A 55983-nucleotide genomic window follows, 5' to 3' on the forward strand; every position below is an offset into this window, starting at 1 on the left:
GCTCGGCGTCGCGGCCGGCGACCGCGTCGCCGCGATGTGCCTGAACACGCCCGCGTTCGTCGACCTGATGTTCGGCGCGTGGCGGCTCGGCGCCGCGTTCGTGCCGATCAACCACAAGCTGCAGGCGCCGGAAGTCGACTATGTGCTCGAACACAGCCGCAGCAAGGTGATCCTGTTCGACGCGGTGCTCGCGCCGGTGCTGGCGCGCGTGATCCATCCGGCGCGGCGGCTCGTCACCGAAGGCCATGCCGCCGGCGTGCCGAACTTCGACGCGATGCGCGCGGCGATGGACGGCGTCGCGGGCATCGAACCGGCCGACGGCGACGTCGCGCAGATCCTCTACACGTCCGGCACGACCGGACGCCCGAAAGGCTGCGTGCACAGCCACCGCACGGTGACGTTCGCGGCGATGGCGGCGGCGCTCGCGACCGGCATCGGCCGCCACGAACGCACGCTGATGGCGATGCCGATCTGGCATTCGTCGCCGCTGAACAACTGGTTCGGCGGCACGCTGTATGCGGGCGGCACCGTCGTGCTGCTGCGCGAATACCATCCGCTGCGCTTCCTGCAGGCCATCGAGCGCGAGCGCGTGACGCTGTATTTCGGCGCGCCGGTGTCGTACACGCTGCCGCTCGACACGATCGACGGCTTCGCGGCGTTCGACCTGTCGAGCGTGCGCGCGTGGCTGTACGGCGGCGGCCCGATCGGCACCGCGCAGGCCGAACGGCTCGCGCGCGCGTATCGCACCAACGCGTTCTTCCAGGTGTACGGGATGACGGAAACGGGCCCGGCCGGGACCACGCTGTATCCGGACGAGCAGATCGCAAAGGCCGGCTCGATCGGCCGCCAGGGCGGCCCCGGCGTCGACCTGCGGGTCGTGCGGATCGATGGTGCCGACGCCCAACCGGGCGACACCGGCGAGATCTGGCTGAAGGCCGACAGCATGATGCTCGGCTATCTCGACGACACGGCCGCGACGCGCGCCGCGTTCGCGCCGGGCGGCTGGTACCGCACCGGCGACATCGCGCGCATCGATCAGGATGGCTACCTGTTCATTGTCGACCGGCTGAAGGACATGATCGTGACGGGCGGCGAGAACGTCTATTCGAAGGAAGTGGAGGACGTGCTCGGCGCGCATCCGGGCGTCGCCGAGGCGGCCGTCGTCGGCATGCCGCATCCTGACTGGGGCGAGACGGTCGTCGCGCATGTCGTGCTGCGCGCCGGCACCGCGCGCGATGCCGATGCGCTGCGCGCGTTCTGCGGCGAGCGGCTCGCCGCGTACAAGATCCCGCGCGAATTCGTGTTTGCGGAAACGCTGCCGCGCACACCGACCGGCAAGCTTCAGAAGTTCCTGCTGCGCACGCGCCGCGAGTAGCAACCAAGCAGCGCGCGTTCGATCGACGCGTCGATGCGTCGATGCCAAGGACAAAGAAAAAGCCACCGGACCCGACGGCCCGGTGGCTTTCTCGCATGGTGCGCGAGGCGGCGCCCTTCGACGCCGCCCGCGACTCAGGTGCTGCTTACTTGCCGCCGATGCTCTTCAGCGGCTTCCACTCGCCCTTCTCGACCTTGTACATCGTGATGCCGCCGTTCTTCAGGTCGCCCTTCGCGTCGTACGCGACGTGCGACGACGTGACGCCGGACATGTCGGTCTTCGCGAGCACCGGCAGGTACTTCGCCGGGTCGGTCGAATCGGCCTTCTTCATCGCGTTGAGCATCGCCATCGCGCCGTCGTACGCGTACGGCGAGTAGGTCTGCACGTCTTCGCCGAAGCGCTTCTTGTACTTGTCGGCGTAGGTCTTGCCGCCCGGCATTTCTTCCAGCGGGAGGCCTGCCAGCGATGCGATCGTGCCGTCGGCCGCGTTGCCCGCGATCTTCAGGAACGTCGGCGTCTTCACCATTTCGCCGCTCATCAGCGGAGCCGTCATGCCGAGCGTCTTCATCTGCTTGACCATCGGCGCTGCCTGCGAATCCGCGCCGCCGTAGTAGACGAGGTCCGGCTTCGCCGCCTTCAGCTTGGTCAGGATCGCCTTGAAGTCGACCGCCTTGTCGTTCGTGAATTCACGGTCGACGATCGTCGCGCCGCCGGCCTTCGCGGCCTTCTCGAACTGGTCGGCGAGACCCTGGCCGTAGGCCGTGCGGTCGTCGACGATCGCGATCTTCTTCATGCCGAGATCCTTCGACGCGAACGTGCCCGCCACCGAGCCCTGCTGCGTGTCGGACGTCATCATGCGGAAGGTCGTCTTGTAACCCTGCTGCGTGTATTCCGGCGCCGTCGCCATCGCGATTTCCGGAATGCCGGCGTTCGCGTAGATGCGCGAGGCCGGGATCGTCGTGCCCGAGTTGAAGTGGCCGAGCATGCCCTTGATGCCGTCGTCGACGAGCTTCTGCGCGACCGTCGTGCCGGTGCGCGGGTCAGCCTGGTCGTCTTGCGTCTCGAGCACGAACTTCACCGGCTTGCCGCCGATCTTCGGGTTCGTCGCGTTGAAGTCTTCCAGCGCGAGCGCGATCCCGTTCTGCATATCCTTGCCGTAGTGAGCCTGGGCGCCCGTCATCGGCCCTGCGTAACCGATCTTCACGTCATCCGCATGGGCCGTCCCCGCCAGCGACATGACCGCGACGAACGTCGCGCCTGCCAGCTTTTTCATCGTGTGTTGCATAGCATCTCCTTGGTACCAGGGTAAATGGAGCGGCTTCGGGATCGCCTTGCCGCTTCCTTTGTTTGATCCGAACGGCAAGGATGGTCAGCCGATCGTCATCAAATTCGCATTGCCGCCCGCCGCCGCCGTGTTCACGCTCACGGAGCGCTCGGTCAGCAGCCGCTCGAGCGCGTAGTCTTCCACATCGCCGTGCTCGAACGCGCCCGCCGACACACCCTGCACCGACACGATCGGGCCCGGCCGCTGCGCGATTTCCTTCACGAGCGTCTGCAGTTCGTCGCTGTCGCCTTCGAACAGCACCGCGTCGAACGGCACGTCCGCCTGCTTGCGCACAGCCGCATGCGCCTTCAGCGCAGCCGGCAGCGCGGCCACCAGCGCCTCGCCCGCCGCACCGGCGAACAGCGCGCGGTTGCCGGTCGCCAGCACCGCCGCAAACTGCGCGCGGGCCCCGCTCGGCGTTGCCGCGACACACAGCACCGTGCCGCGCGGGCCGAGTGTATACGTGTTTCGCTCACCCGTCGGCCCGGTCAGCACTGCGGTCGCGCCGGCCGGCACCTGCGCGAGATAGCCGTCGCAGCGTGCGGCGAGCGCCGGCTCGCGCTGCTCGATCAGCCAGTCGCGCAGCGCGGTGAGCACTGCCGCCGGATTGCCGCGCGCGTCGCCTTCGACTGCGCCGTCCGCGATCAGCATCTGCGCGAGCGAACGCGGCAGGCCCGACGGACGCGTCGCGAGCAGGCGCTGCAGGTACAGCGCGCCGCCGGCCTTCGGGCCCGTGCCCGACAGCCCTTCGCCGCCGAACGGCTGCACGCCGACCACCGCGCCGATCACGTTGCGGTTCACGTAGATGTTGCCGACGTGCGCGTTCGAGATCACGTGCGCGATCGTCTCGTCGATCCGCGTGTGGATCCCGAGCGTCAGGCCGTAGCCCGTCGCGCGGATCTGCTCGAGCAGCTTGTCGAGCTGGCTGCGGCGGTAGCGCACCACGTGCAGCACGGGGCCGAACACCTCACGCTTCAGCTCGTCGATGCTGCCGATCTCGATCAGCGTCGGCGGCACAAACGTACCGTGCGCGCATGCATCGGGCGCCGGCAGTTGCGTGACCGTGTGACCCTTGTCCGTCATCGTCGCGACGTGCGTGTCGATCGTCTGCTTCGCTTCGCCGTCGATCACCGGGCCGACGTCGGTCGACAGCCGGTCCGGATTGCCGAGCGCCAGCTCGTGCATCGCGCCCTTCAGCATCGTCAGCGTGCGGTCCGCGACGTCGTCCTGCAGACACAGAACGCGCAGCGCCGAACACCGTTGACCGGCCGAGTCGAACGACGACTGCATCACGTCTGCGACGACCTGCTCCGCGAGCGCTGACGAGTCGACGATCATCGCGTTCTGGCCGCCCGTTTCGGCGATCAGCGGAATCGGCTTGCCGTCCGGGTCGAGGCGTGCGGACAGCGTCTTGTTGATCAGGCGCGCGACTTCGGTCGAGCCGGTGAACATCACCGCGCGGGTGCGCGCATCGGCGACCAGCGCCGCGCCGACGGTCTCGCCGGTGCCCGGCAGCAACTGCACCGCGCCGGCCGGCACGCCGGCCTCGCGCAGCAGGCGCACGGCCTGGGCGGCGATCAGCGGCGTCTGTTCGGCCGGCTTCGCGAGCACCGTGTTGCCGGCCGCCAGCGCGGCGGCCACCTGGCCCATGAAGATCGCGAGCGGGAAGTTCCACGGGCTGATACAGACCACGGGCCCGAGCGGACGGTGCGTGTCGTTCGAGAATTCATCGCGGATCTGCGCCGCGTAGTAGCGCAGGAAGTCGACGGCTTCGCGGATTTCGGCGATCGCGTTCGGCAGCGACTTGCCGGCTTCGCGCACGATCAGGCCCATCAGCGTGTGCATCTGCGCTTCGAGCAGGTCGGCCGCGCGCACCAGGCAGTCGGCGCGCGCATCGACCGGCGTCGCCTGCCAGATCGGCGCGGCAGCCACCGCGTGCGCCAGCGCCGCGCTCACGTGTTCGGCGGTCGCTTCGCTGACCGTGCCGACCACGTCGCGCTGGTCGGCCGGGTTGCGCACGTCGCGCGCCGGGGCGTCGGCAAGCGCATCGTCGGCGAGCAGCGGCGCCGCGCGCCACGGATGATGCGCGCTCGCGAGCAGCGCGGACGACAGCGACGCGAGACGGTGTTCGTTCGACAGGTCGAGGCCCATCGAGTTGGGACGCTCGTCGCCGTACAGGTGGCGCGGCAGCGGGATCTTCGTGTGCGGCGCGCCGAGCGGCACGACCTTCGCGGCTTCGTCGACCGGGTCGGCGACCAGTTCCTTCACCGATACCGTCTTGTCGGCGATGCGGTTCACGAACGACGTGTTCGCGCCGTTCTCCAGCAGGCGGCGCACGAGGTATGCGAGCAGCGTTTCGTGCGTGCCGACCGGCGCATACACGCGGCACGGACGGTTCAGCTTGTCGCGGCCCGTGACTTCCTCGTACAGCGGCTCGCCCATCCCGTGCAGGCACTGGAACTCATACTGGCCCGGGTAGTAGTTCTGGCCGGCCAGGTGATAGATCGCGGCCAGCGTGTACGCGTTGTGCGTCGCGAACTGCGGGTAGACGGCGTCGGGTGCCGCGAGCAGCTTCTTCGCGCACGCGAGATACGACACGTCGGTGTAGATCTTGCGCGTATAGACCGGATAGCCTTCGAGGCCGTCGACCTGCGCACGCTTGATTTCGGTGTCCCAGTACGCGCCCTTGACCAGGCGGATCATCAGGCGGTGACGGCTGCGGCGCGCGAGGTCGATCAGGTAGTCGATCACGAACGGGCAGCGCTTCTGGTAGCCCTGCACGACGAAGCCGATGCCGTTCCAGCCCGCGAGCTCCGGATCGAAGCACAGCGCCTCGAGCAGGTCGAGCGACAGTTCGAGACGGTCGGCTTCTTCCGCGTCGATGTTCAGGCCGATGTCGTAGCGGCGCGCCAGCAGTGCGAGCGAACGCACGCGCGGCAGCAGCTCGCTCATCGTGCGGTCCTGCTGCGAGCGCGAGTAGCGTGCGTGCAGCGCCGACAGCTTGATCGAGATGCCCGGGCCTTCGTAGATGCCGCGGCCGCCGGCCGCCTTGCCGATCGCGTGGATCGCCTGCTCGTACGACGCGTAGTAGCGCTGCGCGTCCTCTTCGGTCGTCGCCGCTTCGCCGAGCATGTCGTACGAGTAGCGGAAGCCGCGCGCTTCGTATTTACGGCTGTTCGCGAGCGCTTCGGAAATCGTTTCGCCGGTGACGAACTGCTCGCCCATCAGGCGCATCGCCATGTCGACGCCCTTGCGGATCAGCGGCTCGCCGCCGCGGCCGATCAGGCGCGTGAGCGCCGACGACAGGCCCGCTTCGCTGTTGGTCGTCACGAGCTTGCCGGTGATCATCAGCCCCCAGGTCGCCGCGTTCACGAACAGCGACGGCGCGTGGCCGACGTGCGAACGCCAGTCGCCCTTGCTGATCTTGTCGCGAATCAGCGCATCGCGCGTCGCGCGATCGGGAATCCGCAGCAGCGCTTCCGCGAGACACATCAGCGCGACGCCTTCCTGGCTCGACAGCGAGAACTCGTGGATCAGCCCTTCGACGCCGCCGCCCGAGCTCTTCTCGCGCAGCGCCTCGACGAGCGCCGTCGCGAGCGTCTGCACGTCGGCCTGCAGGTTCGCCGGCAGGCGCGCCTGGCCCAGCAGGAACGGCACGCATTCCGGCTCCGGGCGGCGATACGCGGCCGTGATCGCCGCGCGCAGCACCGATTGCGGCTGCACGTTCTGCGCGAACTCGAGGAACGGATGCGGCGAGTTGTCGTCGTCGCCGTCCGGCGACTGGCCGTCGGCGAGCTCCGTGACACCGCTGCTGCCCGACAGCTCGGGCGGCAGCTGGCCGTGCTCGATCCGCTCGAGATACGCGAAGATCGCCTGCTTGATCAGCCAGTGGGGAGTGCGCTCGAGACGCGCGGCCGCGTCTTTCAGGCGCGAGCGGAGAAGGTCGTCGACTTTGACGCCGAGAGTCGTGCTTGCCATGGTGGGTTCGTGCGCCGGTGCGAGCCCGGCAATGTGGTGTGAGAGGATGCGCGAAATCCTACGGCACGCAATAAAAAGGTGCAACCGAATTACGAGATTGGTTGCACCCTTGAGTTACTCAATATAATCAGCCACTTAGACGGTTGCAACCTAGGGGTTGCCCGTGGTCGACGGATCGGTGTTTTCCCTGATCGGGGCGAATTTGCGCGCGCGGGCAAGCTTTGGTGCGTCGCACCGAGGAGGAAATCGGGTTGCACTGGGCGTGCCGGCGGGCGATGCGAGGCAGGGTTGGGACGGGTCCCGACAACGGGATGACAGGTCGCCCGGCGGTCCGGGCGGCAGGTAGCGGCGCACGGCACGGCGGTCGTGGCGGCGCCGCTCGGCTCAGATATCCAGCGGATCGACTTCGACGCTCCAGCGCAGCACGCCCTTCAGCCTGCGCAGCTCCGGCTGCCATGCGCGCAGCGCATGCTGCAGCGCGGCCCGCGACGCGCTTTCGAGCAGCAGCTGCGCACGGTGGACGTTCGCGACCTTCACGATCGTCATCGGCACCGCGTCGTACACGGTCACGCGATCGGCGCCCGGCAGCCCCGGCAATGCGGCCGCGGCCTGCAGCAGGAACGCGAGCGCCGCGTCGAGCGTGCGCCCTTCGGCGCGCAGCAGCGCCTGATAGACGAACGGTGGCAGGTGCGCATCGCGGCGCTCGCCGAGCGTCGAATTCGCGAAGCCGACGTAGTCCTGCCGCCCGAGCGCGTGATAGAGCGCGTGACGCGGGTAACGGGTCTGTACGAGCACCTCGCCCGGCAGCCCGGCGCGCCCCGCGCGGCCGCTCACCTGCATCAGCTGCGCGAACAGCCGCTCGCTCGCGCGGAAGTCGTGCGAAAACAGCGCCGTGTCGGCATTGAGCACGCCGACGAGCGACACACGCTGGAAGTCGTGCCCCTTGGCGATCATCTGCGTACCGACCAGGATGTCGACCTCACCCGCGTGCACGTCCGAGAAAAGCGCCTGCGCGCTGCCCTTGCGCCGCGTGCTGTCCGCGTCAATCCGGAGTACGCGCGCGCCCGGCACGGCCTCGGCGAGCGCTTCCTCGATACGCTGCGTGCCGCGCCCGAGCGGCGCGATATCCACGTTCCCGCACTCCGGGCATGACCGCGGAATGCGTGCCTCCCAGCCGCAGTGATGGCAGCGCAGCGCGTGCTCCGGTTTGTGCAGCACGACGTAGGCGCTGCAGCGCGGACACCCGGCGACCCAGCCGCACGCGTCGCAGGCGAGCTGCGGCGCATAACCGCGCCGGTTCAGGAACACGAGGCTCTGTTCGCTGCGCTCGAGCCGCGCCTTCAGCGCCGCGACGAGCGGCCCCGACAGCCCGCCCATCGACGCGCGCCCGCGCCGCCGCTCCTCCTCGAGATCGATCAGCCGCACGGTGGGCAGCGTCGCGTCGGCCACCGCGCGGCGCGACAGCGTGAGCCGCGTGTAGCGGCCCTGCTCGGCCTGCCACCAGGTCTCGAGCGACGGCGTCGCCGAACCGAGCACGACCGGAATGCCGAGATACTTCGCGCGCCACACCGCGAGATCGCGCGCCGAATAGCGCAGCCCTTCCTGCTGCTTGTACGCGGGCTCGTGCTCCTCGTCGACGACGATCAGCGCGAGCGTCGGCAGCGATGCGAGCACGGCGAGCCGCGTGCCGAGCACGATCCGCGCGCGGCCCGTGTGTGCGGCGAGCCAGTTGCGCGCGCGCTCGCCCTCGGCGAGCCCGCTGTGCAAGGTGACGATCGCATCGTCGGCGAGCGTGCCCGCGAAGCGCGCGCGAAACGCGGCCTCGAACTGCGGCGTCAGGTTGATTTCGGGAACGAGCACGAGCGCTTGTGCGTCAGCGCGCGCGTCGAGCAGCGCCGCGAGCGCATGCAGATAAACCTCGGTCTTGCCGCTGCCCGTCACGCCGTGCAGCAGGAACGGTGCGAAGCCCTGCGCGGCGCGGATCGCGTCGAGCGCCTCGGCCTGCTGATCGGTGAGCGCCGGCGGCACAGCTCGTCCACTGGTTGTCGACAGGTTATCCACAGCTTTGGGCACAGGCGCATCGGCCCAGCCGATTTCCTCGACGCCGACCCAGCCGCGCGCCGCCCAGTCGTCGAGCGTCGCGCCCGCCTTCGGGTGCAGCGCGCGCGCGTCGGGCAGCGTCAGCGAATCGGTGTCGGCGAGCGCCTGCGCGAGCCGCCGCAGCGCGGCCCCGCGCGCGGGCAGTGCGTCGGGGAGCGCCGCGCGGCCGGCTTCGGTCAGCCGGTAGCGCACCTCGGGCGCCAGCAACCGCCCCCAGCGCTCCGCGTCGCGCAGCGCCTGCGGCAGCGCCGGCAGTGCGACTTCGCCGCGGCCGCGCTGGTAGTAGTCGGCCGCGAACGAGACGAGCGCGAGCCAGTCCGGCGACAGCGGCGGCAGTTCGGTGCAGATCGCGTCGACCGCACGCAGCCGCGACGGCGGCACGTCGGTGTGAGTCGTCACTTCGCAGACGAGCCCGACGACCTGCCGCTTGCCGAACGGCACCTGCACGAGCGTGCCGGGCTCAGGTGTCGGCTGGGCGTCGCAGCGGTAATCGAACAGGGTGGCGAGCGGATGGTCGAGCGCGACCCGCAGGTAGGTGCCGTCCATCACCGCGCTCCGGCGGCGGCTCGGGCCGTGCGGACGGCTGGCACCCGCGGCCGCGGGACGGCGGCGGACTTAAAGTAAAACTTCAGATTCGGCGCTAAGTTTTGGATTCGCATTAGGAATCGCCGTATACCCTGACCAGCCTGTGGATAACTTTGTTGAGAACTCGCCGTTCAACCGCCGCGAAGCGCCCGGGGCCGTGCTTTCCGCTGTTTTCACCTGCCGTATGCCGCCCCCCGCGGAGCCTTATCCCATAAGGCTGCTATTCAAATTACCGCACCATAGCGAGACAATTCGACCGATACAGGGCTCTACCGCGCTGCAACGTGGAAAATGTGCATAAGTCAAGTCTTGACAAGCAACGAATCGGCAACAGGTGCGGGATTGCGCCCTGTTTAGCGCCGACAGCGAAACGCTGTCACCCCGCAGTGCAGCATGACAGCGCTTGCGTTCAGCCCGCCGCTCCGCTACGGATCGCGCGGCTGTGAGTGTGCACTTCGTCGACCAGTTCGGCGACGTGGTCGGGCGACGTGAACTGCGAGATGCCGTGGCCGAGGTTGAATACGTGGCCCGGGTGGTTGCCGTAGCTGTCGAGTACGGCGCGCGCCTGCTCGCGCACCGCGGCCGGCGGCGCAAACAGGATCGTCGGGTCGAGGTTGCCCTGCAGCGCGACGCGCCCCGCGACGCGCTCGCGCGCGGTGCCGAGGTTGACCGTCCAGTCGAGCCCGACCGCGTCGACGCCGGTCGCCGCGATTTCCTCGAGCCACAGCCCGCCGCCCTTCGTGAAGGTAATCACCGGCACCCGCTCGCCGTCGTGCTCGCGCTTGAGCTGCGACACCACGCGGCGGATGTAGTCGAGCGAGAAGCGCTGGTATGCGCCGTCGGCCAGCGCGCCGCCCCACGTATCGAAGATCATCACGGCCTGCGCGCCGGCTTCGATCTGCGCGTTCAGGTATGCGGCCACGGCTTGCGCGTTCACGTCGAGGATCCGGTGCATCAGGTCGGGGCGCGAATACGCCATCGACTTCACCGTGCGGAAATCGTCCGACCCGCCGCCTTCGACCATGTAGCACGCGAGCGTCCACGGGCTGCCCGAGAAGCCGATCAGCGGCACGCGCTGGCGGCCCTGGCCGTCGGTCAGCGCGCGGCGGATCTCGCGCACGGCGCCGGTCACGTAGCCGAGCGTCTCCTCGATGTCCGGCACCGCGAGTTTCGCGACGTCGGCCTCGGTGCGCACCGGATGCGCGAACTTCGGCCCTTCGCCGACCTGGAAGTCGAGGCCGAGGCCCATCGCGTCGGGAATCGTCAGGATGTCCGAGAACAGGATCGCGGCGTCGAGCGGGAAGCGCTCGAGCGGCTGCAGCGTCACTTCGGTCGCGTAGTCGGGATTCTTCGCGAGGCCGAGGAAGCTGCCGGCGCGCGCACGCGTCGCGTTGTATTCGGGCAGGTAGCGGCCGGCCTGACGCATCAGCCAGATCGGCGTGTAGTCGGTCGGCTCGCGCAAAAGCGCACGCAGGAAGGTGTCGTTGAGCAGGGTATGGGCCACGGTAGGAGCGACGATGCGAAGGCAAAGCGGCATTTTACCGGAGCGGGGCCGCGAGGCTGCGTATGCCGTTGCGATGGCGGCCATATGACGCGCGCGATGGCTCCGTTATGATCGGACGCTGATATCAAACCGAACGAAGGAGGAGACCGATGAAGACATTCGCCACGCTCGCTGCGGCCGCCATGCTGTGCTGCGCCGCCGCGCACGCGCAGACCGGCGCGGGCGCCGTCGCCGCCGGCTCGCGGCTCGACGACGTGCTCGCACGCGGCTCGCTGCGCGTATGCACGACGGGCGACTACAAGCCGTATTCGTACTACCGGACGGACGGCCGCTTCGAGGGCATCGACATCGACATGGCCGAATCGCTCGCGAAATCGCTCGGCGTGAAGGCCGACTACGTGAAGACGAGCTGGTCGAACCTCACCGGCGACTTCGTCGCGAAGTGCGATATCGCGGTCGGCGGCGTCTCGACCACGCTCGAGCGCCAGAAGCGCGTGTTCTTCACGCAGCCGTACGTCGTCGACGGCAAGACGCCGATCGTGCGCTGCGCGGACGCCGACAAGTACCAGACCGTCGCGCAGATCGACCGGCCCGAGACGCGCGTGATCGTGAACCCGGGCGGCACCAACGAGCGCTTTGCGAAGCAGTTCTTCACGCACGCGAACCTGAGCGTCTATCCCGACAACGTGACGATCTTCAAGCAGATCCTCGCCGGCAAGGCAGACGTCATGGTGACGGATGCGTCCGAGACGCTGCTGCAGCAAAAGCTGAACCCGGGCCTGTGCTCGGTGCATCCGGACAAGCCGTTCCAGTTCGGCGAAAAGGCGTACATGGTGCCGCGCGGCGACGTCGCGTTCCAGCAGTACGTCGACCAGTGGCTGCACCTCGCGCTGTCGACCGGCGAATACCAGGCGATCTCCGACAAGTGGCTGAAATAAGCGCAATCGCGCGCGGCAACGGCAACCCATTGCGCGCACCGACCCCGGTAACGGCCGGTGAAATCGGTGCGGGCGGCGGTGTCCGGCGCCCCTCCGTTACACATGGGCCGCCGCGCGGCGCGTGCGAAACCGTGAAAATTGTCCGAACGGACGACTATCGCGCGCCGCGATCACGTTTCAAAATCTTTCTGACGAATCAATCGTCATGGGCGGGATCTGCCGCGCGATGCACATTCCGGCGTGTAAATCGGCAATTCATCGATCCCGATACGCATGAAAAACGCATTGCGCGCATACGATGAAAACTCTGCGGAAAAGATAAGTAAATATGACCTTTATCAGGACCCCGAAAACAGCAAAATATCCCGGAAAGCCTTATCTGGCGGGCGTTACAACCTGAAACACTTTGTTACCGCGAGGGGTCATTAATTCGCCCACAATGGGCTCAACGGTTTCAACACGGATGCGGTCTCGTGTGCCAAGTGTGAGCGGACGCGAAGCGCTGCGAGCCAGTCGGTCACGTACCGAAGCCCTTCCGAGGGGCATCCCTGTTGGAGTCGTTTCCGGCCCCCCGCCGGACTCGGTTTCATCTTTGGTCTCCTCGCGCTAACCCCGTAGCGTGTGGTTTTTAGCGGGCTAATAAGCCCGCTTTTTTTCGTCTATCGAAACCGCAACGGCCCGCAGGCCGCCGCGTTTTTCCCGCCGCCTGACCGTGTTACGCGGTCTTCTGCACATCGAGCTTCAGTTCCTCGATCATCCGTTCGCGCATCACGAACTTCTGCACCTTGCCCGTCACCGTCATCGGCAATTCGTCGACGAAGCGGACGTAGCGCGGAATCTTGTAGTGCGCGATCTGCCCGTTGCAGAACGCCCGCACGTCGTCCTCCGACATCTGCTCGTCCGCACGCAGCACGATCCACGCGCACAGCTCCTCACCGTATTTCGCATCGGGCACACCGAACACCTGCGCGCTCTGAATCTTCGGATGCCTGAACAGGAATTCCTCGATCTCGCGCGGATACACGTTCTCGCCGCCGCGGATCACCATGTCCTTGAGCCGGCCGACGATGTTGCAGTAGCCGTCCGCGTCGAGCGTCGCGAGGTCGCCCGTGTGCATCCAGCCGTCGACCAGCACCTCGCGCGTCTTCGCGTCGTCGTCCCAGTAGCCGAGCATCACCGAATAGCCCTTCGTGCACAGCTCGCCCGTTGCGCCGACCGATACGACGTCGCCATCCGGATCGACGATCTTCACCTCCAGATGCGGCTGGATGCGGCCGACCGTCGTCGTGCGCTTCTCGAGCGGATCGTCGGTCGAGCTCTGGAACGACACCGGGCTCGTCTCCGTCATTCCGTATGCGATCGTGATTTCAGAGAGATGCATCTGCGACACGACGCGCTTCATCGTCTCGATCGGACACGGCGAGCCGGCCATGATTCCGGTGCGTAGCGTCGACAGGTCGAACTTCGCGAATTCCGGATGATCGAGCTCCGCGATGAACATCGTCGGCACACCGTGCAGTGCGGTGCAGCGTTCGTCGGCGACGGCCGCGAGTGTCGCGACCGGATCGAACGCCTCGCCGGGGAATACCATCGCCGCGCCCTTCGACACGCACGCGAGCACGGCCAGCACCATGCCGAAGCAGTGATACAGCGGCACCGGAATGCACAACGAATCCTGCTCGGTGAAGCGCATCGCCATCGCGATCGAGCGCGCGTTGTTGACGACGTTGCGGTGCGTGAGCGTCGCGCCCTTCGGGCTGCCGGTCGTGCCACTCGTGAACTGGATGTTGATCGGATCGGTGGCCGCGAGCGTCGCGCCGATCGCGTCGAGCCGCGCGACATCGAGCGTGTCCCGGCCGCGCGCCATCACGTCCGCGAAGCGGAACATGCCGGCCGGCGCGACCTCGCCCATCGACACGACCGTGCGCAGGCTCGGCACGCGTGCCGCATGCAGGTCGCCCGGCGTCGCGCTTGCGAGCTCCGGCGCGATGGTCTGCAGCATCTCGACGTAGGCCGACGTCTTGAAGCGCTCGGCCGCGATCACGGCCTTGCAGCCGACCTTGTTCAGCGCGTATTCGAGTTCCGCGAGCCGGTAGGCCGGATTGATGTTGACGAGAACCGCGCCGATGCGCGCGGTCGCGAACTGCGTGAGCAGCCATTCGCTGCGATTCGGCGACCAGATGCCGACGCAATCGCCCTTCACGATTCCGAGCGCGGCGAGGCCCGCCGCGAGCACGTCGATCTCGTGCGCGAACTCGCGCCAGGTCCAGCGTACCTGCTGCTCGCGGAACACGACCGCCGGACGTTCGGGAAAGCGGCCGGCCGTGTCGAGCAGGAATCGGCCGATCGTCGCCTCGGATAGCGGCACGTCGGTCGCGCCGCGCACGTACGACAGTCCGTTTTCGGGCGCGATCAGCGCCCCCTTGCCAAGGTCTGCTGCCATCGATGTCTCCGTCCGGTTTTGTCTGATCGGCCTGGCACGCGGTCGATGCGCGCGCCTGCTCCGCCGCACTCGCGGCGGACAGCCTCTGCGCGCATGATGCCGCGCTCTGCTGACGACACTCTGACATCAAATCGCGGCGGACGGATGAAATAGCACGACCGGCCGATACGATCCGGCCCGCAAAAAACAGACGAAAACGACGGGCGAAAAAAAAGCAGCCCGAAGGCTGCTTTCTTTCGCGCGATACGCGGCGCGGCTCAGTGCCGGCTGCGGATCTTCGCCAGACGCTGGATCGCTTCGAGCTGCGCCATTGCGGTCGCGAGTTCGGATTGCGCCTTTGCGAGGTCGAGGTCCGACTTCGCGTTCTGCAGCGTTTCCTCGGCACGCTTGCGCGCTTCCTCGGCTTTCGCCGCATCGAGGTCCTTGCCGCGGATCGCGGTATCGGCGAGCACCGTCACGGCGCCCGGCTGCACTTCGAGAATGCCGCCCGCGACGAACACGAATTCGTCGTTGCCGCCCTCGACTTCGATGCGCACCGCACCCGGACGAATCCGCGTGATCAGCGGCGTGTGACCCGGCAGAATGCCCAGCTCACCCGTTTCGCCCGGCAGCGCGACGAATTTCGCCTCGCCCGAGAAGATCTGCTCTTCCGCGCTGACGACGTCTACTTTGATGGTTGCCATATCGACTCCTGTCGATCGGGGTCAGCGCTTTTGCGCTGACTCCGATCCCATGCACGGCGGGTTGAGCGTATTACGTGGGCGCCTGTCCGCGAACGAATACCATCAAGGTATCCGTCACGGACGCACCGGCGCCCGCTGCGTTACGCCTGACCCTTACGAGATCTTCTTGGCCTTTTCGAAGGCTTCGTCGATCGTGCCGACCATGTAGAACGCCTGTTCCGGCAGGTGATCGCACTCGCCGTCGACGATCATCTTGAAGCCACGGATCGTTTCCTTCAGCGGCACGTACTTGCCCGGCGAGCCCGTGAACACTTCAGCGACGTGGAACGGCTGCGACAGGAAACGCTGGATCTTACGCGCACGTGCGACCGACAGCTTGTCTTCCGGCGACAGTTCGTCCATGCCCAGAATCGCGATGATGTCGCGCAGTTCCTTGTAGCGCTGCAGCGTCTGCTGAACGCGACGGGTGATCGAGTAGTGCTCTTCACCGATCACGTTCGGGTCGATCTGGCGCGACGTCGAGTCGAGCGGGTCGACTGCCGGGTAGATACCCAGCGAAGCGATGTCACGCGACAGAACGACGGTTGCGTCCAGGTGGCCGAAGGTCGTAGCCGGCGACGGGTCGGTCAAGTCGTCCGCAGGGACGTACACGGCCTGAACCGACGTAATCGAGCCCTTCTTGGTCGACGTGATGCGTTCCTGCAGCTTGCCCATTTCTTCAGCCAGCGTCGGCTGATAGCCCACTGCCGACGGCATACGGCCGAGCAGTGCCGACACTTCGGTACCGGCCAGCGTGAAACGGTAGATGTTGTCGACGAAGAACAGCACGTCGAGGCCTTCGTCACGGAAGTGCTCGGCCATCGTCAGGCCGGTCAGCGCGACGCGCAGACGGTTGCCCGGCGGCTCGTTCATCTGGCCGTACACCAGCGCGACCTTGTCGAGAACGTTCGAGTCCTTCATTTCGTGGTAGAAGTCGTTCCCTTCACGGGTACGCTCGCCCACGCCCGCGAACACGGAGTAACCGCCGTGTTCCTTCGCGATGTTGTTGATGAGCTCCATCATGTTGACGGTCTTGCCCACGCCAGCACCGCCGAACAGGCCAACCTTGCCGCCCTTTGCGAACGGGCAGATCAGGTCGATAACCTTGATACCCGTTTCGAGCAGTTCGGTCGACGGCGACAGTTCGTCGAACGCCGGAGCCTTCTGGTGGATCGAACGCGTCACGTCGCTCTCGATCGGGCCGGCTTCGTCGATCGGACGGCCGAGCACGTCCATGATACGGCCGAGGGTCGGCTTGCCGACCGGCACCGAAATCGGCTTTGCCGTGTTCTTCACGGTCAGGCCGCGGCGCAGGCCGTCGGATGCACCCAGACAGATGGTACGGACCACGCCGTCGCCCAGCTGCTGCTGGACTTCGAGCGTCAGTTCCGAGCCATCGAGAATGAGCGCGTCGTAGATCTTCGGCATGCTGTCGCGCGGGAATTCCACGTCGATAACGGCGCCGATGCACTGTACGATCTTGCCTTCTACCAAAGCAGCAGTACTCATCGCTTTTCCTTTAAATACCTGATTCTTTACTCGCGCAAAGGCGCAGTTGTCGTCCGGGGCGCGCGCTTAAACAGCAGCTGCGCCGCCGACGATCTCCGACAGTTCTTTCGTAATCGCGGCCTGGCGGCTCTTGTTGTACACGAGCTGCAGTTCGCTGATCACCGTCTTCGCGTTGTCGGACGCGGCCTTCATCGCGACCATCCGCGCCGATTGCTCGGACGCCATGTTCTCCGCGACAGCCTGGTACACCAGCGCCTCGACGTAACGCACGAGCAGTTCGTCGACGACTGCCTGCGCGTCCGGCTCGTAGATGTAGTCCCACGACGTGGCCGGCGTACCGTCATCGGCTTCGAAGTGTTCCGACGACAGCGGCAGCAGCTGCTCGATCACGGCTTCCTGCTTCATCGTGTTGACGAAGCGCGTGTAAGCGATATAGACCGCCGACAGCTTGCCTTCCGAGTACAGATCGAGCTGCGTCTTCACGGCGCCGATCAGCTTGTCCAGATGCGGGGTGTCGCCGAGGTGCACGACCTGCGACAGCACCTTCGCGCCGAAGCGGTTCAGGAACCCGAGGCCCTTGCTACCGATCGCGGTAGCTTCGACCTTCTGGCCCTTCTCTTCCAGCTCCTTGAACTTCTGCACCGTCGCACGCAGCACGTTGGTGTTCAGACCGCCGCAAAGACCCTTGTCCGTCGTGACGAGGATGATGCCGGCCGTCTGCGCGCCGTCGTTTGCCACCATGAACGGGTGGCGGTACTCCGGGTTCGCACGGCTCATGTGCGCGGCGATGGCACGGACCTTGTCTGCATACGGACGAGCGGCGCGCATGCGTTCCTGCGCGCGACGCATCTTCGATGCAGCCACCATCTCCATCGCCTTCGTGATCTTGCGCGTGTTCTGCACGCTCTTGATCTTGCCGCGAATTTCCTTCATTCCAGCCATAGCTTGCTCCTTGACCGAAGCGGCGCGGGCGCATCAGCACCCGCGCGGCCTCAGTGTGTCACTCGCGGATCAATAGGCACCGGACTTCTTGAAGGATTCGATTGCCGAGCGCAGTGCGCCTTCGTCGTCCTTCGAGAGATCCTTGGTGTCTTCGATGCGCTTGATGAGGTCAGCGTGGCTGGTCTTCAGGTTGTCGCGCAGGCCCTTCTCGAACGACAGCACTTGCTTGACGTCGAGATCGTCGAGGTAGCCGTTGTTCGCGGCGTACAGCGACACGGCCAGTTCCCACACCTGCAGCGGCTGGTACTGCGGCTGCTTCAGCAGTTCCGTCACGCGGCGGCCGCGCTCGAGCTGCTTGCGGGTCGCTTCGTCGAGGTCCGATGCGAACTGTGCGAATGCTGCCAGTTCACGGTACTGCGCGAGGTCGGTACGGATACCGCCCGACAGCTTCTTCACGACCTTCGTCTGAGCGGCGCCACCGACTCGCGACACCGACACGCCGGCGTTGATTGCCGGGCGGATGCCTGCGTTGAACAGGTCGGTTTCCAGGAAGATCTGGCCGTCGGTAATCGAGATCACGTTCGTCGGAACGAACGCGGTCACGTCGCCAGCCTGCGTTTCGATGACCGGCAGTGCCGTCAGCGAACCGCTCTTGCCCTTCACTTCGCCGTTCGTGAACTTCTCAACGTACTCTTCCGACACGCGAGCAGCGCGCTCGAGCAGACGCGAGTGCAGATAGAACACGTCGCCCGGGTAAGCTTCACGGCCCGGCGGGCGGCGCAGCAGCAGCGAGATCTGACGGTATGCCCAAGCCTGCTTGGTCAAGTCGTCATAAATGATCAGCGCGTCTTGACCACGGTCGCGGAAGTATTCGCCCATCGTGCAGCCGGCGTACGGTGCCAGGTACTGCATTGCGGCGGAATCCGATGCCGAAGCGGCGACGACGATCGTGTATTCCATCGCGCCCGTTTCTTCGAGCTTGCGAACCACGTTCATGATCGACGAAGCCTTCTGGCCGATCGCGACGTAGATACAGATCAGGTCCTTGCCCTTCTGGTTGATGATCGCGTCGAGCGCCACCGCGGTCTTGCCGCACTGACGGTCGCCGATGATCAGCTCACGCTGGCCACGGCCGATCGGCACCATCGCGTCGATCGACTTGATGCCCGTCTGCACCGGCTGCGACACCGACTTACGCCAGATCACGCCCGGGGCGATCTTTTCGATCGCGTCGGTCAGCTTCGCGTTGACCGGGCCCTTGCCGTCGATCGGGTTGCCGAGCGCATCGACCACGCGGCCGACGAGTTCCGGACCAACCGGGACTTCCAGAATGCGGCCCGTCGTCTTGACGATGTCGCCTTCCGAGATGTGTTCGTATTCGCCGAGAATCACCGCGCCGACCGAGTCGCGCTCGAGGTTCAGCGCGAGACCGAACGTGTTGCCCGGAAACTCGAGCATTTCGCCCTGCATCACGTCCGACAGGCCGTGGATACGCACGATACCGTCGGTCACGGAGATCACGGTGCCCTGGTTGCGAACGTCTGCGCTCGCTTCAAGGCCCTGGATCCGGCTCTTGATCAGCTCGCTGATCTCAGAGGGATTGAGTTGCATTATTCGCTCCTGATAGTCAATTCTGTTGCGTGCCGGCGTGGCGCTCAGGCGGTCAAGGCAGCCTGCATCGATGCGAGGCGCGCGCGAACCGAGGTGTCGAGCACTTCGTCGCCGACCGTCACGCGCACGCCGCCGATCAGCGACGAATCGACTTCGACCGTCGGCTTCAGCTTGCGCTTGAACTTGCGTTCGAGGCCAGAGACGAGGCTTTCGAGATCCGCGCCGTTCAGCGGGAACGCGCTCACGATCTCGGCGTCGGCTGCACCTTCACGTTCGTTCTTGAGCGCCTCGAACTGCTCGGCGATTTCCGGCAGCAGCGCGATGCGATGATTGTCGACCAGCATCTGCACGAAGTTCTTCGCTTCGGCGCCTGCCGCGACCGGCGACTTCACCGCAGCAAGCAGCAGCTCGGCCACTTGCGTGCGCGTCACCTTCGGGCTCGACGCGACCGACAGCACTTCCGGCAGACGCGCAACCTGGGCCAGCTCTTGCACGAGCGTGGACCAGGCGGCGATGTCACCTCCCTCGGCCACGCGGAACAGCGCTTCTGCGTAAGGGCGGGCGATGGTTGCAAGTTCGGCCATGATCAGAGCTCGGCTTTCAGTTGATTCAGCAGTTGGGCGTGGGCCGTTTGATCGACTTCGCGCTTCAGGATCTGCTCGGCGCCCTTCACGGCCAGCGAGGCGACTTCGCCACGCAGCGCTTCGCGCGCCTTCACGATTTGCTGTTCTGCTTCCGCTTTCGCCTGAGCGACGATGCGGGCGGCTTCAGCTTGGGCGTTGGCCTTGATTTCCTCGGCGACCGCCTGGGCACGCTTTTCAGCGTCGGCGATGCGCTGCTGGCCGTCGTTGCGGGCCTGCGCGAGTTCCTGGTCCACGCGCTTGTGCGCTGCGTCGAGTTCCGCCTTGCCCTTCTCCGCGGCGGCGAGGCCGTCGGCGATCTTCTTCGAACGTTCGTCGAGGGCGTTGATCAACGGCGGCCACACGAACTTCATCGTGAACCACGCGAGGACCAGGAACACGACCATTTGCGCAAACAGAGTTGCGTTGAGATTCACGGTGTTTCCTTATCTGCTATTCCGGAAAAATGAAACGGTAAGGCGCTCATCGAGTTGCATTCGATCAGCGCCCCAAGTCTCCGTTCCGCCCTGCCCCGGCTTACGCCGGGCGCATATTTCCGAGGAACCTTAGCCTGCGAGCTTCGACAGGAGCGGGTTCGCGAACGCGAACAGCATTGCGACACCAACGCCGATCAGGAATGCAGCGTCGATCAGGCCAGCCAGCAGGAACATCTTCGTTTGCAGCGGGTTGATGAGTTCCGGCTGACGCGCGCAGGCTTCGATGTACTTGCCACCCATCAGCGCGATACCGATACAGGCGCCGATTGCACCCAGGCCGATGATGATGCCGATACCGATGGCGGTCAGACCCTGGATGTTGGCGATGTAAGCTTGCATGATCACTCCTTTGTGAAAAGACTTGGAACTGAGATTTAAAAAACTAAAACGGAAACTCTTTCTTGCACGCCGCGCTTAGTGCTTGTCGTGCGCCTGGCCGAGATACACCAGCGTCAGCATCATGAAAATGAATGCCTGCAACAGAACAATCAGGATGTGGAAGATTGCCCAGACGCTACCCGCGATCACATGACCAACGAAGCCGAGGAACGTTGCGTCGCCACCGAAGCTCCACATGCTGCCGAGCAGGGCGATCAACAGGAACAACAGCTCACCCGCGTACATGTTGCCGAACAGCCGCATACCGAGGGACACGGTCTTTGCGAGATATTCGACGATGTTGAGCGCGAGGTTAGGGATCCACAGCAGCGGGTGGGCGCCGAACGGGGCCGACAGCAGCTCATGCACAAAGCCGCCCGCGCCCTTGATCTTGATGCTGTAGTAGATCATCAGGACGAACACGCCGAGCGCGATGCCGAGCGTGCCGTTCAGGTCGGCCGTCGGGACGATGCGATGGTGGGAAATCACGTCCGACAGACCGAGCAGGCCGATTACGCGGCCCGGCAGGTCGACCGGGAGAAAGTCGAGGGAGTTCATCAGCGCGACCCACACGAACACCGTGAGTGCGAGCGGAGCGATGAAGGTACGATTGCCGTGGACGATGGCCTTCGACTGGTCTTCGACCATTTCGACGAGCATCTCGATTGCGCACTGGAAACGGCCCGGCACGCCCGACGTCGCCTTGCGGGCAGCCAGACGCAGCAGGACGAACGTCACGAAGCCGCAAACGATCGACCAGAACAGCGTGTCGAGATTCCAGACGTGGATGTCGAAAATCGACGTCTGATGCGAGGTGGAGAAATTCTGCAAGTGGTGCGCAATGTACTCGGACGGATCCGGACCGCGCGTGCCTTCGCTAGCTGCCATATCGTTAATGCCACCCAAATTGTCGAAAATCGTTTTGCCTGTTCCGCAACACGCTATTGCGGGAACGGGCCGGTGCGGTTCGTTGTCGAAACCGCACGCTGCTTGTTTTTTACCGCCAGGCCAGCGCGATCCAGTACGTCTTCAGCACGACGAGGTAGGTGACGAGGAGTGCCGGCCAGTGCACGCCGGCATAGCCGTACGCCACTGCGGCGAACATTCCGATCGTCACACCGAGCTTCAGGGCTTCGCCCATCACCCAGCTCATCACGGTGGCCGAGCCACCTGCCTTCAGTCGTGCCACGAACAACGCGCTTGGCACCCAGCCGATCGCCCCGCCCAGAAACGCGGACTGCGCAGCGGCGCCCGGTGACTTTGAAAACAGCCACCACGCCAGCGTTGCAACCAGGGACAAGACCACCTGCGCGGTCACCACCTTGTAGGGGGTTACGCGCGATGGCTTGCTCACGTTCGGACCGAACAACCTCTCGGCATCCGTCCGCGTGAGCGGAACGATGTTGTCATCTTGCTGCTCGACATCCCAGTCGTCGCCATCGGATTCGCGCCGCTCGCCGGCCGCTGAAGCGGTGCGTTGCGCGCGGTGATCATCGTGCCTGTCGTTCGGCGCCTGACCCGCCATCGCAATCTTCCGCAAAATCCTTGAACCCGGCCCCAAGCTTTCTGAAAGCTTTCAGGGGTGCCTAGCTAACAAATCCGGGCGATTGTAAGCGATAGTTGCAAGTGATTCAAGGCTTTAGACGCGACAAAAACCTGCGTAAAACGACGCCTCATCATGTGAAAAACGCGCGATTCTACGACGTACGATGACAGTTGTAAGGTGGGATTTTTGCACCAGTATTTCTTGCGCGAAAATGTCCTGTGGCGATGCAATGGCGTGGCATCGATGCCTGGTGCGGGCGCCACCGGCGCGCCGCGATCGCAGCAGGAATTCTGCTGTGACGCGATCACGGGAAATGACTCGGCGCGATGACGCGGGACAGGCGAAATGCTGTGGCCAGCCACCAGGCGCGATGCGTGAAATACGGTTGGTCGCGAGCGTACCTATGCAGGCAATCAGTTGTTACGCCGCCACAGTAAACCGACTGTGGAATGCAGCACTTATCAACAACCCCGGCCGCAACGCGCGCGAATGCTGCGCCCCTCCCCGCCAAGCTTGCGTTACGCCTGCAGCGCACGCAGCCGCACCGCTCAGCCGTGCACGAGCAGCCACGCGCCGAGTGCCGCACTCGCGAGCGCGAACGGAATCGAAACGAGGTGAAACGGCAGCCACATGCGCGGCTCCTTCGCGAGACGCACCGCGATCAGGTTCGCGAGCGAACTGATCGCGAAGCCGAAGCCGCCGACCGATACGCCGAACGCGAGCGCGCGCCAGTCGTGCGTGAATTCCGACAGCAGGATCGCGGCCGGTACGTTGCTGATCCCCTGCGACAGCACGGCGCCCGCCGCAAACACGCGCAGCGGCGAATCGAGGTGGGTCTGTGCGATCACGTCGTGGACGACGGGCAGCGCGGCCGCGCTGCGCAGCACGACGAACATCAGCACGAAGATCAGCAGCAGCAGCCAGTCGATCTTCAGGACTGCATCACGTTTCGCAACCAGCAATGCGATCACGACGGCGATCAGGCCCGGCACCGGATGATGCGCGTCGGCCAGCAGCACGAACGCACCGAACAGTACCGCCGCGAGCAGCGCGTGCATGCGCTGCACGGGAACCGCGTCGACGTCGCCGGACAGGTCGAGCGGTTTCGCGCGAAACGCGCACGCCGTCAGCACGAGCAGCAGCGCCATCATCACAACGGCGAGCGGCCCGAGCGTGACGACGAAGCGGCCGAACGACACGCCACTCAATTGCCACAGGAACAGGTTCTGCGGATTGCCGAGCGGCGTCGCGACGGACCCCGCGTTGACGGCCAGCGCGACGGCGATCACGAGCCGCCTGAACGGCAGCGGTGTCAGCTTGCGCAGCGACACCATCAGCGGAACGACGACGAACAGCGCGACGTCGTTGGTCAGCCACATCGCGAGTGCCGCCGCGAACACGACCAGCAGCATCGCAAGCCCGCGCTCGGATCGCACGTGATGCACGATGCGATGCGCGAGCCACATCAGGCACCCGGACAGCTCGAGCGCCTTGGTCAGCATCAGCAGGCCCGCGAGCGTCACGACGGTCTGCCAGTCGACACGGCCGGCCAGCGCGGCAATTGGTTGCGGGCGCAACCATTGAACAAGAATCAGCGCAAGCGCCAGCACCGTGAGCACGGGCTCCTGCATCAGCCATCCGAACCACCTGCGCGGCGCAACCGCTCCCGCGTTCTCCATCGATCGCGCCTCGTTACTCTTCGGTCGCGACGTTGCCGCGCAGGCGCACGAGAATGCCCTCGAGCGCGTCGAGGTTGCCGAAGTCGATCAGCACCTGCCCTCGCCCGCGGCGGCCGAGCTTGATTTTCACCGTCGACGCGAGCAGGTCGGACAACTCTTCTTCGAGACGGCGCGTGTCGCGGCCGCCGTCATCCTTCGCGCGCGCCTTCACGGCCGGTGCTTCCTTGGTCGTGTGCGCGACCAGCTTCTCCGTCTCGCGCACCGACATGCGCTTGTTGACGACCTGGTGCGCGAGCGTGATCTGCGTCGCCGCGTCGACGGCGAGCAGCGCGCGCGCATGCCCCATGTCGAGATCGCCGGCCAGCAGCATCGTCTGCACCGGCGATGCGAGGTTCAGCAGGCGCAGCAGGTTCGACACCGCGCTGCGCGAACGGCCGACCGATTCAGCCGCCTGTTCATGCGTGAAACCGAACTCGTCGAGCAGACGCTGGATACCGTGCGCCTCTTCCAGCGGGTTCAGGTCCTCGCGCTGGATGTTCTCGATCAGCGCCATCGCCGCGGCAGCCTGATCGGTCACGTCCTTCACGAGTACCGGCACTTCGTCGAGGCCGGCCAGGCGCGCCGCGCGGAAACGCCGCTCGCCCGCGATGATCTCGTACTTATCGGATGAGATGGGCCGTACCAGGATCGGCTGCATCACGCCCTGCGCACGAATGCTGGCCGCCAGCTCCTGCAGGCTGCCCTCGTCCATCCGCGTCCGCGGCTGGTACTTGCCGGCCTGCAGCTTGCCGAGCGCGAGCGTGTTCGGCGCCCCTTCGATCTTCACCGCTTCGGTGATGTCCGCACTGCCGCCGAGCAGCGCTTCGAGGCCACGTCCCAAGCCCTTCTTCTTTGGTACCGCGTTCATTTCTTTCTTCCTCGCTTCGCTCATGTCCGGATCACGACACCTCGAACGCGCGGACGCGGTCGATCATCTCGGCACCGAACTGGAGATACGCCTGCGCACCGCGCGAGTTGCGGTCGAACACAACACCCGGCAACCCGTAACTCGGCGCTTCGGCCAGACGCACGTTGCGCGGAATCACCGCGTCGAACACCTTGTCGCCGAAGTGCGCTTTCAGTTGATCGGAGACTTGCTGCTGCAGCGTGATGCGCGGATCGAACATCACGCGCAGCAAGCCGATGATCTTCAGGTCGCGATTCATGTTCGCGTGAACCTGCTTGATCGTATTGACGAGATCCGACAACCCTTCCAGTGCGAAGTACTCGCACTGCATCGGGATCACGACACCGTGCGCCGCGCACAGGCCGTTCAGCGTCAGCAGTGACAGCGTCGGCGGGCAGTCGATCAGCACGAAGTCGTAATCGTCCGCCACGCGCTCGAGTGCGGCCTTCAGCCGACGCTCGCGGTTGTCGATGCCGATCAGCTCGATCTCGGCACCGGACAGCTCGCGGTTTGCCGGCAGCACGTCGTACGTGACGCCTTCCGGACGCACGCGCGCGTCGATCACCGATACGCCGTCGATCAGCACTTCGTACACGGTCGACTCGCAAGCGGCCTTGTCGATCCCGCTGCCCATCGTCGCGTTGCCCTGCGGGTCGAGATCGATCAGCAGGACTCGTTGCTCCTGCGCTGCAAGGCTTGCGGCGAGATTAACCGATGTCGTCGTCTTGCCGACGCCCCCCTTCTGGTTCGCAACGCAGAAGATCTTTGCCATCGTTGGTGTGTTCCTCTTACTTCAAACAAACGGCGCGCACTTGCGCGCCTTCAAATCGCCTCGTCGACGGTGACCTCGATCAGATGCCGTTCGGCATCGAGCATCGGTACCGCCAGCCGCATCGTCTGCTTTACGCGACTGCCTTCCGGCAACCGCGCAATTTCGTCATCCGGGTGGACGCCCTTCATTGCCCAGATCGATCCACCGGGCGCGACGAGATGTCGAGCAAGTTTAACGAAGTCGGACAGATCAGCGAAAGCGCGGGATACGATCATGTCGAATTTTTCCGGCACTTCGACACCCGGCTGCAGCGACTCGACCCGACCGGTGACGACCGACAGGTTCGCGAGCTTCAGTTCCGCACGCATCTGCGTCTGGAATGCAGACTTCTTCTGCACGATATCGTTCAGCGTCACTTGCCAGTCCGGCTGCACGATCGCCAGCACGATACCGGGCAACCCGCCGCCCGAACCCACGTCCAGCACGCGCGCCGATGCGCGGCCGCGCAGATGCGGAACGATGGAAAGCGAATCGAGGATGTGCTGGATCAGCATCTGCTTCGGGTCGCGGATCGCGGTCAGGTTGTAGACCGCGTTCCACTTGCCGAGCAGCGCGACATAGTCGAGCAGCTGGTTGCGTTGTGCATCCGTCAATGCGATGTCGAGCGCGGCCGTGCCCTCGACAAGCATCCCTTCAAGTACGTCCCGATTAACCGCCGGCGCGCGACGCGCCGTCATTGTTGCGTCGGGACAGTGCCGTCCCCCTGCTCGGGCGCCTCTGCGGCGGCGCCATTACGACGGCCGAGGCCACGGCGCTTCAGGTGCACCATCAGCAGCGAGATCGCAGCCGGCGTGACGCCCGAGATGCGCGATGCCTGGCCGATCGTTTCCGGCCGGAACTCGTTGAGCTTCTGGCTCACCTCGAACGACAGGCCACGCACCTCGCGATAGTCGATACCGTCCGGCAGGCGCGTGTTCTCGTTCGCATCGTTGCGCTCGATCTCGCTGGCCTGACGTTCGATATAGCCCTGATATTTGATGCCGATCTCGACCTGTTCCTTGATCTGCTCGAGCAGCACCGGATCGTCGGCCAGCGGCTCCGCCGGCGCGCATTCACCGCCCTTCAGGCCGCACACGCCGTCGTAGCTGATGCCGGGACGGCGCAGCAATTCGGCGAGGCTGTACTCGTGATCGATCGCCTTGCCGAGCAACGCAGTCGCCTCTTCCGGCGGCAGCGTCTTCGGCGTGACCCACGTCGATTTCAGCCGTTCGGTTTCACGTGAAACAGCGTCGCGCTTCCGCGAGAACGCATCCCAGCGAACGTCGTCGACGAGGCCCAGCTCGCGGCCAAGTTCGGTCAGGCGCATGTCGGCATTGTCTTCACGCAGGCTCAGGCGGTACTCGGCACGGCTCGTGAACATCCGGTACGGCTCGGCCACGCCACGCGTGACGAGGTCGTCGACCAGCACGCCAAGGTAGGCCTGGTCGCGACGCGGGCACCATGCGTCCTTCTCTTGCACGTAACGGCCTGCATTCAGCCCGGCGAGCAGGCCCTGTGCGGCCGCTTCTTCATAGCCGGTCGTGCCATTGATCTGGCCCGCAAAGAACAGCCCGTTGATCGCCTTCGTCTCGAGCGACGCCTTCAGCGCACGCGGGTCGAAGTAGTCGTACTCGATCGCGTAGCCGGGGCGCAGGATGTGTGCGTTCTCGAGGCCACGCATCGAGTGCACGAGTTCGAGCTGCACGTCGAACGGCAAGCTCGTCGAAATCCCGTTCGGATAGAACTCGTTGGTCGTCAGCCCTTCCGGCTCGAGGAAGATCTGGTGCGATTCCTTCGACGCGAACCGGTGGATCTTGTCCTCGATCGACGGGCAGTAACGCGGGCCGACACCTTCGATCACGCCTGTATACATAGGCGAACGGTCGAGGCCGCCGCGAATGATGTCGTGCGTGCGCTCGTTCGTATGCGTGACCCAGCACGGCAACTGCTGCGGATGCTGCTCCGCGCGGCCCAGGAACGAGAACACCGGGACCGGATCGAGGTCGCCCGGCTGCTCGTCCAGCTTCGAAAAATCGATCGAACGGCCGTCGATACGCGGCGGCGTACCGGTCTTCAGGCGGCCCTGCGGCAGCTTCAGCTCCTTCAGACGCGCCGACAGCGACACGGCCGCCGGATCGCCTGCGCGACCGCCCGTGTAGTTGTTCAGGCCGACGTGGATCTTGCCGTCGAGGAACGTACCGGCCGTCAGCACCACCGCACGAGCACGGAAGCGGATGCCGATCTGCGTCACGGCGCCAACCACGCGATCGCCTTCGACCATCAGGTCGTCGACGGCCTGCTGGAACAGCCAGAGGTTCGGCTGATTCTCGAGCCGATGGCGGATCGCAGCCTTGTACAGGATACGGTCGGCCTGTGCACGCGTCGCGCGCACAGCCGGACCTTTCGACGAATTGAGGATCCGGAACTGAATACCGCTCTCGTCCGTCGCGGCCGCCATCGCGCCGCCGAGCGCATCGACTTCCTTGACCAGATGGCCCTTGCCAATGCCGCCGATCGACGGATTGCAGCTCATCTGCCCGAGCGTTTCGATGTTATGGGTCAGCAGCAGCGTCTTCGCACCCATACGGGCGGATGCCAACGCGGCTTCCGTGCCGGCGTGACCGCCACCGACGACGATGACGTCAAATTCTGTGGGAAAAAGCATGGTGGATTCCGTACACAGGACTGCGCACGGACCTATCTGAGAAATGTATGGGCCGAATTATAGCGGGTTCGCTTTTCACCCGAAGACCGTCCGAATGGTAGGGTCCGTTCATTTCGCCGATTTTTTTCGCTCAATCGGCCAATCTGTGCTCCCCGCCCCGCTGCTGCGGCGCCGCCTCGACCTCAACACACATCAACTGGGTGTGCAAAACCGGGGTTCGGACAGCGGGCCTGTGAAACGGACATCGCATCCAGCCACAGTATTTCCGATCAATCGTGCGCCCCTTATCCACTGTGCGGTGCGGCTCGCGATGGCGGAGCCCTGGCGCGCACCCAACACTCGCCAGCCTGTGCAGCCACACTGCCCTGAGCATCCGATTCCCAGCCCCTCACAGGGCTTCCACTTGTTCCTCCGGCACTTATCCCCTACCCGGTTCACCCACGCACTGCCCTGCCCCCGAAAACAAAAACGGCGTGTTTCACGTGAAACACGCCGCTCGTTTCATGTCACCCGCCCGGCCATCAAGCCGTTTTCTTCGCCAGCCCCAGGTATGTCTCAATCACACGCGGATTCTGCGCCAGTTCGGCCGCCGGCCCTTCGAGCGCGAACTCACCCGTCTCCAGCACATAGCCGTAGTCGGAGATCTGCAGCGCGGCCCGAGCATTCTGCTCGATCAGCAGCGTCGCGACACCGGTGCCGCGCAACGCGCTGATGATATGAAAAATCTCCTTCACGATCAGCGGCGCCAGCCCGAGGCTCGGCTCGTCGAGCATCAGCAGGTCAGGCTTGCCCATCAGCGCACGGCCAACCGCGAGCATCTGTCGCTCGCCACCCGACAGCGTGCCGGCTGCCTGCTTGCGCCGCTCCTTCAGCCGCGGAAACAGCACAAACACGTGATCGAGCTGGTCGAGGAAGTTCGACTCGCCCGCCAGCTTGCGGCGATACGCGCCCAGCACGAGGTTGTCCTCGACCGTCATCGTGCTGAACAGCTCGCGCTTTTCAGGCACCAGGCACATCCCGCGCGCGACGCGCTGCTCAACCGGCAGCGCGCTGACATCGCTGCCGCGATACAAAACCGCGCCGGAAGCATGCCCGGTCACCGGCAGCGCGCCCATGATCGCGTTCAGCAACGTCGATTTGCCGGCCCCGTTCGGGCCGATCACGCTGACGATCTGCCCTGCGCCAACCTTGATCGCCGCGCGGTGCAGCGCTTCCACCTTCCCGTACCGGACCGCCAGCCCGCGCACCTCGAGAATCGGCATCGTCGTGTCCGTCATCACTCCACCCCGCCCAGATACGCTTCGAGCACCGCCGGATCCTGCTGCACATCCTGCGGCAGCCCTTCCGCGATCCGCGTGCCGAACTCCATCACCACCAGCCGGTCGGTGAGGTTCATCACGAAATCCATGTCATGTTCCACGAGCAACACGCTCATGCCTTCGGCCTTCAGGCGCCGCAGCAAGTCAGCGAGTTGCTGCTTCTCCTGATAGCGCAGCCCGGCGGCCGGCTCGTCGAGCAGCAGCAGCGTCGGATCGCAGCACAGCGCGCGGGCGATTTCGAGAATCCGCTGCTGGCCGAGCGCGAGGCTACCCGCCTCGTCATACATGTGCTTTTCCAGCCCGACGCGGCGGATCTGCTGCGCCGCTTCGGCCAGCAATTGCGTTTCCTCATGCGCATTGAGCCGCGCGATGCTACGCCACACGCCCGTATGGCCGCGCAGATGCGCGCCGATCGCGACGTTCTCGAGCACCGTCATCGTCGGCAGCAGCTTCACGTGCTGAAACGTACGGCCAATCCCGCGCCGGACGATCTGCCGCGACGTGAGCCCGTCGATCCGCTCGCCACGGAACGTGATCGTGCCGCCGGTCGGCTGCAGCACGCCGGTCACGAGGTTGAACGTGGTCGACTTGCCGGCGCCGTTCGGGCCGATCAGCCCGATGATCTGCCCCGCTTTCACGTCGAAACTGACGTCGTTGACGGCCACCAGCCCGCCGAACTGCTTGCGCGCGTTGTCAACGACGAGCAGCGGTTCGCCTGCCGCCGGCTTGGCACGCTGCGGCAGCGGATCGGCATGGTCCGGCACGTGCGCGCGCGGCCCGCGTGGAAACAGCTTCGCGACGAACGGCCACACGCCCTGGCGCGCGTACTGCAGCAGCAGCACCATCAACACGCCGAACACGATGATCTCGAAGTTGCCTTCCGAGCCGAGCAGCTTCGGCAACAGCGTCTGCAGGTAGTCCTGCAGCACCGTCAGGATCGCCGCACCGAGCACCGCACCCCACACATGCGACACGCCGCCGACCACCGCCATGAACAGGAATTCGATCCCGTGATTCAGGCCGAACGGGGTCGGGTTGACCGCGCGCTGCAGGTGCGCGTACAGGAAGCCCGATACCGCCGCGAGCACGGCCGCATAGACGAAGATCACGACGCGCATCCACGCGGTGTTGATGCCCATCGCCTCGGCCATCACGCCGCCGCCGCGCAGCGCGCGGATCGCCCGGCCGGGCCGGCTGTTGAGCAGGTTCTGCACCGACACGATCGCAGCCAGCACGACGGCCCAGATCAGGAAGTACAGGCTGCGGCCGCTTTCGAGCACGATGCCGAACAGGTTCAGCGCCGGAATCCCGTTGATCCCGTCGTACTTGCCGAGCAGTTCGAGATTGCCGAACAGATAGAACAGCGCGAGGCCCCACGCGATCGTGCCGAGCGGCAGGAAGTGCCCGGACAACCGCATCGTGACTGCGCCGAGCACGAGCGCGACCAGCGCCGTCAGCACGACGCCGACGATCAGCGCGAGCCACGGCGACACGCCGTATCGCGTCGTCAGGAGCGCAGTCGCATACGCGCCGATGCCGACGAACGCGGCCTGCCCGAAGCTCGTCATCCCGCCGACGCCCGTCAGCAGCACGAGCCCGATCGCGACGATCGCGTAGAGGCCGATGTAGTTCAGCAGCGTGATCCAGTATTCGGGCACCTGCAGCGCGCCGGGCAGCACCGGCAGCGCGAACAGCACCACGAGAAACACCCAGAAGGTCTTGTTGCGTACCATTGTCTTCATCGCGTCACTCCTCTTCCTCTTCCGCGTGCGGCGTCGCGAAGCTGCGCCACAGCAGCACCGGAATGATCAGCGTGAACACGATCACTTCCTTGTATGCACTCGCCCAGAACGACGAATACGATTCGAGCACGCCGACCAGCAACGAGCCGGCGGCCGCGAGCGGATAGCTGACCAGCCCGCCGATGATCGCGCCGACGAAACCCTTCAGGCCGATCAGGAAGCCGGAGTCGTAGTAGATCGTCGTCAGCGGACCGACGAGGATGCCGGACAGCACGCCGAGCCCCGCCGCCAACGTGAACGCGAGGCGCCCTGCTTCAGTCGTGCCGATGCCGACGAGCCGCGCGCCGAGCCGGTTCACCGACGTCGCGCGCAGCGCCTTGCCGGCGATCGTGCGCCCGAAGTACACGTAGAGCGCACCGATCAGCACCAGCGCGGTCACGACCACCAGGATGCTCTGCACCGACACCGTCATGCCGCCGATCGCCAGCGACGCATCGGTGAATCCGTTGGTGCGAGAGCCTTCCGCGCCGAACATCACGAGCCCGAGGCCGACCATCGCGAAATGGACGGCCACCGATACGATCAGCAGCAGCAGGGTCGTGCCTTCGGCGATCGGCTGATAGACGAGCCGGTAGACGAACGGCCCCATCGGCACGACGATCGCAAGCGTCAGTGCGATCTGCGCGAGCATCGGCAACGGCTGCGCGGCGAAGCCGCGCGTGACCGCGAACACCGCGAGCGGCAGCAGGACGTAGCGGCTGGTCAGCGTCGTGAGCGTGCGGCCGAGCTGATGGCGACGTTCGCGATGGCGGATCAGGCCGCCGACTTCCAGCAGGAAGCACGCGATGCCCATCACGAACAGCAGCCAGCAGGTGGCGGGAAATTTCTGCGCCTGCAACGCCGCGAGCGTCAGCGCACCGTAGGCGACGAATTCGCCCTGGGGAATGAAGATCACCCGCGTGACGGAAAACACCAGCACGAGCGCCAGCGACAGCAATGCATAAATGGCGCCGGTCGTGATGCCGTCTTGCGCGAGGATCGCCGCAATCGAGAGATCCATACGTTTCGTGTATCGAGAATGCTGCGGAGAAACGGCGACGGGAGCAGCCCGGGCGCGCGGACCGCAAGACCGGAGCGTCAGGCGTCGCGCGGGGGCTTCCCGGAGATTCCATGCGGCGCGGATGCGGGCCGCCAGGCCCGCCGCGCTGCCGACGGCGAGCACGGCGCCGTTCGCGCCGCGCCCGCCGGTTTCACGTGGTGCTTACTCGGCCTGCAGCTTCCACTTGCCGTCGACGATCTGCACCATCACGCGCGCACGCGTGTCGAAGCCGTTGTGGTCGGTCGACGTCATGTTGATCACGCCGTGCGACACGGGCAGGTCCTTCACGCTCTCGAGCGATGCGCGCAGCGCCTCGCGGAACGCCTCGGTGCCCGGCTGGCCCTTCTTCAGCGCGTCGGGAATCGCATGCTGCAGCAGCAGCCCCGCATCCCACGCATGCCCGCCGAAAGTCGACAGCGAACCCGCGCCGTTTGCCTTCTCGTAGGCGGCCTTGTAGCCGAGCGCCGGCTTCTTCACCGGGTTCGTATCGGGCAGCTGGTCGGTGACGAGCACCGGGCCGGCCGGCAGGATCTCGCCTTCGCAATCCTTGCCGCACACGCGCAGGAAGTCGTTGTTGGCGACGCCGTGCGTCTGGTACACCTTGCCCTTGTAGCCACGCTCCTTCAGCGTCTTGGCCGGCAGCGCGGCCGGCGTGCCGGAGCCGGCGATCAGCACCGCGTCCGGATTCGAGCCCATCAGCTTCAGCACCTGCCCCATCACCGATGCGTCGGTACGGTTGTAGCGCTCGTTCGACACGACCTTCAGACCGTTCTTCGCGGCGGCCGCGTTGAACGTGTTGTACCAGCTGTCACCGTACGCGTCGGCGAAGCCGATGAAGCCGACCGTCTTCACGCCGTGCTTCGCCATGTAGCCGGCGATCGCGTCGGCCATCAGCTGGTCGTTCTGCGGCACCTTGAACATCCACGCGCGCTTCGCGTCCATCGGCGAGATGATCTGCGCGCTCGCCGCGAGCGAGATCGTCGGCGTCTTGCCCTGCGACACCGGGTCGAGCATCGCGAGCGAGTTCGGCGTGACGGACGAACCGATGATCGCGTCGACGTGATCCTCATCGATCAGCTTGCGCACGTTCTGCACCGCGCGGCTCGTGTCGGACGCATCGTCGAGTACGATGTACTGCACGCTCTTGCCCGCGATTTCCTTCGGCAGCAGCGCGATCGTGTTCTTTTCCGGAATCCCGAGCGACGCGGCCGGCCCGGTGGCCGACAGCGTCACGCCGATCTTCACCTGCGCCGACGCCGTTGCCGCCGCGCACACGAGGCCCGCGGCAAGCACGGCCTCCATCCATCGATTCATCTTCATCTAGGTTGTCTCCAAACGCTGCTCGAAAAATCCGCGGGTCGCTCGGGCGGCTCCCGTTCCCCAAAACAAGTTAATAATTTAACTATCTCGCCGGACCACGCCTACGCTCGTTTTCCCGTGAAACGCCACCGCCGCGACAGCGCCCGGACGACACCGCATGCGCGCGCGCCGAAACGGTCGTTCGACCGCAACACGATGCGCGACAGCGATGTCGTCGGAATGAAGCAACCGGAGGAATGCGCCGTTGCGCGAGATGCGATCGATGCGAATGCAACGATCGGCGGAAGGCGCTGGCCCGGACTGATTCGGCCACGCGCGCGGGCGGCTCAAGCTGGGAAAGCCGGCCATTCATGCCAATGCGAACGCGAATGACGATACGGATGCGAACGCAACGACTGGCGAAACAGCCGCCCCGGCAAATCGCGCCGAAACGCGCATAGCGGCCGCTGGACGCCCCGCGCACGCCACGAGATACCCACGCGCACCCGACCCCGAACGAGCGGCACCAGCCGCCCCTCCTGCCCCGATCCTTCGCCCTGCGCTTCTCATCCAACCGTACTCCGTCTTCTGCATTTTGCTTGTAGGAGAACTGCCGACCGATTTTCCCGACCGCGCGGTCGGCGAAAGCTGAGTGTAACGGACGCCATTTGCGCACGCCAACCGGGTAAGCCCGAACGGCATGCGCGTGGCTGCGCGCCAGAGGCGAACGGCTTGCAGGAAAGGAGAGGAACGGGGGGACGGGCGTGAACCGCGGGAGACGCACGGTGCGGGCGCGATCGTGCAGACACGACGCCGGCCGCTGCACCATCGAAGGAAAATCGCGCACACAAATGAAAAAGCGCTGTTGGATTCCGTCCAACAGCGCTTTGGGGTCCGGGCACTTTGTGCCTCGATTGTCTCCTCGTTCTCCACCTGCAAATTCGTTTCGCGGTGCATCAGAACTGAGACGAAGATTAAAGGACCTTTCACCCTGCGACAACTTAGCATTTACCCCTATGGTGCATCGCCGCACGAAAATGGGGCACCAGCCTTGCCGCGCGGCGCCGGCCGGCGCCCGCCGCGGCACCCTTCCGGGCCGTGCCGGATGGTGCTTCGCATCAACGCGCCGCATCGCCCGGCGCGATGCCATCAGGACGGCCTGAGCGTCTTGACCCGCGCGACCATCTCGCCGACGATCCCGCGCCGGAACGCCAGCACGCATGCGATGAAGATCAGCCCCGTGACGATCGTCGCCGATTCGCCGAGCGAGCGGAACCAGCCGACGCCGGTGATCGACGCGAGCGATTCGCCGATGTCGCCGAGGCGGTCCTCCAGCGCGACGATCAGCGCCGCGCCGAGCAGCGGCCCGAACAGCGTGCCCATCCCGCCGACGAGCGTCATCAGCACGACGAGGCCCGACATCGTCCAGTACGCGTCGGACAGCGTCTCGAAGCCGAGCACCAGCACCTTCAGCGAGCCGGCCAGCCCCGCGAGCCCGGCCGACAGGATGAACGCGAGCAGCTTGAAGCGGTCGGTGTCGTAGCCGAGCGAGATCGCGCGCGCCTCGTTCTCCTTGATGGCGACGAGCACCTGGCCGAACGGCGAGTGCACGATCCGCACGATGAACGCGCACGCCGCAACGATCACCGCGAGCACGACGTAGTACAGCGCGACGTCGTTCGACAGGTCGACGAGCCCGAACAAGTGCCCGCGCGGCACGCCCTGCAGGCCGTCCTCGCCGTGCGTGAACGGCGCCTGCAGGTAGATGAAGTAGACCATCTGTGCGAACGCGAGCGTGATCATCGCAAAGTAGATGCCCTGCCGGCGGATCGCGAACAGGCCGACGACCAGCCCGAGCAGCGTCGCGGCGAACGTCCCGACGAGCACGCCGAGCTCCGGCGTGAAGCCGAGCGTCTGGATCGCATAGCCGGTCGCATAGCCGGCGGTCGCGAGGAACATTGCATGGCCGAACGACAGCAGCCCCGTATAGCCGATCAGCAGGTTGAACGCGGCCGCGAACAGCGCGAACGTGAGCACCTTCATCACGAACACCGGATACGCGCCGATGAACGGCGCGGCAAGCAGTGCGGCAAGCAGCACGCCATAGAGCACTTTTCTCTGCATCATTTTTCCTTGCCGAACAGGCCCGCCGGGCGGATCAGCAGCACGATCGCCATGATCACAAACACGACGGTGGCCGATGCTTCCGGATAGAACACGCGCGTGAAGCCCTCGATCACGCCGAGCATCAGCCCCGTGATGATCGAGCCGAGAATCGAGCCCATCCCGCCGATCACGACCACCGCGAACACGGTGATGATCATCGGCTGGCCCATCAGCGGCGACACCTGGATCACCGGCGCGGCGAGCACGCCCGCGAACGCGGCGAGCGCGACGCCGAAGCCGTAGGTGAGCGTGATCATCATCGGTACGTTCACGCCGAACGCCTCGACGAGCTTCGGGTTCTCGGTGCCCGCGCGCAGATAGGCGCCCAGGCGCGTCTTCTCGATCACGAACCAGGTCACGAGACACACCGCGAGCGACGCGACGACCACCCACGCGCGGTAGTTCGGCAGGAACATGAAGCCGAGATTGGTCGCGCCGGAGAGCTGCGACGGCACGTCGTACGGCTGGCCGGACGATCCGTAGATCGACCGGAACACGCCTTCGACGACGAGCGTGAGGCCGAACGTGAGCAACAGCCCGTACAGGTGATCGAGCTTGTACAGCCAGCGCAGCATCGAACGCTCGATCACGATCCCGAACGCGCCGACGATCAGCGGTGCCAGCACGAGCATCGCCCAATACGGCAACCCGAAGTACGACAGGCCCATCCACGCGAGCATCGCACCCAGCATGAACAGCGCGCCATGCGCGAAGTTGATCACGTTGAGCAGCCCGAAAATCACCGCGAGCCCGAGGCTCAGGATCGCGTAGAACGAGCCGTTGACGAGCCCGAGCAGCAACTGGCTCAGCATCGCCGGTAACGGAATGCCAAAGATTTCCATCGACTTAGCCGTCAGAATGAGTTTCGTTGCGCGCGCAACCTTCAAGCAGTCGCGCACGCGGGCGGCGCAGCGGGCACATCGCTGCGGCCGCCGCCACGCGCCGCTACGTTGCGCTTACTTCCACAGCGCGCAGCGCGATTCCTGCTTCGTGCCGAACGCCTGGTCGCCCGGAATCGTCGCGAGCACCTTGTAGTAGTCCCACGGCTCCTTCGATTCCGACGGCTTCTTCACCTCCATCAGGTACATGTCGTGGATCATGCTGCCGTCCTGGCGGATGGCGCCCTTCGCGTAGAAGTCGTTGATCTTCATCTTCTTCAGCTCGGCCATCACCTTGTCGGAGTCGGTCGTGCCGGCCGCCTGCACGGCCTTCAGGTAGGTCGTCACCGACGAATAGTCGGCCGCCTGCAGGCTCGACGGCATCTTCTTCATCTTGCCGAAGTAGCGCTGCGCCCACTGGCGCGATGCCGCGTCGCGGTTCCAGTACCAGCTGTCGGTCAGCACGAGGCCCTGCGTCGTCTCGAGGCCGAGGCTGTGCACGTCGTCGATGAACATCAGCAGCGCGGCGATCTTCATCGACTTCGTGATGCCGAATTCCTTCGCGGCCTTGATCGAGTTGATCGTGTCGCCGCCCGCGTTCGCGAGGCCGAGGATCTGCGCCTTCGACGACTGCGCCTGCAGCAGGAACGACGAGAAGTCCGACGCCGACAGCGGATGCCGCACCGTGCCGAGCACCTGGCCGCCGTTCGCCTTGACGACGTCCGACGTGTTCTTCTCGAGCGCCTTGCCGAACGCGTAGTCGGCGGTCAGGAAGAACCAGCTCTTGCCGCCCTGCTTCACCACCGCCGAACCGGTGCCCTTCGCGAGCGCCATGGTGTCGTATGCATAGTGGACCGTGTACGGCGTGCACTGCTCGTTGGTCAGCGTGTCGGCGCCCGCGCCGATGTTGATGTAGACCTTCTTCTTCTCGGCCGCGACCTGGTTCATCGACAGCGCGGTCGCCGAGTTCGTGCCGCCGACCAGCAGGTCGAGCCCGCCGCGGTCCATCCACTCACGCGCCTTGGATGCGGCGATGTCCGCCTTGTTCTGGTGGTCGGCATAGACGACCTCGATCGGCTTGCCGAGCACCTTGCCGCCGAAGTCGGCGACCGCCATCCGGATCGCCTCGAGGCCGCCCTGCCCGTCGATGTCCGCGTAAAGCCCCGACATGTCGGTGATGAAGCCGATCTTCACGCTGTCTGCGGCGTGTGCGGCGCCGGCGGTAAACGCTGCGGTCGCGACCGCGAGACAGGCGTGTGCGAGGGTCTTCATTTTCATTGACGTCTCCTGTTGTTCTGATGCGTTGTGGTTGTTCGAGGGCCGCCACGGCTAGCGGCAAGGGAAACGGTGTGGCGTCACACTCCGAGGAGGTCGTGAAGGATCGGCATCTTGCCTTCCAGTTCGGATGAGCGGAAATGCTCGACGATGCGGCCATGCTCCATCACGTAGAAGCGGTCGGCGAGGGGTGCGGCGAAGCGGAAATTCTGTTCGACCATCACGACCGTGTAGCCGCGCGCCTTCAGCGCGATGATCATCCGCGCGAGCGCCTGCACGATCACCGGCGCGAGGCCTTCGGAAATCTCGTCGAGCAGCAGCAGGTTCGCGCCGGTACGCAGGATCCGCGCGACCGCGAGCATCTGCTGCTCGCCGCCGGACAGCCGCGTGCCCTGGCTCTGCCTGCGCGACGCGAGGTTCGGGAACATCGCGTAGATCTCGTCGAGCGACATCGCGTGCTCGCGCGGCCCGATCGGCGGCGGCAGCATCAGGTTCTCCTCGCACGACAGGCTCGAGAAGATCCCGCGCTCCTCCGGGCAGTAGCCGACACCGAAATGCGCGATGCGATGCGTCGCGAGGCCGATCGTCTCGTTGCCGGCAACCTTGATCGAGCCGCTGCGGCGGCCCGTGAGGCCCATGATCGCGCGCAGCGTCGTCGTGCGGCCCGCACCGTTGCGGCCGAGCAGCGTGACGACCTCGCCGCGGTGCACGCTCAGGTCGACACCGTGCAATATGTGGGATTCCCCGTACCAGGCCTCGAGGCCCGTGATCTCCAGCGCGGGCGTGCCGCTTTCGACGCCGCTCAATTCGCGTTCCTCCCGTTCGCTGTGCTTCATGCGTGCGCCCCCGCGAGCGCCGCGTCGGCACTGCCCATGTACGCCTCGATCACGAGCGGATTCTTCGACACTTCCGCATATGAGCCTTCGGCCAGCACCTCGCCGCGCTGCAGGACCGTGATCGTGTCGGAGATGCCGGCGATCACGTTCATGTTGTGCTCGACCATCAGGATCGTGCGGCCGGCCGCGACCTTCTTGATCAGCGCGGTCACGCGGTCGACATCCTCGTGGCCCATCCCCTGCGTGGGCTCGTCGAGCAGCATCAGTTCGGGTTCCATCGCGAGCGTCGTCGCGATCTCGAGCGCGCGCTTGCGGCCGTAGGCGAGCTCGACGGTCGGCACGTGCGCGAAATCGGTGAGGCCGACCTGCGTGAGCAGGTCCATCGCGCGATCGTCGAGGCGCTGCAACGTGCGCTCGCTGCGCCAGAAATGGAATTCGGTGCCGAGCGAGCGCTGCAGGCCGAGGCGCACGTTCTGCAACGCGGTCAGATGCGGAAATACCGCCGAGATCTGGAATGAACGAATGATGCCGCGCCGCGCGACCTGTGCGGGCCGCTCGTCGGTGATGTCGATCCCGTTGAAGACGATCTGACCGGCCGTCGGTGTCAGGAACTTGGTCAACAAGTTGAAGCAGGTGGTCTTGCCCGCGCCGTTCGGTCCGATCAACGCGTGGATCGAACCGCGGCGCACACGCAGGTTGACACCGTTCACGGCGGTGAAGCCCCTGAATTCTTTCGTTAGTCCGCGTGTTTCCAGAATCGTGTCGCCGAGAATCATGTTCCCTTCCGTACGAAGTCAGGCGAAGCACCGGGAAGATTCGCGCCAGCGACCGCGAACAGGTCAGCGGATGAGCAGGCTGCCCCCGGACGCCATATTACGCATCGAGGGTGGTCTCCCGCGCCGACGCGTATGCACACTGCGCAACATTGTCTCCCCGTTGGTGCAGTGCAATCATCGGGATTTGCACTTATAGGGCTGGCCGCCATGCGGGGTGCGGCTGCACGCGAATTTACACCGCGTTTTTTTGACACGTGCATCATCGATAGCGACGCAAACGCACGGTCCGTGCCCGCGCGAATGCAGGCATGCCGCGCTGCGTGTCGCCTCGCCGCGCGACAAGAAAAAGCCGCGCGAAATGCGCGGCTTGCGGTGCAATTGCCGTTCGTGCCGTTGCGATCCTCACGCGACAGCTTGCTTCGCATAGCGAACCAGCGGGCGCCCGGATGGCGGCCCGCTGTCGCGCATGTCAGCGGGCTGTCATGCCGACGTCACGGCGGCTTCCGTGCGCACCTGCGTCGCTTCGTGCGCCGCGCGACGATCGGCGCGAATCATGTCGCTCGCACGCTCGGCGATCATCAGCGTCGGTGAATTCGTGTTGCCCGACGTAATGAACGGCATCACCGATGCGTCGACGATCCGCAGCCCGGCGATCCCGCGCACGCGCAGCCGGCTGTCGACCACGGCGCGCTCGTCGTCCGCGCGCCCCATCCGGCACGTGCCGACCGGATGGAAGATCGTCGTGCCGACCGCGCCCGCCGCTTCGATCAGTTCGGCTTCGGTCCGATACTGCGTGCCCGGCAGGATTTCCTCCGGACGGTAGCGCGCGAGCGCCGGTGCCGACGCGATCCGGCGCGTGAGGCGCAGCGCGTTCGCGGCGACCTGACGATCGTGATCGGTCGACAGGTAGTTCGGTGCGATCGCGGGTGCCGCACCCGTATCGGGGCTTGCAATATGCACGCTGCCGCGCGAGCTCGGCCGCAAATGGCAAACGGATGCGGTAAATGCGTTGAAGTCGTGCAGCGGCTCGCCGAAGCGCTCGAGCGACAGCGGCTGCACGTGGTATTCGAGATCGGGGCGCGTGAGCGCGGGATCGTCCGGATCGGACTTCGCGAACGCGCCGAGCTGCGACGGCGCCATCGACATCGGCCCACGTTGCAGCAGCGCATATTCGGCGCCGATCATCAGCTTGCCCCACCAGTGCGCCGACAGCGTGTTCAACGTGCGCACGCCTTCGACGCGAAACGCCATCCGCAATTGCAGGTGATCCTGCAGGTTTTCGCCGACGCCGGGCAGGTCCTGCACGACGTCGATGCCGAGCGCCTGCAGCCGTGCGCCCGCGCCGATGCCCGACAGTTCGAGCAACTGCGGCGAATTCACCGCCCCGGATGTGAGCAGCACTTCGGCGCGGGCGCGCGCGACGTAGTCGGTGCCGCCGCCGTGGTATTCGACGCCGACCGCGCGCCGCCCGTCGAAGATCACGCGCTGCGCCTGCGCGCCGGTGATCACGGTCAGGTTCGGCCGCGTCATCGCGGGCCGCAGGAACGCCTTCGACGTATTCCAGCGCACGCCGCGCTTCTGGTTCACCTCGAAATAGCCGACCCCGGAATTGTCGCCGCGGTTGAAGTCGTCGGTCGCCGGAATGCCCGTCTGCTGTGCGGCCTGCGCGAACGATTCGAGGATCTCCCAGCGCAGCCGCTGCTGCTCGACGCGCCATTCGCCGCCCGCGCCGTGCGCGTCGCTCGCGCCCGCGTGATGATCCTCGCTGCGCTTGAAGATTGGCAGCACGCTGTCCCACGACCAGCCGGCGTCTCCGGTTTCCTGCGCCCAGCTGTCGTAATCCTCGCGCTGGCCGCGCATGTAGATCATCCCGTTGATCGACGAGCAGCCGCCGAGCACGCGCCCGCGCGGATACGACAGCACGCGGCCGTTGAGTGCCGCTTCGGGCTGGGTCTTGTACAGCCAGTCGGTGCGCGGATTGCCGATGCAGTACAGGTAGCCGACCGGGATGTGGATCCAGTGATAGTCGTCCTTGCCGCCCGCTTCGAGCAGCAGCACGCGGATGTCGGGATCCTCGGTCAGGCGGTTCGCGAGCACGCAGCCCGCGGTGCCGGCACCGACGATCACGTAGTCGAATTCGCCCTCGAGCGTGCGTTGAGTAGTCACAACGTGTCTCCTGTCGACCCGAGTTAGTGCTTTAGCACTTACTCGGGTCCCATGCTTCGCGGTCGACCCGAGTTACTGCTTTGGCACTTCCTCAGGTCCCATGCTTCGCGGTCGATCCGAGTTACTGCTTTAGCGCCTACTCGGGTCCCATGCAAAGCGCATTGTTTTGTGCGCCGCGCGGTGCAGTCCCATGCGTCGTTTTCAGCATAGTGCGTCGCGAGCGACACGACCGATGAAGCGTACTCCGGCCACCGGCCACCGATCCAATGAGTTATGCTGAACTGCGTTATAAGCTGCGCTCATATCACGACGATGGATCTCACTTTGCTCCGCGCGTTCGCGACGGTCGCCCGCGAAGGCAACCTGACGCGCGCCGCCGCGCAGCTGCACCTGACTCAGCCGGCCGTCAGCCTGCAGATCAAGCATCTGCAGGAAACGCTCGGCGTCAGGCTGTTCACGCGCATGTCGCGCGGGCTCGCGCTCACCCGCGACGGCCAGACGCTGCTGCCGCACGCGGAGCGCGCGCTCGCCGCGGCCGCCGACGTGCAGCGCGCCGCTGCTGCGCTGCGGCACGAGGTGCGCGGCCGGCTGCGGATCGGCACGATCCTCGACCCGGGCTTCCTGCGGCTCGGCGGCTTCCTGCGCGCGCTGGTCGAGACCCATCCGCAGATCGAGACCGCGCTACGGCACGGCATGTCGGGCTGGGTGCTCGAACAGGTGCGCGCGCAGGCACTGGATGTCGGCTACTACATCGGCCGGCCCGACGACGACGATCCGCGCGACGACGCGCTGTTCCACACCGTCACGCTCACGCATTTCCACTATCGCGTGCTCGCACCGGCCGGCTGGAAGGAGCGGGTGCAGCGCGCACACGACTGGCGCGCACTCGCCGCGCTGCCGTGGATCTGGACGCCGCCGGCGTCCGCCCATCACCGGCTGCTGTCGCGGCTGTTCGCGGCGGCCGGTGCGCAACCGGTGAAGGTCGCCGAAGTCGACCAGGAGCAATCGATGCTCGACCTCGTCAAATCGGGGATCGGGCTGACGCTCGCGCGCGACTCGACCGCGCTGGCCGAAGCGCACGCGCATGCGCTGACGATCGTCGAACGTGTGACGGTGCCGACCGAACTGACGTTCGTGACGCTTGCCGAACGACGCGACGAACCCGCGATCGCGGCCGCGCTCCGATTGATCGAGACCCAGTGGGCAATATGAGTGCTGCTGATGTCGATGTCGCTGCGGCCGGCCGCGCACCGGGCTTCGGCGGCTAACGCGCGGCGCCTGACCAATCGTCGACCTGCAGCCGTGCGAGAAATCGTGACCTCGGGCGGACCCGAAACACCCGCGCCGCGCCGCTTCGCCACGCCGCCGCCGCTCGTCACGCCATCATCGCGGGCTTTTTGCTAGATTGTCCGTTCGCACACCGCGAGACCCCTGATTGATGGAGACCCGCATGGCCCGCAACATCGAGATCAAAGCCCGCGCCCGCGAATTCGACCAGCTGCGCGAACGTGCGGCAACGCTCGCGACCGAAGCGCCGCTCTTCTACCGCCAGCAGGATTTCTTCTATGACGTGCCGCGCGGCCGGCTGAAGCTGCGCCGCTTCGAGGACGGCACGCCGGCCGAACTGATCTTCTACCAGCGCGACGACCGTGATGGCCCGAAGGCGTCGTACTACACGCGCAGCCCGGTCACGAACCCGGACGCGATGCATTCGCTGCTCGCCACCGCGCTGACCACGCGCGGAATCGTGACGAAGGAACGGCACGTGTACCTCGTCGGCCGCACGCGCATCCACCTCGACCGCGTCGACGGCCTCGGCGACTTCATCGAACTGGAGGTCGTGCTCGGCCCCGACGACGACGAAGCCGGCGGCGAAGCCGAGGCACACGACGTGTTCGCGAAGCTCGGCGTCGCGCAGGAGGATCTCGTCGCGGTCGCCTACGTCGACCTGCTGAACGCCGACACGCAGCACGCAGCGATCTGATCCAGCCCTATCCGCGGCGGGACCTTGCGCCCCGCCGCCGGCCCGGTCACCGCATCACGCGGCGCCGGGCGCCAGGTGCGCGAGCGGCAGCGCGCCGTTGCGCTTGAAGGTCGTCAGCACGATGTTCGAGCGCACGCTGTCGACTCCCGGCACGCGCATCAGCTTCTTCATCACGAACTGCGACAGCGCATTCAGGTCGGGCGCGACGATCCGCAGCAGGTAGTCGGCGTCACCGACCACCGCGTGGCATTCGAGCACCTCGGGCAGCACGTCGATCTGCTGCTGGAACTGCTCGATGATCGAATCGCCGTGGTGCTTGAGCTTCAGGCTCGTGAACGCGGTGACGCCGAGCCCCAGCTTTTCGGGACGCAGCATCACGCGATAGCCTTCGATCACGCCCGCCGCCTCGAGCCGCTGCAGCCGCCGGCCGATCTGCGACGGCGACAGCGGCACTTCCTCGCCGAGCTGCTGGTGCGTCGCGCGGCCGAAGCGCTGCAGCACGTCCAGAAGCGCGAGATCGAAGTGATCGAGTTCAAGCATGAGCATTCTCCGCATTGATTCCTGTTTTGATGCGAGATTATCGCATTAACAAGCAAATCCGCGCCATCTTTGCGCCCATTCCGCACGCCGGCCGCTCTACACTTGCATGGTTCCCAACCACAGCGTGCAGAGCCTGATCATGTCCACCGTCGTCACCGCGAAACTGCAGGAGCAGTTCGACGCGGGCCTCGAAACCCGCGCAGATTTCACCATCGACCAGCCGCTCGAACGCTACGGCCAGGTCGACCACGCGGTGTGGCAGCAGCTCTACGCGCGCCAGTCGGCGCTGCTGCGCGGGCGCGCGTGCGACGCATTCGTCGCCGGGCTCGGGAAGATCGACCTGCCGGCCGACCGCGTGCCGTCGTTCGCCGACGTGAACCGCCAGTTGAAGCCGGCAACGGGCTGGGAGATCGTCGCGGTGCCGGGCCTGGTGCCCGATCGCGTGTTCTTCGAGCACCTTGCGAACCGGCGTTTTCCGGTCACCTGGTGGATGCGCCGCCCGGACCAGCTCGACTACCTGCAGGAACCCGACTGCTTCCACGATCTGTTTGGCCACGTGCCGCTGCTGATCGAGCCGGTGTTCGCCGACTACATGCAGGCATACGGCCGCACCGCGCTGGCGGTCGCCGACGACGAAGCGGCGCTCGCACGGCTCGCGCGCCTCTATTGGTATACGGTGGAATTCGGGCTGATCCGCGACCCGAACGGCACGAACGGGCTGTCGATCTACGGTGCCGGGATCGTGTCGAGCAAGGGCGAGAGCCTGTATAGCCTGGAAAGCGCGGCGCCGAACCGGCTCGGCTTCGACCTCGAGCGCGTGATGCGCACGAAGTACCGGATCGACACGTTCCAGAAGACCTACTTCGTGATCGACGATTTCGCGCAGTTGTTCGCGCTCGCCGACGTCGACGGCCGTGCGCTGGCCGACCGGCTGGCCCGGCTGCCCGAATTCCCGGCCGGCGCGGTCGTCGACAGCGACCGCGTGCTGCATCGCGGCACGGGCGAAGGCTGGACGGACGACGCCGACGCGTGACGCACCGGGCGATGCCGGCACGATCCGGCCGCGGGCGCCCGTCACCGGATGCCTGTCCCACAACTATGAAACAATGACCGGTACCGGCTTTGCCGCGCGGCGTTGCCCGCGCCCGGGCGCCGTTACCGAACGAGGTGCAACATGATCCACAAGCTCACATCAGAAGAACGCAAGACCCGGCTCGAAGGCCTGCCCCACTGGACGGCCGTGCCGGGCCGCGACGCGATCCAGCGCAGCCTGCGCTTCGCCGATTTCAACGAAGCCTTCGGCTTCATGACGCGCGTCGCGATCAAGGCGCAGGAAATGAACCACCATCCGGAATGGTTCAACGTGTACAACCGCGTCGACGTGACGCTGTCGACCCACGATGCGGACGGGCTGACCGAGCGCGATATCGCGCTCGCGCAGTTCATCGACCAGGTGTGCACGCATACCCAGCCGGCCGCCTGAGCGTCCCCGCTACCGCCGCGCGGCTTTCGACGCGCGGCGCGTCAACTTTTCATTTCGCTGAACGTTTCCTAGGATGTACTCAGCGAAAGCCTTCAGCTTTCCAAGCCATCCTTAAGGCGCGCGTAAGTCTCGTACGCTTTCCGCGCCTTGGGGTCCAAACCTTCCAGTTGCAGCGCGCTTCCGCGCTGTACAATCAGCAGCGCATACGGCTTGGAGAGCGCGCTGGCCTCTTCGCAGAGTTTGAGTTCGTCGCCGCTCGACGGCGAGCGGGCGCGCCAGAAATTGATCGCGGCTTCGAGGTCGTGGATCGAAATATCGGACATGATTGGATTTAATCGTTCGCTGGCCGCCATGCTTGATGTCAGGCGATGCGGCGCCCCTGTGGAAACGGCGTCGTGCTGTCCGCGTGCCTGAACCGCCAACCCATTGTACTTGAGCGAACTTCATGCGACTCCTTCTGATCGAAGACGACCGCCCCATCGCACGCGGTATCCAGAGCAGCCTCGAGCAGGCTGGCTTCACCGTCGACATGGTGCATGACGGCATTTTTGCCGAACAGGCGCTGGCGCAAAACCGCCACGAACTCGTGATCCTCGACCTCGGCCTGCCGGGCATCGACGGGATGACGCTGCTCACGCGTTTCCGCCAGACCAACCGCCACACGCCCGTCATCGTGCTGACCGCACGCGACGAACTGAACGACCGGATCCAGGGCCTGAACTCCGGCGCCGACGACTACATGCTCAAGCCGTTCGAGCCGGCCGAGCTCGAAGCGCGCATCCGCGCGGTGATGCGCCGCAGCGGCCCGCACAGCGACATGCCGCGTCCGGAAGTGTCGCTCGGCGGCGTCCGCCTGTCGGGCGTCGATCGCCGCATCTTCAACGATGACAAGCCGCTCGAACTGTCGCCGCGCGAATTCGCGGTGCTCGAAATGCTGCTGCTGCGCCACGGCCGCGTCGTCAGCAAGGCCCAGCTGCAGGATCACCTCACGCACTTCGGCGGCGATCTCGGCGACACCGCGATCGAAGTCTACGTGCACCGCGTGCGCAAGAAACTCGAGCAGTGCCGTGTCGAAATCGTCACGGTGCGCGGCTTCGGCTACCTGCTGCAGGAAATCCGCCAGACGGCGAGCGTCTGAGCGGCGCCGCGCGCCGGCCGGCCGCGTGCCGACGGCGAGCCGCCCTGCCCGCGTCGCCGTCCGACGCACGACCGCGCCGCTCCCCGTGAGCGGCGCTTATCCATTTGCCCGTCGAAATGTCTCCTGATCCGGCTGTCACCACCAGCCTGCGCCGCTCGCTGCTCCGGCGCCTCGCCGCACCGCTGTCGATGCTCGCGCTGATGAGCGGCCTGATTGCCTACTGGCTCGCGTGGCAATACACGCAACACGTGATCGACCGCTCGCTCGCCGATCTCGCGACCGCCATCTCCAAACAGATCCAGATCGCCGGCCCCGACGCGCCGTTCACGGTGCCGCCGCTCGCGCAGGCGATGTTCTCCGATCCGGCCGAAGCGCTGATCTACCGGATCAGCGACGGCGAACAGGAGCTCGCCGGTGACCCGAAGCTGCCGCTACGCGGCATCAACGTGCGCCGCATGCATCACGCGTACGTGTTCGAGGCCGAGTACGACAACCGCGCGGTGCGGGTCGCGCAGGTGCGCGTCGACGATGTCGAGGGCGGCCGGCCGATGGTGGTCGAGGTCGCGCAGCCGGTGCGGCACCGCTACCGGATCGCGGCCGAATTCCTCGTCGCGATCATGATGCCGCTGCTGCTGCTGCTGCTCGCGGGCTGGGGCATCGTGTGGCGCGTCGTGAACCAGCAGCTCGGCCCGCTCACCCATCTCGCCGATTCGCTGAACCGGCAGACCCATACGTCGCTGGAACCGGTCGACGAAACCGACGTGCCGCTCGAGATCCGGCCGCTGACGAGCGCGATGAACGCGCTGCTCGGCCGCCTGAAGACCGCGCTCGACGCGCAGCGCAAGTTCATCGCCGACGCCGCGCACCAGCTGCGCACGCCGCTCACGGCCGTGAAGCTGCATGCCGAGCAGGCGGCCGTCGCGCGCGACCCGCAGCAAACCTACACCGCCGTGCGCGAACTGCGCGCGGCCGCCGACCGCGCGGTGCGGCTGTCGAACCAGCTGCTGTCGCTCGCGCGCGCGGAACCGGGCGAACAGGCCGCGCGTTTCGTCGACGTCGACCTGGCAGCGATGGCGTTCGAGACCGGCGCCGAATGGGTGCCGCGCGCGCTCGCGTCGCATGTCGACCTCGGCTTCCAGCGCAGCGACGATCCGGGCGAAGACGAAACGCTGAACGTGCGCGGCAACCCCGTGCTGCTGCGCGAAGTGATCGCGAACCTGCTCGACAATGCGCTGAAATACGTGCCGCTCGCACGGCCGGACGGTGCGCGGATCACGGTGAACGTCGCGCGCGGGATGCTCGAGGACGGCCTGCCGGCAGCCGAGATCGTCGTCGAGGACAACGGCCCGGGCGTGCCCGCGAACCAGCAGGCCGACCTGTTCAAGCGCTTCTTCCGCGGCGATGCGCAAAGCGGCAACGGCGTCGAAACAGGCGCCGGGCTCGGTCTTGCGATCGTGCACGACATCATCGCGATGCACGGCGGCACGGTGTCGTACGAGGATGCGTCGGAAGGCGGCTCGCGCTTCGTGGTTCGGGTGCCGCTCGCCGAGCGCACTCAGAAGCCGGTCAGCGAGACGCCGGCCGCCGCGCCGACGCACTGAGTCGCGCCGGGCGAGCCCGTATCGGGAGGGACGGAACAACGGCCGCGCGGCGGCCGTCCGGTGAGGCGGCCGCGCACGATGCGCGGCCGCCCCGGTCACTTCTTCTTTTTCTTGTCCTTCGCGCCGGCCTCGGACTTGCCGTCCTTCTTCTTTTTCTTCTTGCCGTCGTCGTCGGGCGTCGCGAGCAGCGTGCCGCGGCACGCGGCCGCGCCGCAATGGCATGCGTATTCGCGCTTGAGCTTCTTCGTCAGCTTCTCGTCGATCACGAGGCCGTAGTCGTAGAACAGCTCCTCTTCCGGCCCGATATCGCGCAGCGCGTGGATGAACACGCGGCCCTTGACCTCCTCGGCCTCGCAATTCGGCGCGCACGAATGGTTGATCCAGCGCGCGCTGTTGCCGTCGATCTTGCCGTCGATCACCCCGCCCTCTTCCAGTGCGAAGTAGAACGTATGGTTCGGCTCGTTCGGATCGTGCGGGTGGCGACGCAGCGCTTCCTTCCACGAAATTCGCTCACCCTTGTATTCCACTACGCGCTCGCCGGCCTTGATCGGCTCCACCGCGAACACGCCCTTGCCGTGTACTCCCGAGCGGCGCACCGCGATCCTGCGTGAACTCATCGAACGAATCCTTGTGAAGACGACTTGAATGGAATACGGCCGCGGTCACGGCCCTGGGTCGCGCCAAACAAAACGCGGCACCGGTCGGTGCCGCGTCGGGGCATACGGCGAATCACCCGCATCCTACACGTTCACGATTGCTTCGCTCAACATCGCGCGCAATATTGCGCGCAGGACACTCAGCGCTGGCCGAAAGCGATGTCGCCGAACAACGCCTTGTGCTCGCGCGGCTGCGAACGCCAGTACTGCGGCGGCGCCGAAACCTCCGCGCCGAGCTCGGCGGCCGCATGCCACGGCCAGCGCGGGTCGTACAGCATCGCGCGCGCCATCGCGACGAAATCGGCGTCGCCGGCCTCGATCAGCCGGTTCGCATGCGCGGGGTCGTTGATGAGGCCGACCGCGATCGTCGGCATCCCGACCGCGCGCTTCACCGCCTGCGCGAACGGCACCTGATAACCCGGCGACAGCGGAATCTTCTGCAGCGGCGACACGCCGCCGGACGACACGTCGATCCAGTCGCAACCACGCCGCTTCAGCTCGTGCGCGAACGCGATCGTGTCGTCGAGTTCCCAGCCGCCCTCGACCCAGTCGGTCGCCGACACGCGCACGCCGACCGGCCGGTCCTCCGGAAATGCCGCACGCACGATCTCGAAGATCTCGAGCGGAAAGCGCATCCGGTTCTCGCGCGAGCCGCCGTATTCGTCGGTGCGCTGGTTCGCGAGCGGCGACAGGAACTGATGCAGCAGGTAGCCATGCGCCGCGTGCACTTCGAGCGCGTCGATGCCGAGCCGCGCGGCGCGCCTCGCGGCCGCCGCAAACGCTTCGCGGATCCGGTTCAGGCCGGCCGCGTCGAGCGCGAGCGGCGGCGTCTCGCCGTCCTTGTGCGGCAGGGCCGACGGCGCATGCGGCAGCCAGCCGCCGTCGGCGACGGACACGAGCTGGCCGCCCTTCCACGGCACCTCGCTCGACGCCTTGCGCCCCGCATGCGACACCTGCATCGCGATCCGGACCGGCGAATGCTTGCGGATCGACGCCAGCACGGGCTTGAGTGCCGCTTCGGTCACGTCGTCCCACAGGCCGAGGTCGCCGGCCGTGATGCGTCCGTCGGGTTCGACGGCGGTCGCTTCGATGCAGAGCAGGCCCGCGCCCGACAGCGCGAGATGGCCGAGGTGAATCATGTGCCAGTCGGTCGCCTCGCCGCGCTCGGCCGAGTACTGGCACATCGGGGAGATCACAATCCGGTTCGGAAGGGTCACGCCGCGCAGCGTGAACGGGGAAAACAGCGCAGTCATGGATGCCACTCGCCAGGAAAGGGAAAGAGCGGACGAGCGTAGCACGCAGCCCCGTAGCGTGCTGGCGGCCGGCTCGACAGTCAGCGGAGGGGCCGGCCAGGTCAGGTCGGGCCGGCGCGCAACCGGCGACGCTGCAGGGCGCACGCGCATCACGGCGATGCACCGGCCTGCATTGCATGCGGGCCGGTCACGTACGGGGCCGCACGCTTCCGATCAGATCCCGACGCTGTCGAGCCACTCGGCGAACATGCGCCGCGCGGCCGTCTCGAGCGCGGGACCATGCTGCGCGGTGTCCGCCCGGAGCCGACACGCGTCGATGCCGGGCGTCGACGCGATTTCACCCGCGTTGCCGATCAGCCAGGGTTCGAAATGGTCGGCGCGGATTTCAGGATGACATTGCAGCGCCAACACGTGCTGCCCCCAGGCGAATGCCTGGTGGCGGCACGCCGGCGTCGATGCGAGATGGATCGCGCCGCCCGGCAGGTCGAACGTATCGCCGTGCCAGTGCAACATCGACGTCGCCGCGCCGTCGAGATGGCGCATCGGCGACGCGCGGCCGGCGTCGGTGAGCGTCAGCGGCGCCCAGCCGAGTTCCTTCTGCGCAGCCGGATAGACGCGCGCACCGAGCGCGCGCGCGATGAACTGCGCTCCCAGGCAGATGCCGAGGATAGGCAGCCCCGCGTCGATGCGCCGGCGTACCAGCGCCGCCAGCGGCGCGATCGACGGATACTGCGCATCGTCGTACACGCTGAGCGGCCCGCCGAGCATCACGAGCAGCGACGGCTGGAGCGCGTCGAGCACCTCGACGCGCGACGATCCGACGTCGACGTAGCGCACCCGCCGCCCGCGCTCCCCGAGCACCTGCTCGAAGCTGCCGAGATCCTCGAAATGCACGTGGCGGATCGCCACCACTTCAGCGTTCATCATCGGCCTCCCGGTCGATCGACGGACGTCAGCCGGCGAAAATCTTCCAGGTCTTCTTTTGCGTCGCCGCGTCGGCTTCTTCGTGCACCGAACAATCGAGACGCAGGTCGCTGTCGGCCATCGTCAGGTCGAGCGCCGCGCAGTGATGCACGGGCTTCTTCGACTGCTTGCCCGGCTGGAAGTGCGCGCACGTCAGGCACATGCGCTGCGGCGGCGTCGCACCGGCCACCTGCAGTTCGCGCAGCGTCTTCAGCAGCGCGCGGTACAGCGCGCCCTGCTCGTCCGCGCCGAGCTTGCCGACTGCTTTCGTCAGGAATTCCGGCCATTGCAGCGCCTTCTTTGCCGCGGTACGGCCGCGAGCCGACAGGCGCACGGCGAGCGCACGGCCGTCGTCCAGGGCGCGACGCTTCTCGACGAGCCCCTTCGTCTCGAGCGTGCTGACCGCATCGCTGGTGGTCGCCGCGGTGAGCTGCGTCTCACGCGCGATTTCGCCGAGCCGCATCGGGCCCTTGCGCTGCAGCAGCAGCACGAGGATCTCGCCCTGCGTCGGCGTCAGGCCCGCGCCTTCCGCCCAATCCCATGCCTGGCTTCGCATGGCCGTACTCAACCGCAGCAAGCTGTGGGTCACACGTCCCGAAGCCTGATTCCCGTAAACGCCTTCGCTCATAGTCTTTTCGCTTTGCCGCCGCCCGGATTGCCGAGCAGCCGTAGTGTGGAGATCGAATGTCTATCTCAAAACAGACGCTCGATGAAGAGCGTCGACACGGCCGTCGCGAGGCACACGCGGCGGTCGCGTTCGCGGCGACCGGTGAGACACACGTCGTTCCGGTGTCCGCAAAGCCGACATTCTAAGCGAGAGCGGAAAATCGCACAGCTAAGTTATCCCCTTCATTCTGTGGAAAATCGCTGGATAACCTGATTTTTGCGTTGTGCCGGCAATCCCTGCCGGCTGCACGGCGGCACGCGCAAGCATTTTCCTGTTCGGATCGGCCAATGGGAAAACCACTTCGATCCACCGGGTTATCCCGCCCACAGAGCATTGACTTTGAAGCGGAATATCGGGTTATCCACAGATTTTCAGGACGACTGGCGACGCAGCCGGCCCGAATTGGCGCCGACCGCCGTTCAGTGAATCGCCGTGCGGTCGAGCCCGTAATCTGCAAAACATTTTTTCACTCGCGCCAGCGCAGGCACTGCTGGCGAACCGTCTCGTTCAGCGATCTTTCCTGTTTGAAAACGGTTCTCAACCATGATGCGTCGTTCACGCGCGCCTTCGCGAGCGCGCCGATCTCGTCGAGCGCCGCGCGCGAGCCGAGCGCGGCCGCATGCGGCGCGATCCGGTCGAGCGTGTCGAGGATGTCTTCGGCGATCGTGCGGCGCTCACCCGTCTGAGGATTGACGCAGATGCCCTCGAGACCGAAGCGGCACGCTTCGAAGCGGTTGAACGTGTAGACCAGGTAGTCGTCCTCCGACAGCTTCAGCGGCCGGTCGGTCAGCAGGTAGCGCGCGAGCGTCTGGATGTAGCACGCGATCGCGGCTGCGCGATCGACCGACAGCGGCGTGTCCATCACGCGCACCTCGATCGTCCCATAGCCGGGCTTCGGCCGGATGTCCCAGTAAAAGTCCTTCATCGAGTTGACGACGCCCGTGTTGACCATCTTCATGAAGTACTCCTCGAAGCTGTCCCAGGTCAGCACGAACGGCGCCCGGCCCGACAGCGGGAACGCGAACACCGAATTCAGGCGCGCCGAATGGAAGCCGGTATCGACGTTCTGCACGAACGGCGACGACGCGGACAGCGCGATGAAGTGCGGAATGAAGCGCGACATCGAGTGCAGCAGGAACAGTGCGCTGTCCGGATCGGGACAACCGATGTGCACGTGCTGGCCGAACACGGTGAACTGCTTCGCGAGATAGCCGTACAGCTCGGAGATGTACTGGAAGCGCGGCGCGTCGTAGATCTGCCGGTCGCTCCATTGCTGGAACGCGTGCGTGCCGCCGCCGCCCAGCCCGACGTTGAGCTGGTCGGCCGCCTTCACGAGCACGTCGCGAATCGCATGCAGCTCGGAGACCGCCTGCTCGTGCGAATGGCAGATGCCGGTCGACAGCTCGATCATGCTCTCGGTGATTTCCGGCGTGATGTTGCCCGGGAAGGTCTCGCCCTGGATCAGCCGCATCAGGTCGGATGCCGCTTTGGTCAGGTCGTAGTTGTGCGTGTTGACGACCTGGATCTCCAGTTCGACGCCGAACGTGAACGGCTCGGAATTGACGAAGGTTTCGAGTGCCATGGCAGGTTCCGGAATCAGTTTCTGTCGCTGCGTTCGCTGACCGCCGACAGGCAGCGGTAGACGACGAACGGGCTGACGAGCTGCAGGATCACGATCGTGCACATCACGATCGCGCGCAGGTGCGGGTCGAAATTCGGATAGAGCTGGTAGGTATCGTCGACGAGCAGGTACGACAGCGCGGACATCGGTGTCAGCGCGATGCCGAGCGCGACGCCCTGCTTCATCCCGAGCCCGCTCGGCTTCGCGAACGCGACCACGCCGGCCAGTTTCGCGACGAGCCGCGTGACGATCAGCGCGATCGCGAGCAACCCACCGAGCGCAATGTCGCCCCACGTGAACGACGTGAGCGTCAGCACGAACAGGACCACCGTCAGCAGCCAGCCGGCCGTGCCGAAATGCTCGGGCCACAGCTGCGGACGCGCTTCGAGGTTCTTCACGATGATGCCGGCGAGCAGCAGCGTGAGCAGCGTCGACAGCTTCAGCGCCTGCGCCACCGCGATCGCGAGCATCACGAGCCCGAACAGTGCGACGAATGAATGCTCGTCGCGCATCGTCGCGGTCATGTGGCGGAACAGGTAGTTGCAGGCGCGTGCGACCAGATACGCGACGATGAACGAACCGGCGAGCAGGTAGAGCGGTTGCAGGATCGTCGCGAAAACGTTGCCGTACGCTTCCTGGTGGAGCCAGCTCGTCACGAGCTTGGTCAGCACGAGCGCATACACGCTGTTGAGCGCGGTCAGCGTGATGAGGCGCTGCGACACCTGCCCTTCCGCGCGCAGTTCGGTCTTCAACTGGATCACCATCGACGGCGAGGTCGCGATCGCGATCGCCGACAGCACCAGCGCGACCATCCCCGACACGCCAAGCGCGAGCATCGCGAACAGCACGAGCACGAACGTCAGGGTCGCCTCCGCGAGGCTCGATGCGATCAGCCACGGATTGCGGCGAATCCATTTCAGGTCGAGACGGCTGCCGAGCTCGAACAGCAGCAGGCCGAGCGCGACGTCGATCAGCAGCCGCGAGGTTTCGTCGGTGCTCGCGTCGATCACGCCGAATCCGAACGAACCGGCGATGAGACCGATCACCGCATAGCCGGTGATGCGCGGCAGCCGCCACGCGCGGTAGCACAGCTCGCCACACAGACCGGCCGCAAACAACGCGAGTCCGGCCCAGAACACGGCATCCGGCGTGAGCGGCCAGTTGGGCAGGAATGAGTACGCCGACTTCATCGTGGTGACTTCTCCTTTGGAAGCAATCGCCAGCGGCGCGGGGTCAAGCGTCAGAAATGAGATGCGCGCCGGCTGGGTATCGCCCCGAATGTGCTTGTTGTGGTCGACGACGGCGGACATGGGATCCGCCTCTTCCGCCGCTCGGCGGAACTGTCGTTCAGGCTGCCGATCTGGATTGTCGGCCTGGTGTGTGAACGGACTGCGCTGTCTCGAAGATTCAGATTCGAAATCGTGCCGACCGTTCCATTGAAGCATGTCCGGCGCTTGGCCGAACGAACGCGAAGGAAACCGATTGTGCCACAGCTTTTTCGCTCTGGAACCGATTGAATCGACTCGCGGCGCTGTGCGGCACCGCAGGTCTTTGGTTTCAACGGTTTACTTGTATATATACGTAGTAGAAGTTAACAAGGCGCGCACAGTTCTGTGGATAACTTCAGTTTACGTAGACAGATCAATGTGTTGGCGCTCACGTAACCCGTTGAACAGGCTGTTTGCTCACAGAGGTTTGAGTTGAGCAACTTTCGGGCCGTTTCACAGCTGTGCCGAGTTACCCAGTTTACGTCCACTGTGATTGCACACGGAGTGCGCGCTTATTTCGCGCGGTTATCCACAGCGCCGAGTGGATAACCTTGCGCAGGAAAGTCGGGAAACTGTGAGGATTCGACTGACCAGATCAGCCGATCTGGCGGCCGCGCAGTGCGCGGATCAGGAACCGGGCCGGGTCGACGGCATCGACGAGTTCGCGCTCGAGCGGCAACGGCTCGCCTTCGAGTTGCGACGCAATCAGTTCCGCGCCGAGCGCGGCCCACACGAGGCCGCGCGAACCGTAGCCGAAGGCGCCGTAGAGGCCGGCGGTGCGCGGCAGGTCGCGCGCCTTCGCACCGCTCAGCGCGCGCGCGTTCGCGACGGCCTGCGCTTCGTCGGCGAGCGGACCGATCAGCGGCACCCGGTCGGCGACGACCCAGCGGAACGCGACACGGCCGTGCAGCGTGCCGACGTCCGGCACGTCGCCGATCAAGCCTGGCAGCAGGTGCCGCACGCGCTCGAGGTTTTCGAGATGTCCGGCGGTGCGCATCGCCGGATCGACGTCGTCGGGCTCGAACGTCGCGCCGATCAGCAACGTGCCGTCATCGAGCGGCACCGCGTAGCCGTCGCCGA

The 55983-nt window shown here is 65.8% G+C and carries 46 protein-coding genes; 8 read left to right on the forward strand and 38 right to left on the reverse strand.

Annotated features, from left to right (window positions below; translation table 11 throughout):
* Window positions 1-1375 (forward strand): AMP-binding protein (locus PI86_RS12070; RefSeq protein ID WP_039322487.1); only part of this gene is annotated, 1375 nt, incomplete at its 5' end.
* A 145-nt stretch (window positions 1376-1520) separates the two neighbouring features.
* Here the strand turns inward: PI86_RS12070 and PI86_RS12075 are convergent.
* The 4 genes from PI86_RS12075 to hemE form a co-directional block, all read right to left on the reverse strand.
* Window positions 1521-2660, reverse strand: coding sequence for a branched-chain amino acid ABC transporter substrate-binding protein (locus PI86_RS12075; RefSeq protein WP_014895508.1), 1140 nt, complete (start codon window positions 2658-2660; stop codon window positions 1521-1523).
* An 84-nt stretch (window positions 2661-2744) separates the two neighbouring features.
* Entirely contained in the window at window positions 2745-6677 is a 3933-nt protein-coding gene (gene putA / locus PI86_RS12080) for a trifunctional transcriptional regulator/proline dehydrogenase/L-glutamate gamma-semialdehyde dehydrogenase (RefSeq protein WP_039322491.1), read from the reverse strand.
* Between the two features lie 384 nt (window positions 6678-7061).
* A complete protein-coding gene (locus tag PI86_RS12085; protein ID WP_039322495.1) occupies window positions 7062-9323 on the reverse strand; it encodes a primosomal protein N' in 2262 nt (753 codons plus the stop codon).
* Between the two features lie 448 nt (window positions 9324-9771).
* The gene (hemE, locus tag PI86_RS12090; RefSeq protein ID WP_039322498.1) at window positions 9772-10866 is read right to left on the reverse strand and encodes a uroporphyrinogen decarboxylase; all 1095 of its coding nucleotides are present in this window, start codon (window positions 10864-10866) and stop codon (window positions 9772-9774) included.
* 149 nt (window positions 10867-11015) lie between these two features.
* Between hemE and PI86_RS12095 the strand changes: the two genes are divergently transcribed.
* Window positions 11016-11804 (forward strand): transporter substrate-binding domain-containing protein, encoded by a 789-nt coding sequence (locus tag PI86_RS12095; RefSeq protein WP_039322501.1) that lies wholly within the window; start codon window positions 11016-11018, stop codon window positions 11802-11804.
* A gap of 715 nt (window positions 11805-12519) precedes the next feature.
* Here PI86_RS12095 and PI86_RS12100 read toward each other — a convergent pair.
* The 25 genes from PI86_RS12100 to PI86_RS12220 all read right to left on the reverse strand — a co-directional run bounded on the left by PI86_RS12100 (window position 12520) and on the right by PI86_RS12220 (window position 41729).
* Window positions 12520-14247 carry an AMP-binding protein gene (locus PI86_RS12100; protein ID WP_039322504.1) on the reverse strand — a complete coding sequence of 576 codons (1728 nt, stop codon included), beginning with the start codon at window positions 14245-14247 and terminating at the stop codon, window positions 12520-12522.
* Between the two features lie 257 nt (window positions 14248-14504).
* Window positions 14505-14930 (reverse strand): F0F1 ATP synthase subunit epsilon, encoded by a 426-nt coding sequence (locus PI86_RS12105; RefSeq protein WP_006477288.1) that lies wholly within the window; start codon window positions 14928-14930, stop codon window positions 14505-14507.
* Between the two features lie 153 nt (window positions 14931-15083).
* On the reverse strand, window positions 15084-16478 hold the full coding sequence (gene atpD / locus PI86_RS12110) for a F0F1 ATP synthase subunit beta (RefSeq protein WP_039322510.1): 1395 nt from the start codon (window positions 16476-16478) through the stop codon (window positions 15084-15086).
* A 66-nt stretch (window positions 16479-16544) separates the two neighbouring features.
* On the reverse strand, window positions 16545-17420 hold the full coding sequence (atpG, locus tag PI86_RS12115) for a F0F1 ATP synthase subunit gamma (RefSeq protein WP_014895500.1): 876 nt from the start codon (window positions 17418-17420) through the stop codon (window positions 16545-16547).
* Between the two features lie 69 nt (window positions 17421-17489).
* Window positions 17490-19031 (reverse strand): F0F1 ATP synthase subunit alpha, encoded by a 1542-nt coding sequence (gene atpA, locus PI86_RS12120; RefSeq protein ID WP_014895499.1) that lies wholly within the window; start codon window positions 19029-19031, stop codon window positions 17490-17492.
* A 44-nt stretch (window positions 19032-19075) separates the two neighbouring features.
* Window positions 19076-19615: a F0F1 ATP synthase subunit delta gene (locus PI86_RS12125; RefSeq protein ID WP_014895498.1), complete on the reverse strand. Its 540-nt coding sequence runs from the start codon at window positions 19613-19615 to the stop codon at window positions 19076-19078.
* Between the two features lie 2 nt (window positions 19616-19617).
* Window positions 19618-20088 (reverse strand): F0F1 ATP synthase subunit B, encoded by a 471-nt coding sequence (locus PI86_RS12130; protein ID WP_006751767.1) that lies wholly within the window; start codon window positions 20086-20088, stop codon window positions 19618-19620.
* A 129-nt stretch (window positions 20089-20217) separates the two neighbouring features.
* On the reverse strand, window positions 20218-20487 hold the full coding sequence (atpE, locus tag PI86_RS12135; RefSeq protein ID WP_006482730.1) for a F0F1 ATP synthase subunit C: 270 nt from the start codon (window positions 20485-20487) through the stop codon (window positions 20218-20220).
* Between the two features lie 75 nt (window positions 20488-20562).
* On the reverse strand, window positions 20563-21414 hold the full coding sequence (gene atpB / locus PI86_RS12140; protein WP_014895497.1) for a F0F1 ATP synthase subunit A: 852 nt from the start codon (window positions 21412-21414) through the stop codon (window positions 20563-20565).
* Window positions 21415-21523: 109 nt separating this feature from the next.
* The gene (locus PI86_RS12145) at window positions 21524-22051 is read right to left on the reverse strand and encodes an ATP synthase subunit I (RefSeq protein WP_039322517.1); all 528 of its coding nucleotides are present in this window, start codon (window positions 22049-22051) and stop codon (window positions 21524-21526) included.
* A 569-nt stretch (window positions 22052-22620) separates the two neighbouring features.
* On the reverse strand, window positions 22621-23751 hold the full coding sequence (locus PI86_RS12150) for an SLC13 family permease (protein ID WP_039322520.1): 1131 nt from the start codon (window positions 23749-23751) through the stop codon (window positions 22621-22623).
* Window positions 23752-23764: 13 nt separating this feature from the next.
* Complete coding sequence (locus tag PI86_RS12155; RefSeq protein ID WP_014895494.1) at window positions 23765-24658, reverse strand: ParB/RepB/Spo0J family partition protein; 894 nt, start codon at window positions 24656-24658, stop codon at window positions 23765-23767.
* A 31-nt stretch (window positions 24659-24689) separates the two neighbouring features.
* Window positions 24690-25469 (reverse strand): ParA family protein, encoded by a 780-nt coding sequence (locus tag PI86_RS12160; protein ID WP_039322524.1) that lies wholly within the window; start codon window positions 25467-25469, stop codon window positions 24690-24692.
* Window positions 25470-25519: 50 nt separating this feature from the next.
* On the reverse strand, window positions 25520-26206 hold the full coding sequence (gene rsmG / locus PI86_RS12165) for a 16S rRNA (guanine(527)-N(7))-methyltransferase RsmG (RefSeq protein ID WP_039322527.1): 687 nt from the start codon (window positions 26204-26206) through the stop codon (window positions 25520-25522).
* On the reverse strand, window positions 26203-28173 hold the full coding sequence (gene mnmG, locus PI86_RS12170) for a tRNA uridine-5-carboxymethylaminomethyl(34) synthesis enzyme MnmG (RefSeq protein ID WP_039322529.1): 1971 nt from the start codon (window positions 28171-28173) through the stop codon (window positions 26203-26205). The genes rsmG and mnmG overlap by 4 nt, the downstream gene beginning before the upstream one ends.
* Before the next feature lie 521 nt (window positions 28174-28694).
* Window positions 28695-29450, reverse strand: a complete 756-nt coding sequence (locus tag PI86_RS12175) for an ABC transporter ATP-binding protein (protein WP_039322532.1) — start codon at window positions 29448-29450, stop codon at window positions 28695-28697.
* Window positions 29450-31234: a branched-chain amino acid ABC transporter ATP-binding protein/permease gene (locus tag PI86_RS12180; protein WP_082012226.1), complete on the reverse strand. Its 1785-nt coding sequence runs from the start codon at window positions 31232-31234 to the stop codon at window positions 29450-29452. Before PI86_RS12180 ends, PI86_RS12175 begins: the two co-directional genes overlap by 1 nt.
* A gap of 4 nt (window positions 31235-31238) precedes the next feature.
* Complete coding sequence (locus PI86_RS12185; protein ID WP_039322535.1) at window positions 31239-32294, reverse strand: branched-chain amino acid ABC transporter permease; 1056 nt, start codon at window positions 32292-32294, stop codon at window positions 31239-31241.
* Between the two features lie 201 nt (window positions 32295-32495).
* A complete protein-coding gene (locus PI86_RS12190) occupies window positions 32496-33653 on the reverse strand; it encodes an ABC transporter substrate-binding protein (protein ID WP_014895486.1) in 1158 nt (385 codons plus the stop codon).
* Between the two features lie 1128 nt (window positions 33654-34781).
* Complete coding sequence (locus tag PI86_RS12195; RefSeq protein WP_039322538.1) at window positions 34782-35756, reverse strand: branched-chain amino acid ABC transporter permease; 975 nt, start codon at window positions 35754-35756, stop codon at window positions 34782-34784.
* Window positions 35756-36640, reverse strand: a complete 885-nt coding sequence (locus PI86_RS12200) for a branched-chain amino acid ABC transporter permease (RefSeq protein WP_014895483.1) — start codon at window positions 36638-36640, stop codon at window positions 35756-35758. Before PI86_RS12200 ends, PI86_RS12195 begins: the two co-directional genes overlap by 1 nt.
* Window positions 36641-36754: 114 nt before the next feature.
* On the reverse strand, window positions 36755-37954 hold the full coding sequence (locus PI86_RS12205; RefSeq protein ID WP_014895482.1) for an ABC transporter substrate-binding protein: 1200 nt from the start codon (window positions 37952-37954) through the stop codon (window positions 36755-36757).
* 77 nt (window positions 37955-38031) lie between these two features.
* Window positions 38032-38787, reverse strand: coding sequence for an ABC transporter ATP-binding protein (locus PI86_RS12210; RefSeq protein WP_039322541.1), 756 nt, complete (start codon window positions 38785-38787; stop codon window positions 38032-38034).
* Window positions 38784-39563, reverse strand: a complete 780-nt coding sequence (locus PI86_RS12215) for an ABC transporter ATP-binding protein (protein WP_039322542.1) — start codon at window positions 39561-39563, stop codon at window positions 38784-38786. The genes PI86_RS12210 and PI86_RS12215 overlap by 4 nt, the downstream gene beginning before the upstream one ends.
* 480 nt (window positions 39564-40043) lie before the next feature.
* Window positions 40044-41729 carry a GMC family oxidoreductase gene (locus PI86_RS12220; RefSeq protein WP_014895479.1) on the reverse strand — a complete coding sequence of 562 codons (1686 nt, stop codon included), beginning with the start codon at window positions 41727-41729 and terminating at the stop codon, window positions 40044-40046.
* Window positions 41730-42041: 312 nt separating this feature from the next.
* Here PI86_RS12220 and PI86_RS12225 point away from each other — a divergent pair, with 312 nt between their 5' ends.
* Both PI86_RS12225 and PI86_RS12230 read left to right on the forward strand, forming a co-directional pair.
* Entirely contained in the window at window positions 42042-42941 is a 900-nt protein-coding gene (locus tag PI86_RS12225; RefSeq protein WP_039322546.1) for a LysR family transcriptional regulator, read from the forward strand.
* Window positions 42942-43179: 238 nt separating this feature from the next.
* Window positions 43180-43713 carry a class IV adenylate cyclase gene (locus PI86_RS12230; RefSeq protein WP_039322549.1) on the forward strand — a complete coding sequence of 178 codons (534 nt, stop codon included), beginning with the start codon at window positions 43180-43182 and terminating at the stop codon, window positions 43711-43713.
* 54 nt (window positions 43714-43767) lie between these two features.
* Here PI86_RS12230 and PI86_RS12235 read toward each other — a convergent pair whose 3' ends face one another.
* Window positions 43768-44253 carry an Lrp/AsnC family transcriptional regulator gene (locus tag PI86_RS12235; RefSeq protein ID WP_006408082.1) on the reverse strand — a complete coding sequence of 162 codons (486 nt, stop codon included), beginning with the start codon at window positions 44251-44253 and terminating at the stop codon, window positions 43768-43770.
* Between the two features lie 106 nt (window positions 44254-44359).
* Between PI86_RS12235 and phhA the strand changes: the two genes are divergently transcribed.
* Complete coding sequence (phhA, locus tag PI86_RS12240) at window positions 44360-45286, forward strand: phenylalanine 4-monooxygenase (RefSeq protein WP_082012227.1); 927 nt, start codon at window positions 44360-44362, stop codon at window positions 45284-45286.
* Window positions 45287-45427: 141 nt separating this feature from the next.
* Window positions 45428-45736, forward strand: a complete 309-nt coding sequence (locus tag PI86_RS12245) for a 4a-hydroxytetrahydrobiopterin dehydratase (RefSeq protein WP_014895475.1) — start codon at window positions 45428-45430, stop codon at window positions 45734-45736.
* A gap of 92 nt (window positions 45737-45828) precedes the next feature.
* On the opposite strand, the gene PI86_RS12250 is transcribed toward PI86_RS12245, so the two are convergent.
* Window positions 45829-46059 carry a DUF3717 domain-containing protein gene (locus PI86_RS12250; protein WP_014895474.1) on the reverse strand — a complete coding sequence of 77 codons (231 nt, stop codon included), beginning with the start codon at window positions 46057-46059 and terminating at the stop codon, window positions 45829-45831.
* Between the two features lie 122 nt (window positions 46060-46181).
* Between PI86_RS12250 and PI86_RS12255 the strand changes: the two genes are divergently transcribed.
* Window positions 46182-46874: a response regulator gene (locus PI86_RS12255; RefSeq protein ID WP_006401494.1), complete on the forward strand. Its 693-nt coding sequence runs from the start codon at window positions 46182-46184 to the stop codon at window positions 46872-46874.
* Window positions 46875-46990: 116 nt separating this feature from the next.
* Window positions 46991-48475 (forward strand): sensor histidine kinase, encoded by a 1485-nt coding sequence (locus PI86_RS12260; RefSeq protein WP_039322553.1) that lies wholly within the window; start codon window positions 46991-46993, stop codon window positions 48473-48475.
* Between the two features lie 95 nt (window positions 48476-48570).
* Here PI86_RS12260 and PI86_RS12265 read toward each other — a convergent pair whose 3' ends face one another.
* The 7 genes from PI86_RS12265 to PI86_RS12295 form a co-directional block, all read right to left on the reverse strand.
* A complete protein-coding gene (locus PI86_RS12265; protein WP_039322556.1) occupies window positions 48571-49092 on the reverse strand; it encodes an SET domain-containing protein in 522 nt (173 codons plus the stop codon).
* Between the two features lie 179 nt (window positions 49093-49271).
* A complete protein-coding gene (locus PI86_RS12270) occupies window positions 49272-50384 on the reverse strand; it encodes an NADH:flavin oxidoreductase/NADH oxidase (protein ID WP_039322559.1) in 1113 nt (370 codons plus the stop codon).
* Between the two features lie 213 nt (window positions 50385-50597).
* Window positions 50598-51308, reverse strand: coding sequence for a glutamine amidotransferase (locus PI86_RS12275; protein WP_039322578.1), 711 nt, complete (start codon window positions 51306-51308; stop codon window positions 50598-50600).
* Between the two features lie 28 nt (window positions 51309-51336).
* The gene (locus PI86_RS12280; protein ID WP_039322562.1) at window positions 51337-51975 is read right to left on the reverse strand and encodes a MarR family winged helix-turn-helix transcriptional regulator; all 639 of its coding nucleotides are present in this window, start codon (window positions 51973-51975) and stop codon (window positions 51337-51339) included.
* 505 nt (window positions 51976-52480) lie between these two features.
* Window positions 52481-53596: a YbdK family carboxylate-amine ligase gene (locus tag PI86_RS12285; protein WP_039322566.1), complete on the reverse strand. Its 1116-nt coding sequence runs from the start codon at window positions 53594-53596 to the stop codon at window positions 52481-52483.
* A gap of 14 nt (window positions 53597-53610) precedes the next feature.
* Window positions 53611-54825 carry a cation:proton antiporter gene (locus PI86_RS12290; protein WP_039322581.1) on the reverse strand — a complete coding sequence of 405 codons (1215 nt, stop codon included), beginning with the start codon at window positions 54823-54825 and terminating at the stop codon, window positions 53611-53613.
* 673 nt (window positions 54826-55498) lie between these two features.
* Window positions 55499-55983, reverse strand: a 485-nt coding sequence (locus PI86_RS12295) for an FAD-dependent oxidoreductase (RefSeq protein ID WP_039322568.1), incomplete at its 5' end; no start/stop codon positions are given.

The organism is Burkholderia sp. A9, assembly GCF_000801975.1.

What these genes read in the sequence shown, in the direction of transcription:
- PI86_RS12075 (WP_014895508.1), bottom strand. Translation starts at nt 2,660, where the DNA reads ATGCAACACACGATGAAAAAGCTGGCAGGCGCGACGTTCGTCGCGGTC.
- putA (WP_039322491.1), bottom strand. Translation starts at nt 6,677, where the DNA reads ATGGCAAGCACGACTCTCGGCGTCAAAGTCGACGACCTTCTCCGCTCG.
- PI86_RS12085 (WP_039322495.1), bottom strand. Translation starts at nt 9,323, where the DNA reads ATGGACGGCACCTACCTGCGGGTCGCGCTCGACCATCCGCTCGCCACC.
- PI86_RS12095 (WP_039322501.1), top strand. Translation starts at nt 11,016, where the DNA reads ATGAAGACATTCGCCACGCTCGCTGCGGCCGCCATGCTGTGCTGCGCC.
- PI86_RS12100 (WP_039322504.1), bottom strand. Translation starts at nt 14,247, where the DNA reads ATGGCAGCAGACCTTGGCAAGGGGGCGCTGATCGCGCCCGAAAACGGA.
- PI86_RS12105 (WP_006477288.1), bottom strand. Translation starts at nt 14,930, where the DNA reads ATGGCAACCATCAAAGTAGACGTCGTCAGCGCGGAAGAGCAGATCTTC.
- atpD (WP_039322510.1), bottom strand. Translation starts at nt 16,478, where the DNA reads ATGAGTACTGCTGCTTTGGTAGAAGGCAAGATCGTACAGTGCATCGGC.
- atpG (WP_014895500.1), bottom strand. Translation starts at nt 17,420, where the DNA reads ATGGCTGGAATGAAGGAAATTCGCGGCAAGATCAAGAGCGTGCAGAAC.
- atpA (WP_014895499.1), bottom strand. Translation starts at nt 19,031, where the DNA reads ATGCAACTCAATCCCTCTGAGATCAGCGAGCTGATCAAGAGCCGGATC.
- PI86_RS12125 (WP_014895498.1), bottom strand. Translation starts at nt 19,615, where the DNA reads ATGGCCGAACTTGCAACCATCGCCCGCCCTTACGCAGAAGCGCTGTTC.
- atpE (WP_006482730.1), bottom strand. Translation starts at nt 20,487, where the DNA reads ATGCAAGCTTACATCGCCAACATCCAGGGTCTGACCGCCATCGGTATC.
- atpB (WP_014895497.1), bottom strand. Translation starts at nt 21,414, where the DNA reads ATGGCAGCTAGCGAAGGCACGCGCGGTCCGGATCCGTCCGAGTACATT.
- PI86_RS12145 (WP_039322517.1), bottom strand. Translation starts at nt 22,051, where the DNA reads ATGGCGGGTCAGGCGCCGAACGACAGGCACGATGATCACCGCGCGCAA.
- PI86_RS12150 (WP_039322520.1), bottom strand. Translation starts at nt 23,751, where the DNA reads ATGGAGAACGCGGGAGCGGTTGCGCCGCGCAGGTGGTTCGGATGGCTG.
- PI86_RS12155 (WP_014895494.1), bottom strand. Translation starts at nt 24,658, where the DNA reads ATGAACGCGGTACCAAAGAAGAAGGGCTTGGGACGTGGCCTCGAAGCG.
- PI86_RS12160 (WP_039322524.1), bottom strand. Translation starts at nt 25,469, where the DNA reads ATGGCAAAGATCTTCTGCGTTGCGAACCAGAAGGGGGGCGTCGGCAAG.
- rsmG (WP_039322527.1), bottom strand. Translation starts at nt 26,206, where the DNA reads ATGACGGCGCGTCGCGCGCCGGCGGTTAATCGGGACGTACTTGAAGGG.
- mnmG (WP_039322529.1), bottom strand. Translation starts at nt 28,173, where the DNA reads ATGCTTTTTCCCACAGAATTTGACGTCATCGTCGTCGGTGGCGGTCAC.
- PI86_RS12175 (WP_039322532.1), bottom strand. Translation starts at nt 29,450, where the DNA reads ATGACGGACACGACGATGCCGATTCTCGAGGTGCGCGGGCTGGCGGTC.
- PI86_RS12180 (WP_082012226.1), bottom strand. Translation starts at nt 31,234, where the DNA reads ATGAAGACAATGGTACGCAACAAGACCTTCTGGGTGTTTCTCGTGGTG.
- PI86_RS12185 (WP_039322535.1), bottom strand. Translation starts at nt 32,294, where the DNA reads ATGGATCTCTCGATTGCGGCGATCCTCGCGCAAGACGGCATCACGACC.
- PI86_RS12190 (WP_014895486.1), bottom strand. Translation starts at nt 33,653, where the DNA reads ATGAAGATGAATCGATGGATGGAGGCCGTGCTTGCCGCGGGCCTCGTG.
- PI86_RS12195 (WP_039322538.1), bottom strand. Translation starts at nt 35,756, where the DNA reads ATGCAGAGAAAAGTGCTCTATGGCGTGCTGCTTGCCGCACTGCTTGCC.
- PI86_RS12200 (WP_014895483.1), bottom strand. Translation starts at nt 36,640, where the DNA reads ATGGAAATCTTTGGCATTCCGTTACCGGCGATGCTGAGCCAGTTGCTG.
- PI86_RS12205 (WP_014895482.1), bottom strand. Translation starts at nt 37,954, where the DNA reads ATGAAAATGAAGACCCTCGCACACGCCTGTCTCGCGGTCGCGACCGCA.
- PI86_RS12210 (WP_039322541.1), bottom strand. Translation starts at nt 38,787, where the DNA reads ATGAAGCACAGCGAACGGGAGGAACGCGAATTGAGCGGCGTCGAAAGC.
- PI86_RS12215 (WP_039322542.1), bottom strand. Translation starts at nt 39,563, where the DNA reads ATGATTCTCGGCGACACGATTCTGGAAACACGCGGACTAACGAAAGAA.
- PI86_RS12225 (WP_039322546.1), top strand. Translation starts at nt 42,042, where the DNA reads ATGGATCTCACTTTGCTCCGCGCGTTCGCGACGGTCGCCCGCGAAGGC.
- PI86_RS12230 (WP_039322549.1), top strand. Translation starts at nt 43,180, where the DNA reads ATGGCCCGCAACATCGAGATCAAAGCCCGCGCCCGCGAATTCGACCAG.
- PI86_RS12235 (WP_006408082.1), bottom strand. Translation starts at nt 44,253, where the DNA reads ATGCTTGAACTCGATCACTTCGATCTCGCGCTTCTGGACGTGCTGCAG.
- phhA (WP_082012227.1), top strand. Translation starts at nt 44,360, where the DNA reads ATGGTTCCCAACCACAGCGTGCAGAGCCTGATCATGTCCACCGTCGTC.
- PI86_RS12245 (WP_014895475.1), top strand. Translation starts at nt 45,428, where the DNA reads ATGATCCACAAGCTCACATCAGAAGAACGCAAGACCCGGCTCGAAGGC.
- PI86_RS12250 (WP_014895474.1), bottom strand. Translation starts at nt 46,059, where the DNA reads ATGTCCGATATTTCGATCCACGACCTCGAAGCCGCGATCAATTTCTGG.
- PI86_RS12255 (WP_006401494.1), top strand. Translation starts at nt 46,182, where the DNA reads ATGCGACTCCTTCTGATCGAAGACGACCGCCCCATCGCACGCGGTATC.
- PI86_RS12260 (WP_039322553.1), top strand. Translation starts at nt 46,991, where the DNA reads ATGTCTCCTGATCCGGCTGTCACCACCAGCCTGCGCCGCTCGCTGCTC.
- PI86_RS12265 (WP_039322556.1), bottom strand. Translation starts at nt 49,092, where the DNA reads ATGAGTTCACGCAGGATCGCGGTGCGCCGCTCGGGAGTACACGGCAAG.
- PI86_RS12270 (WP_039322559.1), bottom strand. Translation starts at nt 50,384, where the DNA reads ATGACTGCGCTGTTTTCCCCGTTCACGCTGCGCGGCGTGACCCTTCCG.
- PI86_RS12275 (WP_039322578.1), bottom strand. Translation starts at nt 51,308, where the DNA reads ATGAACGCTGAAGTGGTGGCGATCCGCCACGTGCATTTCGAGGATCTC.
- PI86_RS12280 (WP_039322562.1), bottom strand. Translation starts at nt 51,975, where the DNA reads ATGAGCGAAGGCGTTTACGGGAATCAGGCTTCGGGACGTGTGACCCAC.
- PI86_RS12285 (WP_039322566.1), bottom strand. Translation starts at nt 53,596, where the DNA reads ATGGCACTCGAAACCTTCGTCAATTCCGAGCCGTTCACGTTCGGCGTC.
- PI86_RS12290 (WP_039322581.1), bottom strand. Translation starts at nt 54,825, where the DNA reads ATGAAGTCGGCGTACTCATTCCTGCCCAACTGGCCGCTCACGCCGGAT.